The sequence below is a fragment of the Roseiarcus fermentans genome (assembly GCF_003315135.1).
Classification (GTDB): domain Bacteria; phylum Pseudomonadota; class Alphaproteobacteria; order Rhizobiales; family Beijerinckiaceae; genus Roseiarcus; species Roseiarcus fermentans.
Map to the genome: position 1 here is coordinate 1 of NZ_QNRK01000043.1, position 57492 is coordinate 57492.

Here is a 57492-nt window from a genome sequence, read left to right on the forward strand (position 1 = left end):
AAAGTCGTGCAGCGCCGCATTGCCCGTGCGCGGGTCGTCCAGACCGTCCCAGCATTCGATAAAGCGATCCAACACATTCTCCCGAGCCGCGTATCATCCGCCACCCGGTAGAATCCATCTCACTCAAAACGCAAAATCCGGCTCACAAGGGCCGCCGAATTCCAAGTGCGATTCCCCTGGCCGCCGCCCAATCAAGATTCGCGCAATCGCCGAAGGGCATGGATCGTGGGCGACGACGATTCGCCCGCCCGACCGCTCACGCGCTCGCGTGGTCGAACGGCCGGCCCCGGCGGAGCCCCGCCCAGGAGAGGAGGCTCGAATGCGCTTACTCAACGCCGCGCCGCGCTCACCGGCTCGCCTCGCGCCGGAGCGGGTCATCGCCGACGCGCTCATCGACGTGGCGAGCGAACTCCGGCTCACGGACGCCGCTGAGCTGATCAACCTCATTCGCAACGACGAGGCCGCCAACCTCGCCGACCTCGTCAATTCGTCGACCGAGCTGTTCTTCAAGGGCGGCACGCTGCGCTACGCGCTGTCGGCCAGCTACAGCGTCCCCTGGAACGCGCCCCCCGTGGTGTCGCTCGACATGGAGTTCCGCCATCAGCGGGTGTCGGCGTTCTTCCGCCTGACGATCGGCGAGAAGCGGACGCGGGTCGACATCGCCGACATCGTGTTCGACGAGCGCGCGCTCGACGAGCCGGCGAAGGGGCGGCGCTTGACCGAGGCTTTCGCCAGCGCAAGGGTGCGGGCGTAGCTTACCGGGGACCGGCGGCAGCCGGGGCGACGCACGCCGCCGCCTCGGCGGACAGTTCGCGCGGACAACCCTCCCCGACCGGCGCAGCCGCCGGCTGCAGGCCGATCCAGGCGTCGATCAGGTCGGCGTCGAATCCCGCCTCGCGCCGCCCGTCGGCTTCGATCAGCGGGCGGCGGATCAGCAGCGGATCGGCGAGCATCAGCGCGAGCGCGCCGTCGGCGTCGAGGCTCTCCGGCTTGACCGCGCCGCTCTTCACCCGCGGCGAAGCGGCGTTGAACCACGCCGCGACCGGTCGGGCGCCGAAGAAGGCGCGCAGCGCCTCCGCGGTCCACGGCGTCGAGAGGAGGTCGCGCACGTCGAGCTCGTGACCCGAGCGGCTGAGCGCCGCCTTCTGCCGCGCATTCCCGCCGCAACCGGGCTTTTCGTAGAACACCACCTTCGCCATCTCAGTCCTCCTCCGAAGGCGCGGGCTCGACGACGACCGCGAGCAGGCGGCGGGCGCCGAAGCGGTCGCGCGGATCGAGCTCGGCCACCTTGGCGATCGCCTCCGCCCCCTCCCCGGTCGCGCCGAGCCGCGCCTGGCAATATCCCCAGGCGAGCAGCGCCTGAAGATAGGTTCCGGGCGCTTCCTCGAGCGCGTCGAACGCGGCGTCGCCCGGCCGGACCGCGCGCCAGTCGGACGCGACGCCGAGGCGCCGGGCGAGAAGGGTCAGGAGACACGCGGCGTGCGGCAGGGCCTCGGCGAGCCGATGGTTGTAGAAATAGAACTTGTAGGCGGCGAGGCGCGCCGAAAAGTCGTCCGGTGCGGCGGCGAGCGCCGCCTTCACCGCCCGCTCGGCGGCGGCGGGTTCGGAGCGCGCGGCCTTCGCGCCGGCGAGCAGCGCCGCCACCCGCGCCTCGGCGACGTCGGGAAAGACGGCCATCACGCCACCGCCTTCAGGAGGTCGGCGACCACGCCGCCGCCGATGCCCTCGCTGACGCCGAGTTCGGCGAGCTTGTCGAGGCGCCGCGCGGTCTCGCGGCCTTCGCTGAGCCGCAGCCGGATGAAGGCCGAGGCCTTGAGCATGGTGAGGGCGAAGCGGGCGGGGACCGCCGCCGCCCTCGCCACGTCTTCGGCCGTCCAGCCAACCCAGTCGCCCGGCAGCCCAGCCTGCCGGGCCGCTTCCGCCAACCCGGCCTCGGCGATCGTCAGCGCCTCGTCGAGCCGGCCGCCATAGGCGTGGATCTTGGTGAGGCAGAAGTAGGCCGCGAGCGCGGACGGGTCGAGCGCGAGCGCCGCGCGGAAGGTCGCGTCGGCGGCCGCCCTGTCGTGTCGGGAAAGCGACACGCCCTGTTGCAGGAGATCGTTGACCGCGGGCGGCGTATCGCCGAAGTCGATGAGATCGCCCTCTTTGATGGTGCTCATGGGGTCTTGCCGCCGCCGCGTTCGTCCTTGTCCGACGGCTCGATGCAGAATTCGCGCCAAGTCGGGCTGGGTCGGCCATTCGGCGATCCCGGGCGCGCGCGGCCCTCGGCGCCGCGCCTTCGCGGCCCGCCGCCATGTCTTCGCCCCAAGCCCGTGAGACAGGTTTGCTCATGCTCAGGACCGTCCGACCCCTTTTCGCCAGAAAGTCGGGCGGCGCCCGCCGCGCCGTCGCCTCGATCGGAGCGCTGGTCGCGCTGGCGCTCGCAGCGTCCGCGGCGCTCGCCGATTCGGACTATCCGCCGGGCCTGTTCGAAAACTCGCCGGTCGTGCCGCACGGCTACCAGCCTCCCGCGACTCCGCCGCCGGCGGCGCCGGGCAGCGCCGCGCCGTCCGCGCCCGCGGGCGTCGACGCGGGGCTCGCGCCGCCCGACGCCGGGGCGCCGCTGGACCCGTACGAGGCTCGCCTGCCGGCCCCGGGCCCTGTCCCGCCCGCGCCCCTCGGGGGCTATTCGCCGCCCGGAGCGTACCCGCCGCCCGGAGCGTACCCGCCGCCGGGGGCGTACGCGCCGCCGGCTGATGACGACGCCTATTGCGCCAGCATCGGCGCCCGGACCTTTCACAGTCTCGAGGAGGTGCGGCGGGCGCACGCGCGCTGCGATCGCGCCTATGCGGCGCCCGCGCCCGGGTATTAGACCCGCCGATGCGGCTTGCGGACCGGAGCACGGCGGCGGCGAGCGCCAGCGGATCGGGGCGCCCGCTCCGTCCCTCGCGCCTCAGGCCGCGAGTTTGCGGGCGTGGCGCAGCACGGAGACGACGCCGGTCAGGATGACGATGCGGCCGGACTCGTCCTTGACCCGAATCTTGCAGCCGGCTTGGTCGTGACGGCGGGCGAGCCGCTCGACCACGGGCCAGGCGGCGCGCGGGTCGACGAGCCGCACGGAGCGCTCGGCCGAGACGACCGCGCCTTCCCACAGCACTTCGAAGTCGTAGAGGTGCATCTGTCCCTCCGCGCCTGACGCGAACGCGCCGTCCTTCGAACGGCGCGTCGAGCGATTTCGCGGGCGGACCTATCCCCCACTTCGATTACGGGCGTGTGAAGCGGCGGGGGCGAAATTGCGACTTTCGCCCGAGCGCGGCCCCGCCCTCTCGTCCCTTACCCGCGATTTTCCGCGCGCGGGCGGTTCGCTACGCCAGTCCGTGCTTGGCCATGCTCGCCTTCTCCTGCTCCTTGAATTGCAGGAAGCGCGGCAGGAACTTGTCCCAGTCGATGATGTGCGAGTCGAGCTCGGGGCCGTCGATGCAGGCGTGCTTGCGCACCATCTTTCCGTCGATCGTTACCGGCACCATGCAGGCGCCGCACATGCCGGTGGCGTCGACCATGATGGCGTTGAGGCTCGCGACCGTCGGCACGCCGTAGGGTTTGGTGAGGTCGCTCACCGCCCGCATCATCAGCGGCGGGCCGATCGCGATCACTTCCGCCACCTTGCGGCCCTTGCCCTCGGCGTTCTCCTTGAGAAGCTCCTCGAGCGGCCCGGTGACGAAGCCCTTGACGCCGAAGGTGCCGTCGTTGGTGGCGTAGATCACCCGCAGCCGGTCGCCGAACTCTTTCTGCAATCCGTCGACCCGTTCGCCCGCCTCCGTCCAGAACAGGGCGCCCTTGGTGCGGAAGCCCGAGATCAGCGTCGCGTGGTTGCCGAGCTTCAGATGGCTTCGGAGGATCGGGTAGACCGGCGGCAGGCCGAGGCCGCCGGCGCAGAACACCACCGTCTGGTCGCCCTCGTAACGGTGCAGCTTGCTCGGCTGGCCGAGCGGGCCGGCGATGCCGGTGAAAGCCTCGCCGACCTCCATCGCGTTGATGCCGATCGAACTCGCGCCGACCGCCTGGATGACGAGGTCGATCGTGCCCGCCTTCTCGTCCCAGTCGGCGAGCGTGAGGGGAATGAGTTCGCCCCTAGGGGTCGGCAGCACGCGCACGAACTGCCCGGCGCGCGCGGACTTGGCGATCATCGGCGACCGGATCCGCATCTCGACGATGCCTTCGGCGAGATTGGCTTTCTTGAGGATGGTCTGCGGCGCCCCGGCGAGGTCGGTGTAGTGCGACGCCCTCTCGACCATGTCCTCGATTTCGGCTTTCGAGAATGGGATGTCGCCCACGATCTCGCGCGCCGCGGCCTGGCCGTCGCCGGCGGCGAGCACCGCGGTCGCGCCGCCGCGGGTCGCGTCGCCCCCGGAATAGACGCCATCGAGCGAGGTCTTCTGCGACCCGCCGTCGACCGTGATCGTTCCCCACTTGGAGGTCTTCAGGTCCGGCTCGCTGTTCTTGATCAGCGGGTTCGAGTCGTTGCCGAGCGCCATGATGACGAGATCGACCGGAATGGTTTCGGTCTTCCCCGTGGCGACCGGCGCGCGCCGTTTCGAGGCGTCGGGCGGCCCCAGCTCCATCACGTCCAGAACGGCGTGGCAGACGTGCGCCGACTTCTCGCTTTCGAACGCGCGCGGCGCGCGCAGCACCTTGAGCGCGATTCCCTCTTCGAGCGCGTGGTGCAGCTCCTCGACGCGGGCCGGCATCTCCGACTGCGTGCGCCGGTAGACGATGGTGACGATCCCGCCGAGGCGCTTGGCGGTGCGGGCCGCGTCCATCGCGGTGTTGCCGCCGCCGATGACGATGATGTTCTTGTCCTTCACCTCCGGCAGCGGCGTCTCGTAGTCGTCGCGCCGCGCCTGCATGAGGTTGACGCGGGTGAGGAACTCGTTGGCCGACATGACGCCGAGCAGATGCTCGCCCGGCACGTTCATGAAGCGCGGCAGGCCCGCGCCGGTGCCGACGAAAATCCGCCAGAAGCCGTTGTCCTTGAGGTCCTCGATCGTCGCCGTCTTGCCGACCACGAAATTGGTGACGAAGCGGCCGCCGAGCAGCCGGATCTTGCGCACCACGTCGTCGATCAGGGTGTTGGGCAGCCGGAACTCCGGGATGCCGTAGCGCAACACGCCGCCGAGGTCGTGGAAGGCCTCGAATACGGTGACCGGGAACCCTTGCGACGACAGGAGATAGGCGTTGATGAGGCCCGCGGGCCCGGAGCCGACCACCGCGATCGGCGGCTTCTCGGCCTTGGCCCAGGGGCTCGTCCAGTTCTTCCAGCGCTCGGCGTCGGCGTTGGGACGCACGATCTTCTCGCGCTCGGGCAGGAACCACTCGAGCTGGCCGATCTCGAGCGGCCGGCCGCTGAGCGTGCACACGCCCTGGCACTGCAGCTCCTGCGGGCAGACGCGGCCGGTGACGTCGGGCAACGGATTGAGCGATTCAATCAGCCCCAGCGCCTCGCGGAACCGGCCGGTGCCGACCAGCTGCAGCATCTCGGGGATGTGGATCTTGACTGGGCAGCCGCCCTTCGGCTCGCGACCCGGCCTCGGCACGCCGAGTTCGCAGGCCTTGTCCTCGCACTGCTTGTCGCGCAGCGTCTCCAGCCACACGAGAAGGTCGACCTCGCGCGCGCTGTAGCCGAGGTCCATGTAGCCGAGATAGCCCTTGTTCACGAGTTCGAAGTCGCGCGCCCGCTCCTCCGGCGAGCGGATGTAGGGCGGGATGCCGTTCTGTCCGGGCCAGCCTTGCGACAGGCCCTTGAACATCGGGTAGCGGTCGGAGAGATACCGGTCGATCGCGACGATGAACTTGCGCTTGAACTTGAGCGGCACGTTCCAGATGAAGCGCAGCAGCAGCGCGCTCATGTCGTCGTCGCGGGTCAGCAGGCGCCACAGCGTCCGGGTGAACTCGGGGCCGAGTTCGTCCTGCTTGAACTCCCAGACGATCGCCTGCATGCCGTCGTCGACGAACATCTGGCGAACCGACTGGGGGTTGCTCAGCAGCCGCTTGCGCAGCAGTCCGAGCTGCTTCTGGAAGACGTCGAACGCTTCGGTGCGTTCGAGCTCCTCCACCTCGCTCTGGGTGGTCTCGAGGGCGTTCGCCGCCTGCCGGTAGCGGTCGAGATCGCGTTCGGCTTCGGCCGCCGTTCCCGTCTCAGCGCTCATGGATGATCTCCGAATCGCAGTTGGCGGCGACGCGGGCGATCTTCGCCTTGAGTTCCGGCGTGACCTTCACACGCGCCAGGGCGCCCGCAATCAGATGCCCGACTTCCTTGGACTCGCCGTCGACGACGATCCGGGTCTTTTCGAAAAGCTCCGGAATCTCCTGGTAGCAGGTCTTGCAGTTGGAGCACTTGGCGACGTCCTCCTCCGCATAGGACAGCGGCGCCCCGTCGCCGTTGGCGGCGGCCGCAGCCGGCGCCGGCGCCGCGGCCGGCGCGCCGCCGATCAGCCGCGTCACCGGACCCGATGGCGCGGCCGGCGCGAAGGCCGCGAGCGGCGGCGCCTTGGACGAGGCGGCGAGCTCGGACATGGCGCGCGCAATCGAGTCGATCGAGGATTCGCGCGCTTCGGTCACTTCCTTCAGCTGCAGCTTCAGCGCTTCCAGCTCGATGTGATGATCGGAGTCGAGCTTCTGCACGTCGAGGCCGGCGAGCACCTGCAGGCTGCGCCAGTTGCGCCGCCGCTCGCGCACGAGATGGACGATGTCCGCCGACACCGCGACCTTGATCAGCTTCCGATTGTCGTCGGTCGACCAGACGAACGGCGTCTTGCCCTCCTGCTCGGCCGCGCTGAGGTTGATGTACTCGTGCACCGGCACGCCGGCCTTGTCGGCGGGCAGAACCTTGAACTGCTTGCGGAACCGCCCTTCGGTGAGGGCGAAGTCGGCCGGCGTGATCGGGATCTCGAGCAGCTTCGTCTGCCCGTCCTCGACGTACTCGATGGTGGTCGTCGCCCAGTCCTCGCCGATCTCGGGGTTGCCCTCGAGCGAGAAGCGGTCATGCAGGCTCGCGCCGCGGCGCGGATCGTGAACGAAGACCGGGTTGAAGCGGCTTTCGACCGCGAGCCGCGCGTGCCGGTTGGCCTGCGGATCGGCGATCCCCTGCTCGCCCTGGCACGGCGTATAGACGTCGAGCACGCCGGGCGAGTCGTTGTGGTTGAGGAACTCGACCACGTTCTTCAGGAAATGCGCCTGGAGCGCGGCGCAGCTCTGCACCACGAACACGTTGGGATGGAAGGCCGCCAGCAGCGCGAGCTCCTTGCGCTCGTCCTGCTTGCCGTGGTGGGCGGCGCCGTAGCGGCTCAGATCCGAGTCCTGGGCGGTGAGGCTCGCGGTCGAGGCCTGGCCGCCGGTGTTGGAATAGGCGCCGCTGTTGAGCACGACGACCTTGATCGGCGTCGTGGTGCTGAGCACCCGCGACAGCGCGCCGAAGCCGATGTCGTAGGTCGCGCCGTCGCCGCCCATGCTGATCACGGTCGGCATCAGCGCCATCTCGTCGGCGGTGAAGTCGGCCCAGCTGAACGTCCGGAAGAAGCGGTCGTGCGTCTCCGGGTCGTAGTCGTCGCCGAGTTCGAGCTCGGCGATCCGAAGCGCCCGAATGTCCGTGCTCGCTTCGACCCCGAGGCCCTCGAACACGCCCTTGGCGACCGCCGGCGTGTCCTGGAACAGGCTGTTGACCCACGGATCGTTGTAGGGGTTGAACGGGAAGGTCGAGGCGTAGACGCTGCTGCAGCCGGTCGCGTTGGCGATCACGGCGCTCGCCGGCCCGTGTCCGCGCGGCCCGCTCTCCAGGAAATAGAGGCGCTTTTCCAGCGTCGCGATCACGTCGCGGATGCGATCGCGCCGGTGCGGATCGCGTTCGCTGTCCTGGACCGCAGCGAGCTTGGCGTTGAGCTTGTCGATCAGGCCTTCCACCTCGCGCATGTGGCTCTTGCGCCGCGTGTCGTGGATGGCGTGGTTGGTGCTGGTGACGAGGCGGATCGCGGTGACTTCGCCGCAACCGCGGCAGGCGCCGTGGCCGCCGGTGGTGGCGTAGTAGTTGTTGCGGTCGAGCATCAGGCGCTTGGTGTCGCCGTCGTCGGCGACCGCCCCCTCGGTGTACTTCGCGGGCGTGTTGGGCAAGCGGCTGAGGAAGTCGAACTGCGCCTGCAACTTGTCCAACAACGCCTCGTCCTGGTCGCGCGCGACCAGCGCGTGCGGCCCGCACACGTCGACGCATTCGAGACAGCCAGTGCATTTCCACGGATCGACCGTCGCCGAGAACAGGCCGCCGCTGCCGGGATGGGCCTTCTCCATCGCGTCGAAGAACGGACGCGTCCTGGCGACCGGGAAGGTCGTCAGCGCGTTGGCGAGGCGGGTCAGATGGCCGTGCGTGACCGGGCTGTCGACGTCGAGCGCCTCGGCCGCCTTGCGCACGATCTCGGCGAACGGCGGCGGGTTCTTGTCGTTGCGATAGACCTCGCGCACCGCGTCGGCGATCGGATAGACCTCGCGCCGCAGCGCCTCGCGCTGGCTCTCGGCGATGTCGAGCTGGCGGATCGCCGCCATCATGAGTTCGCGGATGTCGTGGACCGCGTTCGGGATCGCGGCGTCGGGGCAGACGAGCGCGCATTCCATGCAGCCGGTGCAGAGGTCGGGGATGAATTCCGGCACGGTCCGGCGGAACAGGCCCTTGTCCTTGAACGCCGCGCTGCCGGCCGGCAGGAACATGCCGACGCCCGGCATCACCGGCGCTTCGGCGATGGTTCCGTCGCGGAACGCCGAGGCCATTACGTCGTCGAAATACTCGGCGTCGAGGAAGCCCGAGGGCGCGGGCGACCGTCCGGCCCGGCACATCGACGCCGATATGGCGACCGTGCGGTCGCTCTTGTGGACGGGCGCCTTGTCGGCCTCGACGAATTCGGGCTGCGTGTAGTCGATCTGCCGCGTCGCCTTCAGGCCGTCGCGGATCACCGCCATGTTGCCCTCGACCACCGGGCCGCCCTTGGCGCCGAACTTCTTGGCGATCTGGCTGCGGATCTTGTTCAACACCGCCTCTTCCGTGGCGCCCTCGGTGACGCGGTCGAAGCTCCCGCACACCGCGCCGATGAAGGCGATGCCCATCATGCGCGTCTCGAGATCCTCGGTGGGCGCGTGCTTCTTGGCGACCTCGAAAGCGTCGATGACGAACAGCTTGATGGCCTTGTCGCGGATGGTCTTGCGCGCCTGCTCGGGCAGCTCCTTCCAGACCGCGACCGGATCGAGGTTCGACTGCAGGATGAAGGTGCCGCCCTGGCAAAGCCCGCGCAGTGGGTTCGAGTGGCTGAACACCCTGTGGTCGGGCGAGACGACGAGCTCGACGTCTTCGAGTTCGGCGTTGGTGATCAACACCTCCTCGGGGCTGAGGGTGATGTAGTAGTTGGTCGGCGCGCCGCTCTTTTCCGAGCCGTATTTCGGCGCGGCCCGCGAGTGCAGGTCGAGCGCGCCGGCGAGAATGTCGGTGAGGAGCTTGCCGGTGGCGATCGTCCCGTAGCCGCCGACCGAATGGAAGCGGATGCGGAAGGCCGACTTCGGCAGGAGCTGCGGATTGGGCTCGGTCTCGAGCGCCATCAGCTCGGTGTCGGGATAGGCGGCCTTGAGCTTCGCCTGCAGTTCGGCCAGTTTCGGCGGCGGGTTCTTCGAGAAGAACTGCGAGCCGAGATAGACGAACGGCGCGTTGCGCGTCTCCATGTTCTTGAACGCGGCGACCAGGTGGCGCGGCTGGAGGTCGTGCGCGCCGAGGCCGAAGATCGCCGTGGTGATCTTGGGCGGATTGTCGAGCGGCTGAATGCCGGGGTGCCTGACGCCGTCGACGTTCTCGCGCGCCTTGAACAGGGCCTCGCGCACCATCGTGGTGAGGGCGGTGACGTCCGAGCGCTCGAGCACCGTGACCGCCTTCTTGCCGGCGAGCGCGGCCACGACCTCGGCCTCCGGGAACGGCTGCAGCAGCTTGACCGAGACGACGCCGACCTTCTTGCCCTCGGCGCGCAGATGCTCCGCGACCGCGCGGACGTCGTCGGTGACCGAGCCCAGCCCGATCATCACGTAGTCGGCGTCGTCGCAATTGTAGGTCAGGATCGGCGCGTACCGGCGCCCGGTGAGCGCGCTGTATTCCGCCATCGCCTCGCGGGCGATGTGGGGAACCTCGCTGACGAAATGGGTGCGGTGGTCGACGCTGCCGGCCTGGAAGTCGGGCTGGTTCTGCACCCCGCCGGTCAGGCCCGGATTGTGGACGTCGACGAGCGCCGGGACGAGCTGGCGCGTGCCCTTCTCGTGAGCGTTCAGCCACTGCCGCCGCCACTGGGCGCGCAGTTCCTCGGGGACGAAAGCGAGCGTCTCGCCGATCAGGGCGCCGGCGGTGTCGGTCTCGACGGCGTCTTCGTTGGCGGCGAGGAAATCGCGAAGCTTGCGCAGGTCTTCCGGCGCGAAACCGTCGCCGACGCGAACCAGATACTGGCGGAGCTGGAAGGCGCGGCCTTTGGCCCCGAACAGCATGGCCTGCGCCACGGTCGGGCACTGGATCCGGCTCGACGGATCGCCGAGGAACTCGCGCAGGAGTTCGGGCTCGGGCATCCGCGCTTCGGAAAGCATGTGGCTGGTGGCGAAGCCGTCCATCGTGTTGGCGACCGGGATCAGCGACAGGGCGCTGACGCGATAGGCGATCGCCGCGAGGTCGGCCGCTTCCTGCGGATTGCTGCCGAAGAGGACGGTGTAGCCGGACGGCAGCAGCGCGTAGATGTCGTCGTGGCCGGCCATGACGTTGAGGGAGTGCTTGGAGACGACGCGCGCGGCGACATGCAGGACGAAGCCGCCGACCTTCTTGCCGACGGTCACGTAGTGCGATTCCATCCCGTACAGGATGCCCTGACTGGAGGAGGCGTTGGAGACGTACTTGCCGCCGGTCAGCGCCGCGCCGAGCGCGCCGCTCTGCGCCGAGTGCTCCCCTTCGGGCTCGAAGAAGAACGGGTGCCGGCCCCAGACGTTGAGTCCGCCGTTGGCGCGGAACGCCTCGTAGATTTCCGAGATTTCCGTCGAGGGGGTGATGGGATAGCCGATCACGCCGCCGCACACGCGGCCCATGACCTCTGCTACGGCGCCATTGCCGTGAATGACGTTCTCTACGCCGGGATATTTTGCGGTCATGTGTTCCCCGAGGATCCGCTGGCTGCATCCTCACTTACGGCGGAGCTTTGGTCCCTTTGGACAAGGGGCGCCGACGTCTTGCGCGGTGTCGGTTTCACGGCGGAACTGTCACGCCGACCGATCTCGCGAGCGCGGGTGCGAACCCCGGAGTTCCTCCTCCTTCAAATTGTGGTTCTTTGTACCGGCTGCATCAATAGCGCCGACGCACGACTGTGGTCGATGCGCAAATTGTCGCGGGGCGCATCGAGCGCAAACAGATGTTCTTTTGTTCTTCTGTTTTGTCCCGCCAGCCGGCGCCCCTGCAACCGACATCGACCGTCGATCCGCCGGGTCGGAAATCCTTACCGACATTGCCGGGAGCCGTCTTGATCCACCTCAATTCCCGGACCAAATGGGCGACGGGGACAATCGCCGCGGCGACTCGTCTCGCCTTCGGTCGGGCGGCGTCGCGACGGCGTCAGCTTTGGGATTGCGATGGCGCTGGCTGGCGTCGCGTCCGCCCGACGAGGACCGGCTCGTCGGGCGGGAGGCCTCGCCCGATGCGATCGAATTCGGCGCGGGGATCTATCTCGTCGTCCGGGGCAGGTCGAGACGCGCGCCGTCGGCACGTCAGGCGGCCAGCGCCCGCGCCGCGAGGAAACCGACGCTGGCGGCGATCGCCGACAGCGCGACGCCCCACGCCAGGTCGACGAGGGCTACCGTCATTGTCCAGTTGCGCAGCGTCGCCCAGTTGGTCAGATCGTAGGTGGCGTAGCCGAGGAGCCCGATCAGCGCCGCGTTCCCTGCGGCGAGCCGCAGGGAACCCGCGGCGAGGCCGGGACGCACGGCGAGCACGACGAGTCCCGCGGCGAACACCAGGTACAGCGCCACCGCCGGGGCGGGCCGAAAGCCGTCGAGCATGATCTCCTTGAGCGCAGGGCGATAAAGCCGGTCGCCTGCGAACGACAGCCAGGCGAAGTCGACCGCGACGAATGAGACGAGCGTCGCGAGATACGCGACCACCGTGGTTTTCATGACCCCTCCATTTTGCGGCCGACCCTGTTGCGCCGCCCGTCGGCGCGGCGGCGAACCCAATCCCGACAATCGAGCGACCGGCGGCCGGCGCAGGGTTCGGTCGCAACTGGTACGCGGCCCGGCGACGTTCGGTTTACCGACGCGGCGCAGAAAATTGGCGGCGGTCCACGTGCGAACCGAAGAACCGGAGTCGCCGCTCCTGCGTATCCCGTCCATGCCCGAGATCATCGCCCCGGCCGCGCCGCTGGACGAACGCACGGCGGCTTGCCGGTCGGTCGCCTGGATGGTCGCCCTCAACAAGCCGCTCTATCCGCTCGCCGCGCTGGCGTTGATCGGCGGCGACGCCGCCGTGCGGTCCCTGGCCGCGCTCGCTTCTCTTCCCCTTTACGCAGCCATTCCATGGCTCGCGCGCCGGACCGGGTTCTGGGCGCGGGTCGCGCTGCCCGTCGTCGGGGTGGCCGACACCGCGTTCGCCGCAAAGGTCATGGGCGCCGACACCGGGGCCGAGGTCTACTTCGCCGCGTGCGGCCTTCTGGCGGTGGTCGGCTTCGGCCCGCGCGAGGCGACGGCGCGGCGCGTGCTCGTCGGCTTCGTCTATCTCGCCTTGGTCGTCCTGCACTGGGGCGCGGGCGCCCCGCTGCAGCCATGGCCGGCGGACGAGGCGGCCCGCCTCCTGACGATCAACGTCTATTCGGCGGCGGCGCTGTTCGCCTTCATCGCCCTTCGCTTCCCCGTGCGCGAAGGCGACGGCCGGGCGTAACCTCGGCGTCGTTCCGCGGTCAGGCCGGCGTCCGCGACCCCGCCGCCTCCATCAGGCCGACGAAGCGGCGGAACAGATAGTGGCTGTCGCGGGGCCCGGGCGAGGCCTCCGGGTGATACTGCACCGAGAAGGCCGGACGATCGGTCAGCGCCACGCCGCAGTTCGAACCGTCGAACAGCGAGACATGCGTCTCTATGACGGTCGGCGGAAGGCTGTCGCGATCGACCGCGAAGCCGTGGTTCATGGAGACGATCTCGACCTTGTCGGTGGTGAAATCCTTGACCGGATGGTTGGCGCCGTGGTGGCCCTGCGGCATCTTGATCGTGCGCCCGCCGACCGCGAGCCCGAGCAACTGGTGTCCGAGGCAGATGCCGAACAGCGGGATTCTGGTTTCGAGCAGCGCCTGGATGGTCGGCACGGCGTATCTGCCGGTTTCTGCGGGATCGCCGGGGCCGTTAGACAGGAATATTCCATCGGGCCGCAGCGCGAGAATCTCCTCCGCGCTCGCCGTCGCTGGCACGACCGTCACCGCGCAGCCGCAGTCGTTGAGCAGCCGCAAGATGTTGCGCTTGATCCCGTAGTCGACCGCGACGACGTGGAACCGCGTCTCGCCGCGCTTGCCGTAGCCGCGCCCGAGCGTCCAGCTCGTCTCGTCCCAGCCGTAGCGCTGGGTCGCGCCGACCTGCGGCACGAGGTCCATGCCGTCGATTCCGGGCCAGCGCGCCGCCTCCGCGCGCAGGGCGTCGAGGTCGAATACGCCGTCGGGCGAATGGGCGATCACCGCGTTCGGCATGCCGGCCTTGCGGATCAGCGTCGTCAGCGCTCGGGTGTCGACGCCCGCGAGGCCCACCACGCCGCGCGCCTTCAGCCAGGCGTCGAGGGCCCCGTGGGCGCGGAAGTTGGAGGGCCCGGACAAATCGGCGCGAAAGACGGCGCCGACCGCGGCCGTGGCCGCCGCGGCGTTGACCACCTCGATGTCCTCGCCGTTGATGCCGACGATGCCGATGTGGGGGAAGGTGAAGGTGATGATCTGGGCGGCGTAGGACGGGTCGGTCAGGATCTCCTGGTAGCCCGTCATGGCCGTGTTGAAACAGACCTCGCCGACAGCCGAGCCCGCGGCGCCGACGCCGAAACCCTCGATCACGGCGCCGCTCGCCAGCACCAGGACGCCGGTCGCGACCCGCGGACGCCAGCCGGACGGGTTCCCGTCCGTTACGGCGGGGAATGGGGAGATTGTTGCGCTTGCCATGCGGCTGTGCTTAAGCGCCGCGGACTTGGCGCGTCAAGCGACGCGCGCTTTCAACAATCCGAGGACATCATGGCTGACTCTCAGCCGCTGCGCGACATCGTCACCGCCCAGATGAAGGAGGCGATGAAGTCGGGCGACAAGACGCGCGTCGGCGCGCTGCGCCTGATCATGGCGGCGCTGAAGGACCGCGAGATCGAGGCGCGCGGCGCGGGCAAGATCGTCAGCCGCGCCGACGAGCTGGCCCTGCTCACCAAGATGGTCAAGTCCCGGCAGGAATCGGCGACGATCTACGCCGAGGCCGGCCGCGCCGAGCTCGCGGCGCAGGAGAACGCCGAAGTCGCCGTGATCAACGCCTTCCTGCCCAGGCAGATGAGCGAGGCCGAAGTGACGGACGCGGCGAAAGCCGCCATCGCCGCGACCGGCGCCGCGACCGTCAAGGACATGGGCAGGGTGGTCAACGCGCTGAAGGAGGCCCACCCCGGCCAGATGGATTTTGCAAAGGCGAGCGCGATCGTAAAGGGGCTCTTGACGGGAGGGTAGCGGCTGGCCGCCCGAACCCGGACGGGGAGCGGGCGCCGGCGCCGGCGCGGCTCCCGAATCGAGGTTAGTCAGTGGGTTGGGCGGGCTTCCGGTTCCTCTACGCGGCGCCCGACTCCGACATGGGACGCCCTTCCCCGCAATCATCGCGAGGAGCCCGAAGGGCGACGCCGAGGCGATCGGGGAGCCGCCGCAGCCGGGGTTGGGGAGCGGCCACGGGTCGCCAAGACGCTGATGGATACTCGCCCAGCGGCCTGGATCGCCGCGGCGGTCCCGGCAATGACGAAAGCCGTTTCGGCTCCGCAAACCAGACTTTTGAGGAGCTTGCGGAGCGTTTCGGTTCCGCGCCGCCGCCGAGCCCAAGGCGGCGGACGGGGCTGGCGGAGCAGCCTGACCGCTCTGCCGGGCGCGCGGCGCTGTCGCGACGCGATTGGAAACGACGGAGTTCGGACAAGGCGGCCTCAATGTCGTCTGCGAGAGAACGAATGTAGAACATATCTCGGAGGCCGGCAAGAAATTGTCGGGCAGGCGTTGTCGACGCGACGCCGTCGACCGGAGCCCAGCGCCGCAGCGTCCTGCGCGGGGCCCGACCGGCCGGCCGGAGGGCCGAAGCCCGAACCCCTAAGCCCCCAGCGCCGCGTTCTTGAGCGGCAACGCGCGGATGCGCTTGCCCGTGAGAGCGAAGATCGCGTTGGCGATCGCGGGCGCGATCGGCGGCGTCCCCGGCTCGCCGAGCCCGCCCCACTTGTCGCCGCCGCTGAGGACGAAATGCGTCTCGATTCTCGGCGCGTCGGCCATGCGGGCGATCGGATAGGAGTCGAAGTTGCCCTGCTCGACCCGACCGTCCCGAATGGTGATCTCGCCGAAAAGCGCCGCGGTCAGGCCGTAGAGGACAGCGCTCTCGATCTGCATCGCGGCGGTCAAAGGATTGACGAGATGGCCGCAGTCGACGCAGGCCACCACCCGCTCGACCTTGACCTCGCCGCTCCTGACCGAAACCTCGGCGACCTCGCCGACGATCGTGCCAAAACTCTCGTGAATGGCGATCCCGCGCCCGACGTCCTTCGGCAGCGGCTTTCCCCAGCCGCTGCGCTCGGCCAACGCGTCGAGCACGGCGAGGAAATCGGGGCGGTCGGCGAGCAGCGCGCGCCGGTATTCGACCGGGTCACGGCCCGCCGCGTGGGCGACTTCGTCGATGAAGCTCTCGAGCGCGAAGGCGTTCTGCGACGAGCCGACCGAGCGCCAGAACATCACCGGCACGTGCGTGTTTCTGAGATTGACCAGGACCTTCAGGGCGCCGGCCCGATAGGGGCAGTTGGCGAGCCCTTCGACCGCCTGCCGCTCGACGCCGTTCTCGACCTTGCCCCAGCCGAGCGACCGCGTGATGGAGCCCACGGCGGTGGTGAACTCGAAGCCGGCCGGCGCGCCGTCGCCATTGAGCGCCGCGCGCATGCGCAGCGCCGCCTGCGGCCGATAACGGTCGGAACGGATGTCCTCCTCGCGGGTCCAGACGACCTTCGCCGGCCGCCCCAGCGCCTTCGAGATTTCGACGGCCTGGGTGAGCTCGTCGTTCACCGCGCGCCGGCCGAAGCCGCCGCCCAGATAGCAATTGTGGACGGTGACCTTGGCCGGGTCGACGCCGCCGGCCTGCGCGGCGAGCTGGATCGCCTGCTCGGGGAACTGCGTTCCCATCCAGACGTCGATTCTGTCGGCGGTCCAGTGGGCCGTCGCGTTCAGCGGCTCCATCGGCGCGTGGGCCAGATAGGGGACCTCGTAGAGCGCCTCGACGCGCTTGCCCGGCGACGCAAGAGCGGCGGCGATGTCGCCATGGCCGCCGCCGTCGGCGAGCGGCCCGTCGAGCGCGGCGCGGTATTCGGCGCGGAACTGCGCGCTGTCCGTCGACGCCGCGGGGCCGAAGTCCCAGTCGATCGGCAAGGCGGCCAACGCCTCCTTGGCGCGCCAGAAATTGTCGGCCGCGACCGCGACGCCGTTCGTGACCGGCAGGACGGCGAGGACGCCCCGGCGGGCCGTCACCTTCGACGCATCGCAGGACCTGAGCCGACCGCCGAACACCGGGCAATTGGCGACCGCGGCGTAGGCCATGCCGGGCAGCTTCACGTCGATCCCGAAGCGGGCCGCGCCGGTCGCCTTCAGCGGCGTGTCGAAGCGCTTCAGGGGCGAGCCGATCAGCGCGAAGCGGTCGGGCGTCTTGATCGCGGGCTCGGTCGGGAGCGTGATCCGCGCCGCCGCGCCGGCGAGCTCGCCGTAGGTCGCCGCACGGCCGGAGGCCTCGTGCCGCACGACGCCGCCGGAAGCGACGCACGCCTCCGCCGCCGCGCCCCACTGCGCCGCGGCCGCGGCGATCAGCCGCTCGCGCGCCGACGCGCCCGCCTGCTGCAGGAAGACGCGGGACCGGCGCACCGAGGACGACCCGCCCGTCCCCATCGACTGGTACACGTTGCCGTCCACCAGATTGCGGTGGGCGGAGGCGTACTCGACCCGCACCTTCGAGGCGTCGCACATGAGTTCCTCGGCGAGGATCATGGCGAGAGCGGTCAGCACGCCCTGGCCCATCTCCGCTTTCGCGATCCTGAGCGTGATCGAATTGTCGGGACCGACGACCACGAACGGGCCGACCTCGGGCCCGAAGGCCGCGTCGGACCCCCAGGGCTCGCCCGACGCAATCGCGGCGGCGGCAAAGCCGGGAACGAGCGCTGCGACCGCGAGGCCGCCCGCCGCGGTCAGTCCCGCCCGAACGAAAGCGCGACGACTGAGAGCGATGGTCATGGGCCGCGCCTCCATCAGGTCTTGATCAATGCGGCGGCGCGGTGGATCGCCGCCCGCATCCGCGGGTAAGTCCCGCAGCGGCAGATGTTGGTCATCCCGTCGTCGATGTCGGCGTCGGTCGGGTTCGGATTCCCTGCCAGCAGCGCGAACGCGGCCATGATCTGACCCGACTGGCAGTAGCCGCATTGCGGCGCGTCGGCCTCGATCCAGGCCTTCTGCACGGCGTGCAGGCCCGACTCGCCGAGCCCCTCGATGGTGAGCACCGTCTTGCCCTCGACGGCGCCGACCGGCGTCTGGCACGATCGGACGGCTTCGCCGTCGATGACCACGGTGCAGGCGCCGCAGAGGCCTGCGCCGCAGCCGAACTTCGTTCCGACGAGCGCGAGTTCGTCGCGCAGCGCCCAGAGGAGCGGCATGTCGGCTTCGACGTCGAGCGTCGTCCTGCGGCCGTTGACGATGAATGCGGCCATGGGTCGGCGGCTCCCCTTGCAATCCTCGAATGAAACTGTAGCGAGGACTTCGGCGAATTCCCGGTCGGCGGAGATCACATTGGCGCGAGCGCTTCCGATTTTGCCTGGTCAGATTTTGCCCGGTCATACGCCGTCGCTGCGGAAGATCTGCCGGTGACGCGGTCCCTGACGCTCCTCCGCGTTCGCCCGAAGCCCGGGGATCCGGCGCGCGGCTGGCTGACCGCGGGGCCTTTCCAGACGCCGTGCGCGCTCGGCCCCGCTGGGATCGTCCGCAACAAGCGCGAAGGCGATCGCGGCACGCCGGCCGGCCGCTTCGGGCTGCTCTGGGCCTTTTACCGGCCGGACCGCTGGCGGCCGGCGGGCGGCGGCGTTCCGATGACGCCGATGCGCCGCGACCAGGGCTGGTGCGAAGACGTCCGCAGCCCGCGCTACAACCGCCCGGTCCGGCTACCGGCCGCCGACTGCACCGACCGGATGTGGCGGGAAGACGGCCTGTACGACCTGACTTACGTCCTCGACCAGAATTTCACCCGCCGCGCCAAGGGCAAGGGCAGCGCCATCTTCTTCCACCTCGCCCGCCCCGGCCTGACGCCGACCGCGGGTTGCGTGGCAATTGCGCCGTCGGCCATGCGCAAGCTCGCGCCCCGTCTCGCGCGAGGGTGCGCGATGGAGATCGGCCCGGCGTGCGGAAGGCCGCTCAGCGGACGGGCCGCGCCCGATCGGCCGTGGCGGAGGCGATCGCCTTGAGGCGCGCAGGTCTCGCCGTTCTCGCCTGCCTTCTCGCGCCCGCGGTCGCGCTCGCCGACCCGCGGCCGATCGTCAGCGGCTACGCCACGGCGGTTCCGGTCGTGGCGAAACACGGAATGGTGGTCACGCAGGAGGCCGAGGCCTCCCGCGTCGGTCTCGACGTGCTCAGACGCGGCGGCAACGCGGTCGACGCGGCGGTGGCGGTCGGCTTCGCCCTCGCCGTCACCCTGCCGCGGGCGGGAAACCTCGGCGGCGGCGGGTTCATGCTGATCCACCGGGCCGATCCCGGAACGACGATCGCGATCGACTACCGCGAGACGGCGCCCGCGGCGACGGGCAAGGACGTGTTCCTCGACGCCAACGGCGAGGCCGATCCGTTCAAGTCGCGCTGGTCCGGCCTCGCCGTCGGCGTGCCCGGAACGGTCGCCGGCCTCGAACTCGCCTGGCGAAAATACGGCTCCGGCCGCTTCACCTTCGCCGATCTCGTCGCGCCCGCGGTCGCGCTCGCCCGGCGGGGGCTCACCGTGGACGACGACCTCGCCGACTCGCTGCCGCAGGCCGCCCCCGCTCTGGCCAGGCATCCCTCCGCCGCGCGCATCTATCTTCGTCCCGACGGAAGCCCGCCGCAGGCCGGCGACCACATCGCCCTCGACGACCTCGCGGCGACGCTTGCGACGATCGCTCGCGAGGGCGCGCCCGGCTTCTACACGGGACCGGTCGCGCGCCGCCTCGTCGACGCGGTCCAGGCGGCGGGCGGCCGCATGGCGATGGACGATCTCGCCCATTATCGCGCGATCGAGCGCGAACCGGTCGTGGGCGACTACCGGGGCCATACGATCGTCTCGATGCCGCCGCCCTCGTCGGGCGGCGCGCACGTCATCGAGATTCTCAACATTCTCGAGGGTTACGACCTCGCCGCTCAGGGGCTCAATTCCGCAGCGGCGCTGCACGAGATGGCGGAGGCGGAGAAACTCGCCTACGCCGACCGGGCGGCCTGGCTCGGCGACCCCGACTTCGTCCGGATCCCGCTCAAAGGTCTGACGTCGAAGGCCTACGCCGCGGCGCTTCGTACGCGGATCCTGCCGGACCGCGCCCGCCCGGCCGCCGACGTCGGGCCCGGCGACCCGCCGGCCTACGAGAGCGACCAGACGACCCATTTTTCGATCGTCGACGCGGAGGGCGACGCGGTCTCCAACACCTATACGCTCAACTTCTCCTACGGCTCCGGCCTCGTGGCCGACGGGACCGGCGTGCTGCTCAACAACGAACTCGACGACTTCGCAGCCCGGCCCGGCGCGCCCAACGCCTACGGCCTCTTGGGCGGCGACGCCAATGCGCCCGGGCCCAACCGACGCCCCCTGTCGTCGATGAGCCCTACGATCGTGCTCCGCAACGGCGAGGTCGAGATCGTCACCGGCAGCCCCGGCGGCTCGCGGATCATCACGACTGTGCTGCAGATCGTCGTCGACATGATCGACCACGGGCTCAACGTGGCGGAAGCCGAAGGCGCGCCGCGCGCGCACGACCAGCTCTACCCGGACGAGCTCAGGATCGAGCGCGGCGTGTCCGCCGACACCGTGCGCCTCCTCGAAGCGATGGGCCACACGGTGGTCGTTCGCGAAGCGATGGGGTCGGCGAACACCATCGCGCGGTCGCCGGACGGCGTGCTGACGGGCGCTTCCGATCCGCGGCAACGGGGAACGCTCGCGGTCGGCTACTGAGCCGGATCGCTTTGGAGGCCAGGATCGTCCGGCTGCGGGCGCGTCGAAACGCAGCCGCGCCCAAGATGTCCGCCGCCCGCGACGGGCCGAAGACGCACGTCCGCAAACCTGCGTCAGTCGATGGCAAGATTATTCACAGTTGCGTTTACGCGCCCCAGAACCGCCGCGCGCGCTTCCCCGCCGCGTGTCGCCGCAATCTCGACGCAGTCGGCATAGCGCGCGAACGCCGCAATGCGACCGCTCCAGGCCGCTCGCAAACGCCTCGCGGAGGCCCGATTTCCGGGGCTTCCCGGCTCGGAGCCTGTTGCAGAAAAACCACATTCATCAGCGAACGCAGCGAAGCGAGACCGGCGGCTGGACGTTCGAGGTCCCCGGCGGAGGGCCGCCTGCGGCAAGCGGTGCGACACGCTAATTCGCGGAAACTACGCCATTTTCGCAGTTACAAAATCGCCACACTTCCGTCACGACTGCGGCGCGGCGGGTGGAAGCCTCGGGCAGGCCGCCATTTCTTGACGAAAGCGGCCCCTAGCCTCCCTTCTAAATCCCGGTTTAGTGTGCGGCAGGTCGCGTGAATCATGCGCGCCGACGGCGTCGGATCCGTTCCGCCGATCGAAAAGCGAAGTTGCGGCGCGCGCGCCGGAAGTTTCGGGGGCTTGTGATGAAGAGACTGAGCGTTGTTCTTCTGGCGACCGTCGGGTTCGCCGCTATGGCCCAGGCGGCCGATCTGCCGACGGCCAAGGCGCCTGCGCCGGCGGCCCCGGCCAAGCCGGACTGCTCGACCCTCTGGAACTGGTTCCAGAACTCGGCGAGCGACTGCCCGCTGAGCGCCTACGGCTTCACGCTGTACGGAACGCTCGACGTCAACGCTTTGTACAACTCCCTGGGTTCGACATACAACCCATCCACTACGCAGTCGACCTACGGCTTGGCCAAGTCCTCGTACGGGCCCATCTACCAGTTCGGCTACAACGGCCTGAGCACCTCCGCCATCGGCATCAAGATGAAGGAAGACATCCTGCCGTACGGGTGGTCGTTGATCGGCGTCCTCGAAGCCGGCGTGGACCCCTACGCGGGCATGTTCGTCAACGGCCCGCGGTCCCTCACCGACAACAACTTCAGCCCGGCCAACACGTCTCCGTGGCAGACGGGGAACTCCGATTCAAGCCGCGCCGGCCAGTGGTACAACGCGCAGGCCTACATCGGCGTCAGCAACAAGACTTACGGCACACTGACCTTCGGCCGCACCAACTCGCTGTCCCTCGACGTGACGGCCGCGTACGACCCGATCGCCGCCAACGCCTTCTCGCTTATCGCCTACTCGAGTTCGTTCCCCGGCTTCGGCAACACCGAGACGGTGCGCAACACCGCCGTCACCTACCGCCTGACCTACCAGAACTTCCGCGCCGCGGCGCAGATCGGGGTCGGCGGCTACGCCTGGGACAACGGCAACACCGGCATCTACCAGGGCCAGCTCGGCGCCGACTTCGGCGCGCTCTCGGTCGATGGCGTCGTCAGCTATGCGCAGAACGCGGTATCGCTGTCGAGCTACGGCGGAGCGGCCGCCAACGAGTACTGCGTGAAGGGCACGACGAATTGCTACATCCTTCAGACCAACCTCGCCGGCGCCAAGGCCTATTACGATCCGAACACGGTTTTGAAGGGAACCCTCTCGAACAATTTCGGCGCCGAACTGGGCGTCAAATACAAGTGGAACACGGTGACGTTCTCGGGCGGCTACATGTACGCCAACCTGGGCAACCCGTCGAACTCGGAGGAGAACGGGTTCTCCACCATCGCGAGCGGCATCTCCGTTCCCTCGGGCGCAGTGACCTCCACCGCCTACTACAACCCGGGCACCGGTAAGATCGCCGCTCCGTCCTACGCCTACAACAAAGTCCTGAACACAATCTGGGGCGGCTTCAAGTGGAGCGCGCTCAGCAACCTCGACTTCGCGGCGGGCGTGTACTACCAGATGCAGAACAACTACAACTCCACCTGGGTCACCGGGAAGGTCAATGGCGTTCCTTACGGTTACGCCACGGGCGCCGCCTGCACCGGCACGGGCGCGTTCATCAGCAGCAGCAAGTGCGGCGGCAGCCAGGCCGGGGTCGGCTTCATGGTCGACTACAAGCCGGTCAAGCGCCTCGACGTCTACGCCGGCCTGATGCTCACCAACGTCTACGGCGGCCTCGCCAACGGCTACTACTCGACTTACTCCGTGCTTTCGGGCGGCAAGGTATACACCTGGAACATCGCCCACACGCAGGCCGTCGATCCGACGATCGGCATCCGCTTCCGCTTCTGACGCCGAGACCAGCCGGCGCGAGACGCCGGCTTCTCCCACGCAACTCGAAGCCGCGAACGTTTTCGTTCGCGGCTTTTTTTCGTGACCTGGCGGTGACGCCTACAGCGCCCCGCAGGCGATCCGGCAGCTTCGCGAGCACGCCAGATCGGTTCGTTCGACAGGGCGACGCACGGTCCGTACGGCCCGTCGACCAGCCCTTGTTGCAATCTTTGACGGCGCCGCGATCTCGGTGTCGGCGACCGGTGCACGTCGAGATCTTGGCGATGGCGGGGGTAAGGGTGGTAAACGCGGTCACAGTCGGCGTTTCCGCAAGCGTCGCAAACACGAGGACGGCGAGTTCGAACCGATACCGATTGCGTTCTTCATGGCTGTCCTCGTCGTTGAGAGCGATCGACGCCGGAGGCGCGCCGATCGTTCCGTCGCTGTCGGTACGGACCATCGAGGCGCAATCTTCGATGTCTTCGCTCAGCCCATCCTCCCGCCCTCGGACGATTGCGAACGAACGGCGGATCGTCGATCGAGCGGCAAGCGGCCGGGATCGGGCGCGTGGACAAGCGTCGGCGTTCGCGAGGAGGCTCGATCCGAAAGATTTCCGCGGTTTCCGGATCGCCCGCCCTTGTCCCGGCGCCGCAATCGGGCAATAAAAGGGACCAGATTTGCAAATCGTCGGGGGGCGGCGTGAGTTGCGCCGCGAGTGGGGCAATCGCTGCGCGGCGCGATGTTCCTGCGTAGAGAGGTCGCCGCGCACGGGATATCCTATGGCATTCGCGCATCCGCTCGCCAGGGCGGCAAAGGTCTGGACCGCGCAAGGCGCCAACGACAACGAGCAGCGCGTCTTGGTGGTTGTGACCACGATTCCGCTCGACCCCGCTCAAAAAGGCTACAAGAAGGCTCTCGTCGAAAAGCTTGCGCACGCGGCCCGCGAATACATCGCCGAGTCGAAGGACGCAGCCTCTTACGTGCTGATCAATCGTTTGCGAGACTGGGCGCGTTGACGGCCTGACGCCGTTCCAAAGCGCGACGACAGCGAGCGGCGTCTCCTGGACGCGGCGCGCCGCCCGACACGTTCGCCTGATATGGATCATAACGCTGGACGGATTCTCAGCAACGGCTTTCACAGGGGGAGCGAAATGACAAGCATGTTTTCACCGGGAGCAGGCGCAGCGACCTCGATTGCGCCGTTGCGCGACAAATGGGGCTGGATTGTCGCGCTCGGCGTCGTCTACCTGATCGCCGGGTTCATCGCCCTCGGCAGCGTCGTCGAAGCCACCGCCGCCACCGTTTTCATCGTCGGCGTCATGGTGATCGTCGCCGGCGTCTTCCAGATGATTCATGCCTTTCAGGTGAAGACGTGGGGCCGCTTCGCGTTCTTGCTGATTCTCGGCGTCCTCTACGTCATCGCGGGATTTGTTTTCATCGACAGTCCGTTCCTGACCGCGGTCTGGCTGACGCTGCTCCTCGGGGCGGCGCTGGCCGCCTCCGGGCTGGTGCGCCTCTACCTCGCGTTCAACATGAAACACGGCTCGCACTGGATGCTGGTCGCCGTGTCGGCCCTCATCACGCTGCTTCTGGGCGTGATCATCCTCGCTCACTGGCCGAATTCGGCGATCTATACGCTTGGGATCTTTCTCGGCGTCGACCTCGTGTTCGCCGGGGCGGGCTGGATCGGCCTCGGCCTCGGCCTGAGGAGCGCCGCGGCCTGACGCAACGCCCGCCCTCCCGCCTGCCGACCCAAGGTCGCCAGCAGGAGGGCGGTTCTCCGCACTTGCGCGCGTCTCCCCGACCGCGGGTTTTCGGATCCGGTTGCGAGCCCGGGCGACGGCGAAAGCGGGCGCGGGCGGCGGGAATGGGCGCCGCTCGAGACCGACGGCGGGGACGGCGCAAACCGTCCGCGCGAGATGGCGGCTTCACCCCGATGTCCTGTTGCGCTAAGGTCGCTGACGATGCGCGCGATGGTGTTGCGGCGGGCTGGCGAGCGGCTCGCGCTTGAGGAGCGGCCCGAACCGGCGCCGGGACCCGGGCAGGTTCGCATCCGGGTCGAGGCGTGCGGAGTCTGCCGCACCGACCTCCACGTCGTCGACGGCGAGCTGCCCGACCCCCGACTGCCGATCGTTCCCGGCCACGAGATCGTCGGCCGGGTCGAGGCGGCCGGGCCCGGCGTCGCGCTGCCGCTCGGCGCGCGTGTCGGCGTGCCTTGGCTCGCCCATACCTGCGGCTGCTGCCGCTATTGCCGGAGCGCGCGCGAGAACCTGTGCGACGCGCCGCTGTTCACCGGCTTCACCCGCGACGGCGGCTTCGCCAGCCACACGGTCGCCGACGCAGGCTTCGCCTTTCCGTTGGCTGAGGACCTCGATCCGGTCGCGACCGCGCCGCTGCTGTGCGCCGGCCTGATCGGCTGGCGGTCGCTGAAAGCGGCGGGCGAGGCCGAAACCGTCGGCCTCTACGGCTTCGGCGCCGCGGCCCACATCATCGCCCAGGTCTGCCGCTGGCAGGGCCGGCGGGTGTTCGCCTTCACCCGGGCCGGAGACGCGCGCGCCCAGGCCTTCGCCCGGTCGATGGGGGCGGATTGGGCCGGCGGCTCGGACGAGACGCCGCCCGCCCCGCTCGACGCGGCGATCCTGTTCGCGCCCGTCGGCGCCCTCGTGCCGGCGGCGCTGGCGCGCGTCCGCAAGGGCGGGCGGGTGGTGTGCGGCGGCATCCACATGAGCGACGTCCCGTCCTTCCCCTATGCCCTGCTGTGGGAGGAGCGCAGCGTCGTCTCGGTGGCCAATCTCACCCGCGCCGACGGCGAGGAATTTCTGGCGCTCGCGCCGCGCGTGCCGGTGCGCACGACCACCACGCCCTACCCGCTCGACAAAGCCAACGAGGCGCTCGACGACCTGCGGGCGGGGAGGCTCGAGGGCGCCGCGGTCCTCGTGCCGTGAGGGACGCGGCCACCGGCCGCGTTCCCTCCCCTGCGTCCGGCTTTCCGGCTCTCCGCCCCGCCGTCGGCAACTATTTAATTTACCCAGATCGCGAGCGCAAATTAGACACTGTCGAGGCCCCCGCCTCGGCTGGCGCGCCGGTGCATGAGATCGAAGTTACGCCGCGTATGATCACGAACGGCTTGAAAATATAGTACTGATATAACGCAGAATCGTAACGCGAGGCTTCGATATGCTCACGTGCTGCGTCTTCGTCGCAGAAGCGGCGTTCGGAAAGGCTGGTCATCGGGCTGCTCCAATATACTATCGTTTTCGTTCTGTTAATTCAAGTGCATAACCGCCCCGCCGTCGCAGCGCTCTAAACGGCCGCAAGGGGCAAGAACCCGAGCGCCATCGTCGCCGGCGCTTCTGCGGAGAAAGGCCATGCCGGGCCGATGCCCGCCGCGGGCTGCGTGCCGTCGTCGTCCTCCGCGCAATCGTCTTGATCGATGCCCGCTGCGCCGGCGCGCCCACTTCGGGGGCGGGACTAGGTGGGTGTCCGACCACCCGGTAGACCCCGGCCAGTCCGCGTCCGTAATTTCCTAAAAATAGAAGCTCTGGCTTGACATCACGGCACCGTTTCCGGTATTCTCGAATCAAACGTATGACATCGAACCCGTTTCACCCGCCCGCCCGGCAAAGCCGGTGATCGGCGTGGAGCACCCTCACCTGGCCGCCTCGCGGCCTGTCCTCTCGCGGAGGGAGAGGGATAGCCCATTGCCTGCCGCCTCGCCGCGGCTGAGGAGTCGAAAAAGTGACGTAACTCCCAAGGCGGGGGCTCGCTTCAAAGCCGTCATCGCGAGGAGCGAAGCGACGTGGCGATCCAGGAGTCCGGGACGCCGACGCCTGCCGCCAGGGAAGTCCGGCGCTCCGGCAACCGGCAGCGTAGACGGCTCCTGGATCGCCGCGTCGCCCTTCGGGCTCCTCGCGATGACGAAGTGCATGGACCCCACCTTGGGAGTTACAAAGTGACAGGTTTGGGCGCCCAAGTCCCTGAAAGGATGCGTCGCCTGCCAGACTTGCAGGCCGCCGCCAGCCGGAACAGCCGCCGGGTCGGCGACGAGACCACGCCGCCGGAGCACCGGCGCCAGTCGGCAAGGCTACCCTCGGTCCTCCGGCAGGTCGTCGTCGCTGATCGCCCGCCAGCCGGCGCCGTCGAGGTCGTCGAACTGGCCGGTCTTCAGCGCCCACAGGAAGGCGGCGAGGCCGAGGAGGCCGAGCGCGAGCGCGAGCGGGACGAGATAGACGAGAACGTTCATGGGGTCCGCCTTCCGGCGTCGCGCGCTCTGAGCGCGTTCAGGGTCACCACCACCGAGGAGCCCGACATCGCCAGCGCCGCGATCAGCGGCGTGACGAAGCCGAGCACGGCCAGCGGCACCGCGATCACATTGTAGATCGCGGAAATCCACAGGTTCTGCACCATCAGGCGGCGCGCCCGCGCGGCAATGCGCAGCGCGTCGGCGACCGGGGCGAGCCGCTCGCCGAGGAACAGCGCGTCGGCCTGGGCCTGGGCGACGTGGGCGGCCGAGATCGGCGAGATCGACACGTGGGCGGCGGCGAGCGCCGGCGCGTCGTTGAGGCCGTCGCCGACCATCAGCGTGCGCCGCCCGGCGTCCTTCAGCGCCCGCAGCCGGGCGATCTTGTCAGCGGGCTTGAGCCCGGCCCGGTAGCGCGCGACGCCGAGCTCGCGCGCCGCCAGCGCCACCGCGGGCTCGCGGTCGCCCGACAGAATCTCGATCTCGCGGCCGCCGCGCCGGAGCGCCGCGACGACCTCGGCCGCGTCGGAGCGCAGCGCCTGCCGGACGGCGAAGACGACCGCTCGCCCGGGAAGCCCGAGCGCGATCAGCGAGGCGTCGGGCCAGCGGGCGGCGACCGGGGCGGCCTCGCGCTCCGCGGCGATCCACGCCACCGAGCCGAGCCGGGCGGGCGCCGCGGGATCGAGGGCCTGCACGCCCTCCCCCGGGAACTCCTCGGCCGCGACCGGCGCGCGCGCGCCCGCCGCCTCGGCGATGGCGCGGGCGAGCGGGTGGCGGCTCGCGAGCGCGAGGCGGCCGGCAAGCGCGAGGTCGGCCGGCGCGATGTCGGCCGCATTGGCGAGGACGGGCCTTGGCTCGGTCAGCGTGCCGGTCTTGTCGAACACGACGCAATCGACGTCGGCGAGGCGCTCCAGCGCTTCGCCCGAATGCAGGATCAGCCCGCGCCGGAACAGCGCCCCGGCCGCGACCACCTGGACGGCCGGGACCGCGAGGCCGAGGGCGCAGGGGCAGGTGATGATCAGCACCGTGATCGCGATCGTCAGCGCCGGCTGCCAGCCCGCGCCGAGCAGGAGCCAGGCGGCGAAGGTCGCGAGCGCCGCGACATGCACCACCGGCACGTAGAGGCGCGCGGCGCGGTCGGCGAGGCGGACGTAGGACGAACGCTGCTCGACCGCGCCGGCGAGGAGCCCGTTGACCTCGTCGAGGAACGTGCCGCTGCCGGCGGTCTCGACCCGGATGCGCAGGGCGCCGGTGAGGTTCAGCGTGCCGGCGTAGACCCGCGCCCCGGGCGCGACCGTGAGGGGCGCGGTTTCCCCCGTCACCAGGCTCTGGTCGACCTCGGAGCGCCCGTCCTCGACCGCCCCGTCGACGGCGATGCGTTCGCCGGGCCGGGCGAGCACGAGGTCGCCGGGCCGGATCGCGGCGATCGGCGTCTCGCGCGCCTCGCCGTCGTCGCCGAGCTTCAGGGCCCGGTCGGCGCGCATCGCGCCGAGGTTGATGGCGAAGTCGCGGGTGCGCCGGCGCATGCGCTGGTCGAGCAGCCGGCCCGCGAGCAGGAACATCAGCAGCATGACGGCGCCTTCGAAGTAGGAGCCGTGCTGGTGGGTCACCGTCTGCAGCATCGACATCGCGAGCGCGAGGATCACGCCGAGCGAGATCGGCACGTCCATGTTGAGCGCTCCGGCGCGGATTGATCGCGCGGCGCTGTCGAAGAACGGCATGCCGGCATAGGCGGCGCAGGGCAGCGCGACCAGGGCGCTCAGCCAGTGGAACAGGTCGCGGGTGGCGGCGTTGGGATCGTTCTCGGCGCCCGCCCAGAGCGAGACCGACAGCAGCATCACGTTCATCGCGCCGAACGCGGCGACGCCGAGACAGCGCAGAAGGCGCTTCTCCTCGAGGCGCTCGGCGCTGTCGGCGGCGTCGGCGGTGAAGGGAAAGGCGGCGTATCCGAGCGCTTCCAGCCGCTCCAGGATGACGGGCGGCTCAAGCGCGCCCTCGTCCCATTCGACGGTGACGCGCTTGTTGGCGAGATTGACGCGGGCGCCGCGCACGCCGGCCTGCCGGCCGAGACCCTTCTCGATCGCGACGATGCAGGCGCCGCAGTAGACGCCGTTCACCACGAGGTCCATCGCGGCGACGCCCTCGGCGGGATGGCGAATGAAGAGGGAAAGGTCCTGCGCTTCCGTCATGGAGCGCCCTAATCCGCGACGGTTTCCGTGACCGTCATCTTGTTCTGGCTGCGGAACACGCGCTCCGCGCCGCGGCTCGCCTCGATCACCAGCGTCCAGCGCCCGCGCCCGATCGGTGTCGCCACCCCCTCGTAACCGCCGCCGTCGGAGACGAGCGTTGTGGTGCGATCGAGCGCCGCGTCGAACGGGTGCTGGAACCGCGCGGTCACGGCCAGATCGGCGATGGGCGCGCCATCCCGGTCGTGAAACTCCACCATCACCCGCTCGCCGGCGCCTTCGGCGCGGGTCAACACGTCAGCCTTCCAGCCCCTGTCGTCCTGCGCCCGCGCTTCGGCGATCAGCCTGTTGAACGCCTGGCTGGCGTCGTAGGAATTTTCCAGCGCCTCGCCGTGCAGCGTGTGCAGGGCGAAGTAGATCAGCGCGCCGTTGGCGGCGAACATGACCAGGAAGAAGCCGCCGAGCCACGCGAGGACGTGGCGTCCCGTCAGTTGTCCAGACACGAGATGTCTCTCTCCTTGCGATGGCGCCGCCAAGCGCCCGCCCCCCGCGCCCTTTGAAGCTCCTGTGCGCTCTCCTCCGGCCGTCATGGCCCGAAGAAATGGTCGACCACGACGTTGCGCTCGCCCGTCTTCGCGTCGACGGCGATGAAGGTGATCGGAGTCGAGGACGCGGTCAAATTCACGTCCGGCGCGGTCGTCACGTAGACCGGCACCTCGAGCGTCGAGTCCGGGTCGAGGCGGACGCCGAGACGGCCGTCGGAAAGCGGCTTGGCGACGACGCTGCTCAGGGCGACGCCCGGCATGCCGCTGACCTCGAGGGTGAAGTCCGCCGGATCGCTGAGCTTGTTGGAGAAGCGCAGCGTGTAGCCGTTGCGGACGCCGCCCTCGGCGGTCTGGGTGAACAGCGGCGCGCGCAGGTGCAAGACGCTGAGGTGCGAGTTCGCTCGGGTGGTGAGCACATAGAGCATGATGCCGGCGACCAGGGCGATCAGCGCAGCGTACATGATCGTGCGGGGACGGACGAGGTGATAGACTTCCTTCTCGCCGCGCTTGCGCCGTTCGCGGTTCTCGTCGTTGTCGTAGGCGATCAGCCGCGTCGGACGCTTGATCTTGGTCATCACCGTGTCGCAGGCGTCGATGCACAGGCCGCAATTGATGCAGCCGAGTTGCGGACCCTTGCGGATGTCGACGCCGGTCGGGCAGACGGCGATGCATTGCAGACAGTCGACGCATTCGCCGGCGGGCTCGTGTTTCGCCTGCGCCCGCGCCGCTTCCTTGACCGACATCCGCGGTTCGCCGCGGTCGACGCGGTAGGTGACGTTGAGCGCGTCGTTGTCGGTGAGCGCCGCCTGGATGCGCGGCCACGGACACATATAGACGCAGACCTGCTCGCGCATGAAGCCGGCGAGCGAATAGGTGGTGAAGGTCAGGATGCCGGCCCAAATGTAGGCGAGGGCGGGCGCCCGGAGGGTGAAGAAGTCCCTGACCAACGTCGGCGCATCGACGAAATACAGCATCGCCGCGCCGCCTGTCGCGAGCGCGATCAGGATCCAGATCGCGTGCTTGGCCGCCCGCTTGATGATCTTGCCGGCGGTCCAGGGCTGTTCGTCGAGCAACATGCGCGCGCGCCGGTCGCCCTCGATCTGACGCTCGACCCAGAAGAACAGGTCGGTCCACACCGTTTGCGGGCAGGCGTAGCCGCACCACACACGCCCGAACAGCGCGTTCGACAGGAACAGGGCCAGCGCGGCGATAATTAGCAGACCGGTGAAGTAATAGACTTCCTGCGGCCAGATCTGGATAAAAAAGAAATAGAAGCGCGAATGCGCGATGTCGGCGAGGACCGCCTGATCGGGCAGGTTCGGCCCTCGGCTCCAACGGATGAACGGCAGGACGTAGTAGACGCCGAGGGCGATCCACAACACGATCCATTTCAAGCGTCGGTAGGTTCCCGTTATTTTCTGCGGGTAGACCTTCTTTGCCGCTTCGTACAATGGACCGTCGTCGTAGATCTCCTCGGCGCTAATAGACACTAAGCTCGTTCCTTCTGGACTACTTTCCGCCGCCCAAGCTGTGGACGTAGACGGCCAGCGACTTGATCGTCTCCGGATCGAGTCGCTGCCCCCATGCCGGCATCGTCGAGTTGCGGGCGTAGGTGATGGTGGTGATGAGGTCGTTGATATCGTTGCCGTACAACCAGACCTTGGTGGTCAGGTTGGCGGAGCCCATATCGATGTTACCCTTTCCGTCGTCGCCGTGGCAAGCGGCGCAGTTGTCGGCGAAGATCTGCTTGCCGGCCGCAAGGTCGACGCCCTGTTCCGGCTCGAGACCGTCGAGGGCGCGCACGTAGTTGGCGACCTGCTGGATCTGCGCGGCGGTCAGGATGCCGTCCTTGCCGAAGGCGGGCATCATGCTGGAGCGGGTGTCGACATCGTTCGGCGCGCGAATGCCGTGGGTGATGGTGGTCTGGATCTGGTCCAGCGTCCCGCCCCACAGCCAGCGTCCGGCGGTCAGGTTGGGATAGCCCTTCTGTCCCTGGCCGCCCGATCCGTGGCACGGCGAGCAGTTGTCGCCGAAGGCCGCCTTGCCCTGCGCGAGCGCGAGCTCGAGCATCTTGGGCGAGTCGGCGATCTGCTGGAGCGTGGCCTTCTGGAGGTCGGCCGTCATCTCCTTGCGCACCTGGTTGCTGAAGGCGACGTCCGCCAGCACCGCGGCGCGGTTGGTGTGACCGAGGACGCCGGGGACGAAATTGCTCGCCAGCGGCCAGGAAGGGTAGAAGATCCAGTAGCCGAACGCGAAAGCGATGCTGGCGTAGAAGATCCACAGCCACCAGCGCGGCAGCGGCGTGTTCAGCTCACGAATGCCGTCCCACTCGTGACCGGTGGTGGTCTGGCCGGAGACTTTGTCGACTTGAACCGGGTCTGTGCTCATAACTCAGTCCTCCCGCAGCGGCATGCGGGCCGCCTCATGGAACCGCACGCCGTTCTTGGGCCAGAGCGCATAAACGAGCGTCGCAAGGAAAAACAAGAAAAGGTAGACGACGCCGGCGGATTCCGCGAACTGCGAGAGCCAATCGTAGGTCAATGACATTTCAACCTCCCCGGGTTCAGCGCAGGTTTGCCTTGTCGTCGAACTGACTGAAGTCGACGAGCGTCCCCAGCATCTGCAGGTAGGCGATCAGGGCGTCGCCCTCGGTGATCTCGGGCGATCCCGGATAGAACTTGCGCACGACCGCCTTGGGATAGCGCTTGAGCAGCGCCGCCGCCTCGGGGGAATCCGGGTTCACCTGGGCCTTGAGATCCGCCATGATGTTGGCCACCTGCTCGTCCGTGTACGGCACGCCGACCTCGCGATTGGTCGTGACGTTGGCGGCGATCTCGCGCGTGTCGAGCGGCGTGTCGAACAGGAAGCGGTAGCTCGGCATGATCGACTGCGGCACCACCGAGCGCGGGTTCATCAGATGCGCGACGTGCCAGGAGTCGGTGTACTTGCCGCCGACCCGGGCGATGTCCGGACCGTTACGCTTCGACCCCCACTGGAACGGATGATCGTACATGCTCTCGGCCGCGAGGGAGAAGTGGCCGTAACGCTCGACCTCGTCGCGGAGCGAGCGGATCATCTGGCTGTGGCACAGGTAGCAGCCTTCGCGCAGGTAGATGTTGCGGCCGGCGAGTTCGAGAGGCGTGTAGGGCCGCATGCCCTGCACGGTTTCGATGGTGCTCTTCAGGTAGAAGAGCGGGACGATCTCGACCAGGCCGCCGATGGCGACCATGATGAGAATGCCGAGGACGAGGAGAATCGGGTTCTTCTCGAGGATGTGATGCTTGGCGAAGAACCCGCCGCCATGCTGCGTCTGCGATGAGCTGCTCATGGTTTCAGGTCCTCATTCGGCGGGCTGGAGGGAAGGCTGAGCCGCCGGCGCCGCCGCCTCGGACGCGGTAATCGTCATGTAGACGTTGTACAGCATCAGGCAGTAGGCGATCAGGAACAGGCCGCCGCCGATCGCGCGGATCACGTAGAAGGGATGCATCGCCGCGACTGTCTCGATGAACGAATATTCCAGATAGCCGAGCGAGGTGTAGCTGCGCCACATCAGGCCCTGCAGAATGCCCGACACCCACATCGAGGTGATGTAGAGAACGATGCCGAGGGTCGCGATCCAGAAGTGCCAGTTGACCAGCTTGAGCGAGTACAGCTCGCGCTTGTTCCACAGCCAGGGGACCAGGCAGTAGAGGGCGCCGAACGAGACGAAGGCGACCCAGCCGAGCGCGCCCGAGTGCACGTGGCCGACGGTCCAGTCGGTATAGTGCGACAACGAGTTCACCGTCTTGATCGACATCGCCGGGCCTTCGAAGGTCGACATGCCGTAGAAGGCGACCGACACCACCAGCATGCGCAGGACGGGGTCGGTGCGCAGCTTGTCCCAGGCGCCCGAGAGCGTCAGCAGGCCGTTGATCATGCCGCCCCACGAGGGCATCCACAGCATGATCGAGAAGGTCATGCCCAGCGTCTGCGTCCAGTCCGGCAGCGCGGTGTAGTGCAGATGGTGCGGTCCGGCCCAGATGTAGAGGAAGATCAGCGCCCAGAAGTGGATGATCGACAGCCTGTAGGAGTAGATCGGCCGCTCCGCCCGCTTCGGCACGAAATAGTACATGATGGCCAGGAAGCCGGCGGTCAGGAAGAAGCCGACCGCGTTGTGGCCGTACCACCACTGGAACATCGCGTCCTGCACGCCGCTCCACACGATGACCGACTTCGCCGAGAACAGCGAGATCGGAACCGCCGCATTGTTGCCGAGATGCAGCATCGCGATCGTCAGGATGAAGGCGAGATAGAACCAGTTCGCCACAAAGATATGGGGCTCCTTGCGGCGGAAGATGGTGCCGAGGAACACCAGCAGGTAAGTGACCCAAACGATGGTGAGCCAAAGGTCGGCGTACCATTCCGGTTCAGCGTATTCCTTGCTTTCGGTGATGCCGAGCAGATAGCCCGTGCCGGCGATCAGGATGAAGAAGTTGTAGCCGAGCGCCACGAACCAGGGCGCGAGGTCGCCGGCGAGCCGGGCGCGGCAGGTGCGCTGGACGACGTAGAACGACGTCGCGAGCAGCACGTTGCCGCCGAAAGCGAAGATCACCGCCGAGGTGTGCAGCGGCCGCAGGCGGCCGAAGTTGAACCAGGGGGCGATGTTGAGGTCGGGGAAGGCGAGTTCCGAGGCGATGTAGACGCCGACCGCCATGCCCGCCAGGCCCCAGAACAGGGCCATGATCGTGAGGAACTTTACGACGCCGAAGTTGTAGTTCGGCAGTCCGTTGATCTCGAGCGGCGGACGCGCCGCGGGTCGCGCCTCGTAGCGCTTCCAGATTGCATAGATGCCGGCTGCCGCGCAGATCGCGCCGAGGGCCATGTGGAAGCCGTAGGCCCCCTCGATCGTATTGGCCGCAATATAAATGCAAAGCAGGGCGAGAATCGCGAGAACCGCGATCAGCCCGATTTCGCCGCTCCATAGCGACTTTGGTTGAGATACAGTTGCCATTCCTCATCCCCAACACAAGTGGGCGTGTTCCCCGGCTAATGACCGACCGCTGTCTGTGCAGCCGCCCAGGACCCGCGAACATCGAGTAGAATCACGGCCTTCCGACAGGTCGCCAACGGGCGGCCGGACTACGCGATGATTTTCTAATGCATGCCCACACGGCCGCCGTCCACCCATTCCTATGTCGCATTCCCGCCACGATTTTGCTGGGATGCTCGGCGCGCCCGGGAAGACGCCCGGATTCGGCGCGCTCCGCGGGTTCCGGCGCCAAAATGTGACCATCTGTCGCATCCGAGCGGGCGCCGCGCGCATCCGTTCTTGCTTCGCCGCGGGGATGCGATCGGGCAGAGACGCGATCCGGCCCGACGGATCAGGCGATCGCCGCGGCGAAAGTCGCTGTTTCGGGCGGCTGCCCCTGCGGCGCCCTCGCGTCCCGATCCGCGGCGGCGAGCCGCGCGAGCGCGTCCGGGCGCACGATCTCAACGCGTCGCTTGCGCGGCAGCTTGAGGAAGCCGCGGTCACGGAACAGCGTGAAGGTCCGGCTCACGGTTTCGATCGTGAGCCCGAGATAGTCGGCGATGTCCTGCCTCTGCATGGCGAGGTCGAGCACGTTGGCCTCCGGGCCGGCGGAGCGCGCCGACAGCATGATCAGGAACCATGCCAGCCGCTCTTCCGCCGAGCTGCGTCCGATCATCATCATGTGATCGATCGAGAGCGTGAGCGCCCGCGTCGCGCCGTCGAACAGCGCGGCGTTGAGGCGAATGTCGTCGATCATGCGGATGCGGCAGGCGTGGCGGGGCAGGACCGCCATCGCGGCGGCGTCCACGGCCTCGATCGTCAGCTTGTGGGCGGCGTCCGGCTCGAGGCCGCAGATGTCGCCCGGCATGTAGAAGGCGAACACCTGACGGCGGCCGTCGCGGGTGAACTTCACCGCGCGGAACATCCCGCGCATGACCAGGAAATAGCTGACGGTCGGGTCGCCTTCGCCGACGACCTCCTGTCCGGCCTCGAAGGGCACGATCAGGCCGTCGAAATGAGGAAAGTTCTCGGCGAACAACTCGCCGAACCTCGGCGCGTCTTCCGCATTGTGGTTGAACGCGTAAGCCATCAGACCGTCCGTTCCCCATCACCGTCGAGGAGCGTCGGGTCACCCGCTCCGCGGCGGCTTTCAGCCCCGCGCCGTTGGACTATATGGGCGGCGAGCGGGCATTAGGAACGGGACCATTTGCCGCAGCCGGAGCACGGCGCGCCGTTTCGCCGGAACTCCCGGCCGAAACGAGGCGCCGGGCGCGCGCATTCGCCTCGACAGGGCCGTTCGGAACTGTCACTTCCGGACGATGGCCAGGCTGCGCTCTTCTTACGTGTGCCAGAACTGCGGCGCGATCACGCAACGATGGCAAGGAAAATGCGAATCGTGCGGCGAGTGGAACACGATCATCGAGGAAGCGGCGGCGCTCGGCGTCGCAGCCGCCCCGGCGCGGCGCGGCGCGGCCGGACGCGCCTTCCCGCTCGAGGACCTGTCCGGCGACTCGAAGCCGGAGCCGCGCGTCGTCACCGGGATCGGCGAGCTCGACCGGGTGGCCGGCGGCGGTTTCGTTCCGGGCTCGGCGACCCTGATCGGCGGCGAGCCCGGGATTGGCAAGTCGACCCTTCTGATCCAGGCCTGCGCCGCGGTCGCGCGGGCCGGCGAGCGGGTGGTCTACGTCTCGGGCGAGGAATCGACCGCGCAGGTGCGCCTCCGCGCGAGCCGCCTCGGACTCGCGGACGCGCCGGTCCAGCTCGCCGCCCAGACGCTCGTCGAGGACATCGTCGCCACCCTCGCTTCGGGCGACCCTCCGAAATTCGTGGTGATCGATTCCATCCAGACCATGTGGAGCGATGCGATCGAATCCTCCCCCGGCACCGTGAGCCAGGTGCGTGGTTCGGCCCAGTCCCTGATCCGGTTCGCAAAGGCGAGCGGCGCGGCGCTCCTGCTCGTTGGACACGTGACGAAGGACGGTCAGATCGCCGGCCCGAGGGTGGTCGAGCACATGGTGGACGCCGTCTTCTCCTTCGAGGGGGACGGGGCGCACGCCTTCCGGCTGCTCCGGGCGGCCAAGAACCGGTTCGGCGCGACCGACGAGGTCGGCGTGTTCGAGATGACCGGCGCCGGACTCGCCGAGGTGGCGAACCCCTCGGCGTTGTTCCTGGCCGGTCGGGACGGCGCCGCGGCGCCGGGCGCCTCGGTGTTCGCCGGCGTCGAAGGGGCGCGACCCCTGCTGGTCGAAATCCAGGCGCTCGTCGCTCCGACCTCGCTCGGGACGCCCCGCCGCGCGGTCGTCGGCTGGGAGCCGAACCGGCTCGCCATGGTGCTCGCCGTGCTCGAATCGCACGCAGGCCTCAAGCTCGGCCAGTACGACGTCTACCTCAACGTCGCCGGCGGCTTGAGGGTGGCGGAGCCCGCGGCCGACCTCGCCGCGGCGGCCGCGCTCGTCTCCTCGTTGACCGGCGCGACCCTGCCCCATGACGCGGTCTATTTCGGCGAGATCGCTCTGTCCGGCTCGGTCCGCCCGGTCGCTCACGCCGGCCTGCGCCTCAAGGAGGCGGCGAAGCTTGGCTTCGCCAAGGCTTTTGCGCCGCCCGCGGCGCGCGTCGAGAGCGACGCGGTCCAGGCCGGGACCACTCCGATCGGCTCGGTCGCGTCCCTGGTCGCCCTGATCGCCGCCGCGGCCGTCGAAACCGGGCCGGCGCCGCGACCGCGCCGGAACTCGCCCGCCGACGGGTGACGAACCGGGACGCCTTGGCTATAAGGCGGTCCGCAGGATGCTCCGGACGCCGGACGCCGCCCGTGCCTTCGAGCGTTTCGACAAGGTTGTTTGGATGCCGTCCTATCTCGATCTCGCCGTTATCGCGATTGTCTTCGTGTCCGCGCTCCTGTCCATGATGCGTGGATTCTCCCGAGAGGTCCTGGCGATCGCTTCGTGGGCGGCGGCCGCGGCCGCCGCCTATTCCTTCTATCCGGTTGTGACCCCCTATCTCACGCCCTATATCCATAAGGATGTGATCGCTCAGGCGGCGGCGGCGGCGATCGTGTTCTTCGCCACGCTGATCGTGGTCTCGCTGTTCACGGTGAGACTGTCGGACGCGATCCTGGACAGCAAGATCGGCGCCCTGGACCGGACGCTCGGTTTCGTGTTCGGCGCGGCGCGCGGCTTCCTCCTCGCCGTGGTCGCCTTCGCGATCTTCAACTGGCTGGTCTCGGAAAAGCAGCAACCAGAATGGGTGAAAAACGCCAAGACGCGGCCGATCCTGACCGAAACGGCGGACAAGATCGTGGCCCTGCTGCCGGAAGACGCGGCGACGACGGTCGACGCGTGGATCAAGTCGCGCGGCGCCGTCACCCCGGCCGAACCGGTCGAGGAGACGAGCGCTCCGACGGGGAGCGAACCGACAGCGCCGCCTCCGCTGGTCCAGAAGAAAGCGGAGTCCTCGCCGGCGTCGTCAGCCCCGTCCAGCTCGACGCTCGACAAGCAGAAGCTCGACGCGATCATCAACGGGCGTCCGCTGCCCGCGCCGAAGCCGTGACCGCCGCCCCGCCGCTTTCCGGGGACGTCGATCTCGACGCCGACCGCTTGCGCGAGGAATGCGGCGTTTTCGGCATTTTCGGGCATCCGCACGCCGCGGCGATCGTGGCGCTCGGCCTTCACGCCCTCCAGCATCGGGGACAGGAGGCCGCCGGCATCGTCGCCTACGACGGACAGCGCTTTCATTCCGAGCGCCGGCAGGGGCTGGTCGGGGATCACTTCTCCAGCGCCTCCGTGATCGACCGCCTGCCCGGTTCCGCCGCCGTCGGCCATGTGCGCTATTCCACCACCGGCGAAACGGCGCTGCGCAACGTGCAGCCGCTGTTCGCCGAGCTCGAGGCCGGCGGCCTGGCGGTGGCGCACAACGGCAACCTGACCAACGGCCTGACGCTCAGGCGCGAACTCATTCGCGGCGGCGCCATCTGCCAGTCGACGACCGATACCGAGGTCGTGCTCCTGCTCGCGGCGCGCTCGCGCAGGTCGAAGATCGTCGACCGTTTCGTCGAGGCGCTGGCCGAGATCGAGGGCGCCTATGCGCTCGTCGCCCTGACCAACAAGAAGCTGATCGGCGCGCGCGACCCGCTGGGCATCCGTCCGCTGGTGCTCGGCGAGCTCGACGGCTGCCCGATTCTCGCGTCCGAGACCTGCGCGCTCGACATCATCGGCGCGAAGTTCATTCGCGACGTCGAGAACGGCGAGGTCGTGGTGATCGACGCCGACGGGGTGAAGAGTTTCTTTCCGCTGCCCCGCCAGCCGGCGCGGCCGTGCATCTTCGAGTACATCTACTTCGCCCGGCCGGATTCGATCGTTCACGGACGCTCGGTGTACGATTCTCGCAAGGCCATGGGCGCCGAACTGGCGCGCGAGGCGCCGGCGGAGGCCGACGTCGTGGTGCCCGTGCCGGATTCGGGCGTTCCGGCCGCGATCGGCTACGCACGCGAGTGCGGACTGCCGTTCGAGCTCGGCATCATTCGCAACCATTACGTCGGACGGACCTTCATCCAGCCGACCCAGTCGATCCGCGAGCTCGGCGTGCGCATGAAGCACAGCCCCAACCGCGCGGTGGTCGCCGGCAAGCGCGTGGTGCTGCTCGACGATTCGATCGTGCGCGGCACCACCAGCGTCAAGATCGTCCAGATGATGCGGGAGGCGGGCGCGCGCGAGGTCCACTTCCGCATCTCCTCGCCGCCGATCGCCTATCCCGACTTCTACGGCATCGACACGCCGGAACGCGACAAATTGCTCGCCGCTCGCATGGACCTCGAGGCGATGCGGACGTTCATGGGCGCCGACAGCCTGGCGTTTCTGTCGATCTCGGGGATCTATCGCGCGATGGGTTTTGCACAGCGCGACCCGCGCCAGCCCCAGTTCACCGATCACTGCTTCACCGGCGACTACCCGACGAGGCTCCTCGATCACGACGGCGAGCGCTCCGCTCAACGCCTGCCGCTGCTGGCCGAGGCGGGGTGAGCGGGTCCCGCGATTTCGGGACGCGAGTCGCACGCTTCCGAGCAAGAGGCGCCGGCCGAGAGGGCGACCCCGTTCGGGCTCGGATCCCCACGAAGAGCTGCGCCTACGATCGAGTCCCGGTCGGTCGGTCCCCGAGGGCTGAGTCCGATGGCGGCCGCAGCCGATATCGCGACGCGGCAAGTCGCTCCGGCGCAAGGCAAGCCGCATCTCGATCACCCGATGGCCGAGCTGGTCGCTGCCGCGACCATCGGCGCCACGGACGGCTTCGCCCCGCCGGCGTCGACGACCCACGTGCTGGACTGGGGCGTCGCCGGAATGATGGTCGCGCGGCTCGAGCATGCGCGGCCAAGGCCGCGCCGGGGGCCTCGCGACAACGCCATCGCGATTGAAACCTCTCATAGAGGCATGTCGATATCCGGGCTCGCAACCGGAATCGCCAGGCCGAGGTTTCGCCTGTCCGGAGCGCGACCGAGCGACTCGGGCGATACCGGCGCAGGCATGATGAGTTCAACCGAGACCGCGCCGCTCGGATCGGTGACATCCAGTTCGGCGACCAGACGCCCGTCGACGATCGATGTCGGCAGCTCTGCGCGCTCCACAGCCAGTCTGCATTGTCGCGCGTAGCCGGGCATGATTTCCATGAGAAAAGGAACCTCTATCCGATTCCGTCCCTGTGTCAGCTTGCGGTCCCAGGCCACCCGATCGCCCGCCGTCCAGCGAAACTGGACGTCGCCTTTTTCGACGCCGTGCCACTTCGCTGGGTCTGCTCCCCGGCCAGAGGCCTCGAGCACGTTCACCGCATAACGCGGCCCAAGCCGGTCCATGACCTCCGCCAGGTTTGGAAGCAGTGAGGGACGCGCAAAGCCGAACAGGCCCACACTTTCCGACCTCGCTCGAACGTCAAGCCCAAGCTTCTTCCCGATCATGGCAAAAGTCTTGATGCTGTAGGTCGAGACGTGCCCGTTTCTCGGCGCAGTATACCACCAGTTACATTTCAGCTCGCCGATATTCGCCGGCTGGAGTGTCTGTCCGACGATCAGCGCCCCCGTGTCCTTCGTGAAACTGGCCATTTCAAAGAAGGTCTCGACCGGGCGTGGCGTATGCTCGACGACCTCGATCGCCGTGACGAGGTCGAACAAACCCGCGGGTCGAACGGGATGTGAGAACGGATCGTAGGCGACGACGTTTGTGAAACCCAGGTCCGCCATTCGGCGGGCGAATACGCCCGCGCCCGAGCCAAAGTCGAGTATGCGCAACGATTCGGAACCTTTTAGCAGCGACGCCATCGTCGCGGCCATTTTCTTAGGTCTTATCACTAAGTATTCACCGTCAACCTTCACATAGTCGTCATTGTAGATGAATGTTGAGTTGTCTTCATGTGACCAGTCATCGGTGAAGTCGGTGAAAAGGAAATCGCATTGAATACACCTAAAATAGGAAACATCGATGCCGGAGCGACCATAAAGATAATGATTCTTAGAACAAAACTTGTTGAAGTCTACGATATCAAAAAGAGGGGCATAACCGCCGCAGACCTTGCACTTCCGGACCTCGAGGGACTGGCGCGTCAGCGGCTGCAGTGCGATCAGCTTTTCCTTATGTCAAGGGTCCATGTCCAGGAACTCACTTATGTCTGGGCGCTTGTGGTCGAGCTTGCGCAGTGGTACGCTTTCGCATGTAGCATTTTCGGGGACGGGCACAAAGGTTCCACGAGGCCGCGATAGTTTCCTTCTGAAGGTCGGCGGTTTTCTGGCGCAAGGCCGGAATCTCTGTTTACGCGCCCATTCACAGTCCTGTCATCCGGCCCCGCGATAGAGGTTGTCCTCATTCCCGTGGAGCCGAGCCCGATGACAGCCGCAACCGATATCGCGACGCCGCAAGCCGCTCCGGCGGCGGGCAAGCCTCATCTCGATCACCCGATGGACATCCGGCTCGCGCTCGGGATTCTCGCCGTGCTCGCCGGCGGCCTGTTCTACATGGCCTATTCGATTAGCCGGGATATCGCCGAGTCGGGCGGCGGACCGACGACGATCCTGCCGTTCGTTCTGCTCGGCGTGGCGCTGCTGATCGCGCTCGGCTTCGAGTTCGTCAACGGCTTCCACGACACCGCCAACGCCGTCGCGACCGTCATCTACACCCACGCCCTGCCGGCGCAGTTCGCCGTCGTCTGGTCGGGCTGCTGGAACCTCATCGGGGTGCTCGCGTCGAGCGGCGCCGTCGCCTTCGGCATCGTCTCGCTTCTGCCGGTCGAACTCATCATGCAGGTGGGCTCGAGCGCCGGCTACGCGATGGTGTTCGCCTTGCTGATCGCCGCGATCATCTGGAACCTCGGCACATGGCTCTTCGGCATCCCGGCCTCGAGCTCGCACACGCTGATCGGCTCGATCGTCGGCGTCGGCGTCACCAACGCGCTGTTGCGCGGCCAGGACGGCACCGCGGGCGTCGATTGGGACCAGGTGACGAAGATCGGCGAAGCCCTGCTCTTCTCGCCGCTGTTCGGTTTCGCCCTTTCCGCGCTGCTGCTCCTCCTGATGAAGGCGATCGTCCGGGTTCCTGCTCTCTACAAGGCGCCCGAGGGCCGCAACCCCCCGCCGACCTGGATCCGCGGCCTGCTGATCCTGACCTGCACGCTGGTGTCGTTCTTCCACGGTTCGAATGACGGCCAGAAGGGCATGGGCCTGATCATGCTGATCCTGATCGGCGTCGCGCCGACCGCCTACGCCTTGAACCATGCCCCGCCGGCAGGGCACGCCGAGTCGTTCATCGCCGCGGCGCAGGCCGCCTCCAAGGTGGTGGCGGCGCACGGCGCCGGTTACGACGTGATCGGCGACCCCCGCCCGGCGGTGACCGAGTATGTCCACGCTCACAAGATCTCCGAGGGCACCTATCCCTCGCTCGCGGTGCTGGTGAGGCAGATCAGCGATCAGGTGAAAGACTACGGCTCCGTCGCCAGGACGCCGCTCGACAAGGTGCAAAACGTCCGCAACGATATGTATCTCGCCTCGGAAGCTCTGCGCGTGCTGTCCAAGGACAAGGAGAGCGAGCTGACGGCCGACGACAAGAAAGAGATCGGCGAGTTCAAGAAGCAGCTCGACTTTTCGACCAAGTTCATTCCGATCTGGGTGAAGATCTGCGTCGCGATCGCGCTCGGCCTCGGGACGATGGTCGGCTGGAAGCGCATCGTCGTGACCGTCGGCGAGAAGATCGGCAAGACCCACCTAACCTACGGGCAGGGCGCCGCCGCCGAACTCGTCGCCGCCGCCACGATCGGCGCGGCCGACGGTTTCGGCCTGCCGGTGTCGACGACCCACGTGCTGTCGTCCGGCGTGGCCGGCACGATGGTCGCCAACGGCTCGGGAATGCAGTGGTCGACGGTCGGAAGCATTGCGCTCGCCTGGGTCTTGACCCTGCCGGCGGCGATGCTCCTGTCCGGAACCCTGTTCTTCATTTTCCGTCAGATCTTCTGACGGACAATCGAAACAGATACCCGGCTGGAAAGACCGCGCCATCGGCGCGGTCTTTTCGTTCGGCTCAGCCGCCGCCGCCGTAGTGCGCGAGCGGTTTGTCGCGCCCCCGCGGGATGCGCACCGCGCGAGCCTTCAGGTCGGCGAGCTTCAGGTGCATCATCGCGGTCATCAGGGCGTCGGAATAGGCGTCGTGCTGATCGAGCACGGGCAGGTCGAGGTCGCTGAGAATGCTGACGAAGCGGAGGTCGACCTCGGTTCCGGGCGGGGCGTCGCCGTACTTGCGCTCGTAATAGGCGCCCGACACCTCGATCTGCGCGTTCGGCAGGTCGATGCCGATCAGGCGCCGCACGTGCCGGTTCAGCATCGCGACATCGAACTCGAGATAGAAGCCGACGAGCGGCCTCGAGCCGATGAAGCGCAGGAGATCGGGCAGGACTTCCTCGATCGGACGGCCGTCGGCCACGTCCTGCTCACGCAGGCGGTGGATCTTGATCGCGTCCGGGTTGAGCCTGGCCTTCGGCTTGACCACCGCCTCGAAACGCTCGCTGGCGAGGATCCGGGCGCCGCGAATCCGGATCGCGGCGACGGTGACGATGTCGTCCTTGCGCGTGTTCAGGCCCGTCGTCTCGCAGTCGATCGAAACCGCCTCGCCCGGCGGCGGCGGCTCGAACAGGAAACGATAGTCGGGGTCGCGCAGGCGATGCAGCAGAAACCGGCGCTTGAGCCCCAGCAGCATCAGAACATCGCCAGATTGAAGTGGCGGCGCAGCATGTCGCGCAGCCGCTTGACGACCTGGAAGGAGTCGCGCAGCAGGTCGCGCTCCATGGTCGAGAACTCGCCGGGCTTGACGAGGCTGGTCGACGCCTTCTCCGCGATCTGGGCGTCGAGTCTGAGCGTCATCAGGTAATGCAGCGCCTGCGTCAGTTCGCGCGCGAACTGGGCGTCGAACACGCCGAGTTCGGCGAGCTTGGCGATGCGCGCGGTCGTGCCGGTCTCCAACAGCCCGTTCTCCAGCGCCAGCGCCCTCACGCCGTGAACAATCGGAAAGATGCCGCCCTTCTTCAGGTCGAGCGCGTCGCCCTCGGCCCGGGAGGTGACGAGATTGTTGAAGAAACCGATCGGCGTCGGGAAGGCGTCGATCGCGCGTGCGAACCGGGCGAGCCGCAGCCGCTCGCCGCGCATCAGGTCGATCAGGTCCTGCTTGGCGGCGCGGAGCAGCTTCGCGTCGCCGGCGACCGCCGCCGCGTCGTAGAGGATGGCGATGTTCATCGTCCCGCTCTCGTCGGCGAGGGCGAGCCAGCTGCGGAAGTCGTCGCGGTATTCGTCGAGCGTCTTCGACCACACGGGGTTGCGCACCATCACCTCGCCGGGACAGGGCGGGAACCCGCACTTCGCCAGCGCGTCGAACACGGCGAGGCGAAACCGGACGAGATCGTCCTCGTGGTCCAGCGGTCCGGCGAGAATGAGCCCGTTGTCCTGATCGGTGCGGAAGGTCTGCTCGCCGCGCCCCTCGCTGCCCATCACGAAGAAGCAGCCGGCTTCCCGGACGGACGTCGGAGCGACGAGCGCATAGACCTTGTGCAGCAGGCGGCGGTTGAGGTCCGAGACGATCTCGCAGATCAGATCGACCTTGACCCCCTGCCGGCGCAGAAGGCGGATCTGCGGCTCGATCTCCCTGGCCACCCGGGCGAGGTCCTCGATTCGACGCGACTCGTCGATGCGGCCGCCGACGATCTGGGAATTGCCGGCGAGAAAGCCCAGAAGATCGATGTCCTCGAGCAGGCCGATCATGCGACCCTTTTCCGAGACGGCGACGCGCCGCTTGTTGTTCTTGGTCATGCGCACAAGCGCGGTCGAGATCATGTCGTCCGGGGCGACGCTGAGGACCGGGCGACGCGCGAGCGGACCGATCGGGCTGTCGAGAGGCAAGCGGTCGAGCAGGGCCGCCTCGAGCAGGTCCGTGCGGGTGACGATGCCGGGCCCCTTGCCGCCGTCGACGAACAGCGCGTAGGTCTTGTGGGTTCGCATCAGCGCGCAAGCGTCGACGATCGACGCCGTCGCGTCGATGAAATTGGCCGGATGCAGGAAGATCTCGTCGACCCGGGCGTTGAGCATGGGGGTGAAGCGGGCGGCCTCCTCCTCGCTCGACACCGTGTCCAGCTTGTGGGCGATGTCGAGGTAGAAGAACGAGGCGAAGCGCGGATTGGCGTTGATCAGCCGCAGGGTGACGTCGCGCGGCAGCAGGTTGCACAGCGTCTCCTCGCGCGCTGAGAACGCGGCCGAGCTGCGCCCCTGGACGAGCGCGCGCGAATCGAAGATGTCGCCGGGTCCGCGCAGCGCCACCAGATCGTCGCCGTCGCGCTCCTCCACCGCCCCCTTGATGACGATGAACAGGCTCTCGGGCGCGCCGTGCAGCGGAATGATGGTTTCGCCCGGACGATAATAGGCGATATCGAGCGAGTCGCCGACGACGTCGATCTCCTCCGCGCTCAGTCGGTCGAACGGCGCGTTGCGCGGATCGAAATGCTGCGCCAAGACTTCCTCCCCTGCGGTCCCGGAATTGTTTCCGGCTCCATCGCGCTTTGCAAGTGGACAATGGTCAAGGCCGACCCCTCGCGGCCGATGGAAGACGCGCGCCGGGCCTGCTACAAAGCACGGCGCGCCGGGGGGCGCGGAGCGAGGCGGATGGCGATGGCTACGATGGACGAGATCCTGTCTGCGATCGACGCCGGGCAGACCGCAGCGGTCGAACGCCTGTTCGGGTTCTTGAGAATCCCGTCGGTCTCCGCCGTGCCGGCGCATTTCCCCGATTGCGACCGGGCGGCCGACTGGCTGGTCGCCGAGCTCGGCTCGCTCGGGTTCGACGCCGCCAAACATCCGACCGACGGACGCCCGATGGTCCTCGGCCACCTGAAGTGCGCCCGACGGGACGCGCCGCACGTGCTGTTCTACGGACATTACGATGTTCAGCCGGCGGACCCGCTGGAGCTGTGGAGGTCCCCGCCGTTCGAGCCGACGCTGGAATCGGGCCCGCGCGGCGAGCGCATCGTCGCGCGCGGCGCCGTCGACGACAAGGGCCAGCTCATGACCTTCCTCGAGGCGTGCCGCGCCTTCCAGCAGTTCGGCGGGCCGCCGTGCTCGATCACGGCGCTGTTCGAGGGCGAGGAGGAGACCGGCTCGCCCTCGCTGCCGGCCTTCCTGGCGAAAAACGCCAAGGCGCTCAAGGCCGATGTCGCGCTGGTGTGCGACACCGGCATGTGGGGGCCCACGGTTCCCGCGATCACCATCGCGCTGCGCGGAATCGTCGGCGAGGAGGTCGTCCTCACCGGCCCGAACCGCGACCTCCATTCGGGCGTGTTCGGCGGCCTCGCCGTCAATCCGATCAACGTGCTCGCCGGCATTCTCGGCGGCCTGCACGACGCCAACGGCGCCGTGGCGCTGCCCGGCTTCTACGACGGGGTCGAGGAGCTTCCCAAGGAGCTCCTCGAGCTCTGGGACGGCCTCGATTTCGACGCCGCGGCCTTTCTCGGCGGGGTCGGCCTCACCACCCCTGCGGGAGAGCGCGGCCGCACGCCGCTCGAGCAGCTCTGGTCGCGGCCGAGCTGCGACATCAACGGCATATCCGGCGGTTACGCCGGCGAGGGGCAAAAGACCGTGATCGCCTCGACGGCGAGCGCGAAGGTGACGTTCCGGCTGGTCGGCAAGCAGAATCCGGAGCGCGTCTCCCAATCCTTCCGCGCCTTCGTCGCCTCGCGTTTGCCCCCCGACGTCAAGGCGCGGTTCATCGGCGGCGGCGGGAGCCCGGCCCTGTCGCTCTCGATCAAGAACGAGGCGCTGCGGCGGGCGAAGCGAGCGCTCGAGGCGGAATGGGGCAAGCCCGCGGCGCTGGTCGGCTGCGGCGGGTCGATCCCGATCGTCGGCGCGTTCAAGCGCGAGCTGAACATGGATTGCCTGCTCGTCGGCTTCGGGCTCGACGACGACAACATGCATTCGCCGAACGAGAAATACGAGCGGACCTCGTTCCACAAAGGGGCGCGGTCCTGGGCGCGCATCCTCGCGGCGCTGGCGGCGTGAGCGGCGAGCGGCGGTCCGGCCTCCGGGCATTCGCGCATTCCGGCTGAGGGGACGGGAAGCAGCGCGCGTCCTCGCGCTCCGGGCGGCGAGACGCCGCCTCGCCGTCCCAGGCGTCTCGCCGGAAGACGGCTGCGACCCGTCCCAGCCACGACAGCAAAGGGAGAAGGAATGCCCACTCGGTTGACGATCCGGTTCGACTTCGACGAAGGCCGCAGGCTCGGCGTCGGCAAGATCGCGCTCCTCGAAGCGATCGAAACGACCGGGTCGATCTCGGCGGCGGGACGGCTCCACGCCATGTCCTACCGCCGCGCCTGGCTGCTGGTGGACGAACTCAACCAGCTCTTTTCCGCTCCGCTCGTCGCCGCCCATCACGGCGGGGCGAAGGGCGGGGGCGCCGCCCTGACCGAGGAGGGACGGCGGATCGTGGCGCTCTATCGCGGCGCGGAAGCCAGGATGCGGGCGGCGGCCGAAGCCGAGATCGCCGCCATCGAGAGCGCGCTCGCGCCGGCCGCCGGCGCGCTGCGCGCCTGACCCGCCGCCGCCAAGTCCGGAACTCCCGGCCCAGCCTTTGACAGCCTGCGCGCTTTGGCCGAAAGAAGCCGTCCGATGACGCCCCTGGTCAAAATCTGCGGCCTCTCCACGCCCGAAAGCCTCGACGCCGCGATCGCGGCGGGCGCCGACATGGTCGGCTTCGTGTTCTTCGCCAGGAGCCCGCGCCACATCGACTTCGCGACGGCGCGCGCCCTCGGACGCCGAGCCCGCGGCCGGGCGACCATCGTGGCGCTGACGGTCGACGCCGACGACGCGCTGCTCTCGGACGTCGTCGAGGCCCTCGACCCCGACATGCTGCAGTTTCATGGCAAGGAAAGCCCGGAGCGGGTGGCCGCGATCGGCGCCCTTTACGGCCGCCGGACCCTGAAGGCGGTCGGCGTCGCCGCGCCCGACGACCTCGCGGCCGCGGGGGCCTACGACGGGGCGGCCGACTTCCTGCTGATCGACGCCAAGCCGCCGAAGGGCGCGGCCCTCCCCGGCGGCAACGGCCTGCCGTTCGACTGGCGCCTCGCGCGCGATTTCGCGCCCCGGCGTCCGTGGCTGCTCTCGGGCGGCCTCGCCCCCGACAACGTCGCGGCGGCGATCCGCGCCACCGGCGCCCGCGGCGTCGACGTGTCGTCGGGCGTCGAAAGCGCGCCCGGCGTCAAGGACGAAACCAGAATCGCGGCCTTCGTCGCCGCCGCGCGCACGGGCCTGGCCCGCACGCCCCTTGGAGCCAAGTGAATGACCAAGCTCGACAAGCCGAACTCCTTCCGCAAAGGGCCGGACGAGCGCGGCCGGTTCGGCATCTACGGCGGACGGTTCGTCGCCGAGACGCTGATGCCGCTGATCCTCTCGCTGGAAAAAGCCTACGGGGAGGCGAAGGCCGACCCGGCCTTCCACGCCGAGCTGAACGGCCTTCTCAAACACTATGTCGGCAGGCCGAGCCCGCTCTATTACGCCGAACGGCTGACCGCCCACCTCGGCGGGGCGAAGGTCTACTTCAAGCGCGACGAGTTGAACCACACCGGCGCCCACAAGATCAACAACGTGCTCGGCCAGATCCTGCTCGCCCGGCGCATGGGCAAGCAGCGGATCATCGCCGAGACCGGCGCCGGCCAGCACGGCGTCGCCACCGCCACCGCCTGCGCCCGCTTCGGCCTCGACTGCGTCGTCTACATGGGCGCGGTCGACGTCGAACGGCAGAAGCCGAACGTCTTCCGCATGAAGATGCTGGGCGCCGAGGTGCGGCCGGTTCAGGCCGGCGCGCGGACGCTGAAGGACGCGATGAACGAGGCTTTGCGCGACTGGGTCACCAACGTCGGCGACACCTTCTACTGCATCGGCACGGCGGCCGGCCCGCACCCCTACCCGATGATGGTGCGCGACTTCCAGTGCGTGATCGGCGACGAGACGCGCGCGCAGATCCTCGAGGCCGAAGGCCGGCTGCCCGACAGCCTGGTCGCGGCGATCGGCGGCGGCTCGAACGCGATCGGCCTGTTCCACCCGTTCCTCGACGACGAGGGCGTCGAGATTTTCGGGGTCGAAGCGGCGGGACACGGGCTCGCCGTGGACAATGGCCACGCCGCCTCGATCGCCGGCGGCCGGCCCGGCGTGCTGCACGGCAACCGCACCTACCTCCTGCAGGACGACGACGGGCAGATCCTCGAGGGCCATTCGATCTCGGCCGGCCTCGATTATCCCGGCGTCGGACCGGAGCATTCGTGGCTGCACGACGTCGGCCGGGTGAAGTACCTGTCCGCCACCGACAGGGAGGCGCTCGACGCCTTCCAGCTCCTGTCGAAGCTCGAGGGGATCATCCCGGCGCTCGAACCCGCGCACGCGCTCGCCAAGGTGATCGAACTCGCGCCGAAGCGGCCGAAGGACCACCTGATGGTGATGAACCTGTGCGGCCGCGGCGACAAGGACATCTTTGCGGTTGCGGAGCATCTGGGCGGGATGTGAGCGGCGCCGCGCGGGTCCCGGGCGCGTTTTGAGGTTGCTCAGGGGCTTGCGGCGGAATTTCCGGGCGCACGTTACTCCCAACCCCGTCATTGCGAGGAGCGAAGCGACGAAGCAACCCATGCCGCCGCTTGCCTCCTGCAGAAAAAATCGCTCCGTCTTCTGCTCGCAACGAAGGGCGGCGGGACGATCAGAGGGCGCAACAGCGGCCCAGCGGCCCTGGATCGCTTCGCTTCGCTCGCGATGACGGCGCTGTTCGCTGCCGGCTTGGGAATTACGGGCGCACTACCTGCCAAGCTTTGGCGCACCTTGGAAATGACGGGCGACCTGCATCCGTCCGGGGTCCGGCGCGTCTTCCGCCCGCACGGTCGCCGCGCGCACGAGCTGGCGAATGCGTCCGCGCGCGACTCCCTCCTCGGCCGCGATCTCGGCATGGCTCAGGCCCTCCGGCATGCGGGCGACGATGCGCTGCACCGCATCGCGCGGGCGGCGGCGCCGGGGGCGCGCAGAGGATGCGGCTGAGACAGGATGGACATGGCCGGCCTTTCGGCTGATCGCCCTACCATGCCATATATTTCTGTTTTTCGCAATATCTGTCGCACAAGCCCTTGGGCGCCGGCATTGCCTGGCCGACCGCTTCCCGACGGTCAGCCGGCTTCGAAGGCGCGTCAGGTCCGCGCCGAACCGAGCCGTTGCGCCGCTCCCGGCAACGAGGCGCTGACCGCATGGGCCTCGGTGTGGCATCCTCGCGACCGACGAGGAGAAGAGCCCATGAGCGGAACGATCCTGATCTACGGCGCGAGCGGCTATACCGGCAAGCTGATCGCGAAGCGGGCGGCCGATCAGGGCGTCCGGGCGATTCTCGCCGGGCGCAGCCGGGCGAGGGTGGAGGCGGCGGCGGCCCCGCTCGGCCTCGCGTCGCGCGTCTTCGATCTCGGCGACCCGAAAGCGATCGACGTCGGGCTCCGCGACGTGGCGGCCGCGCTCTGCGTCGCCGGCCCGTTCTCGGCGACGTCGCGCCCCATGGTCGACGCCTGCCTGCGCAAGGGCGTTCATTACCTCGACATCACCGGCGAGATCGACGTGTTCGAGGCGATCGCCGCGCGCGACGCCGAGGCGAAGGCGCGAATGGTCACGCTCCTGCCCGGCGTCGGTTTCGACGTCGTGCCGAGCGACTGCCTGGCCGCCCATCTCGCGCGCCGATTGCCCGACGCCGCGAAGCTGAAACTGTTCCTGTCGCTCGGGACGAACCCGTCGCGCGGCACCGCCAAGACCATGGTCGAGGCGATCGCCGCCGGCACGCAGATCCGGCGCAAGGGCGCGCTCGTCCGCCGCGACTGGCCCGAGGCCGGATCCTGCGACTTCGGCGCCGGCGAGCGGCCCACGGTTCAGGTCAGCTGGGGCGACGTCGCGACCGCCTTCCACTCGACGGGGATTCCCGACATCGAGGTTTTCTTCGAGGCGCTGCCGGCGATCCGCGCGCTCGCGCGGACGCCCCCGTTCGTCAAATCGTTCCTCGGGCGGCCGTTCATGCAAACCCTCCTCAAGCGGCAGATCGACCGGATGCCGGAAGGGCCGAGCGCCGAGGCGCGGGCGTCCGGGCGAGCGATCCTGGTCGGCGAGGCGAGCAACGCACGGGGCGAGCGCGTGCGCGCCCGGCTGACGACGCCGGAAGGCTACGCGCTGACCACGGCGACCGCCCTCGACGCTGCGGTCCGGGTCGCCGGCGGGACCGTCGAGCCCGGCTTCCAGACCCCGAGCCGCGCCTTCGGGCCGGATTACGTTCTGGAATTCGCGGGCGTGACCCGGACGGACCTCGATCCGTGACGGATATACTGTAATATCGAGCTATATAAAATTAGTCATAGACGCTTGCCGTAAAATCTGTTAGGGGATAGGTAAGCGGTCCCTGTCGCGCCGCCGTCAAGAGACTGCAATGCCCGATATCATCACCGCCAACCGCCTCGCGGATGGCGTGGTCGTGTTCCAGACCGCCGAATCGACCTGGAGCGAGGACTTCAACGACGCCGAGGTTCTGCCGGACGCCGCCGCGACCAAGGCCGCCTCGGCGCGCGCGGCGGAGGATGCGGCGCGCAATCTCGTGGTCGACGTCTACGCCGTCGCCGTCGAGACGCGCAACGGCCACGTCGTCCCCAAGGCGCTGCGCGAGGCGATCCGCGCCGCCGGGCCGACCGTCCGCCGCGATCTCGGCAAGCAGGCGCAGGGATTGGGGCCCCGCTCGGCGCCGATCGCGGTCGGAGACGCCTGACATGTACCATTACGACGATTTCGATCAGGCTTTCGTCGACGCCCGCGTCGCCCAGTTCCGCGATCAGGTCGACCGCCGCCTCGCCGGCGACCTGACCGAGGAGCAGTTCCGCCCGCACCGGCTGATGAACGGCCTCTATCTCCAGCTCCACGCCTACATGCTGCGGGTCGCCATTCCCTACGGCACGCTCGACGCCCGCCAGATGCGCAAGCTCGCCGAGATCGCCCGCGTCTACGACCGCGGCTACGGCCATTTCACCACCCGCCAGAACATCCAGTACAACTGGCCGGCGCTGAAGGACACGCCCGACATCCTCGCGGAGCTGGCGAGCGTCGAGATGCACGCCATCCAGACCTCGGGAAACTGCATCCGCAACGTGACGGCCGACCATTTCGCCGGCGTCGCGCACGACGAGATCGCCGACCCGCGGCCTTACGCCGAGATCCTGCGGCAATGGTCGTCGCTGCACCCGGAATTCAGCTTCCTGCCGCGCAAGTTCAAGATCGCGGTCAACGGCGCGACGCACGACCGCGCGGTGATCCAGGCGCACGACATCGGCCTGCAGGTCGTGCGCAACGAGGGCGGCGAGATCGGGTTCGCGGTCTATGTCGGCGGCGGCCTCGGGCGCACGCCGTTCGTCGGCCGCAAGGTGCGGGCGTTTCTCCCCGAGCGCGATCTCCTCGGCTATGTCGAGGCGATCCTGCGCGTCTACAATCTCGAGGGGCGGCGCGACAACAAGTACAAGGCGCGTATCAAGATCCTCATGCACGAGAAGACCCTCGAGACGCTGAAGGGCGAGATCGAGGCGGAATTCGAAGCCCGCGACCGGGCGCTCCTCGACCTGCCGCCCGAGGAGGTCGCCCGGGTCGCGGCGTTCTTCGCTCCCCCCGCGCTCGAGCTGAAGAAGCCGGTCAGCGACCGGGTCGAGCGGCGCCGGGACAAGGACGCGCGCTTCGCCAGCTTCCTCGCCGCCAACGTGACGCCGCACAAGGCGCCGGGCCACGTCGTCGTCACCGTGTCGCTGAAGCCGATCGGCGCCCCGCCCGGCGACTGCAGCGCCGACCAGATGGACGCCGTCGCCGACCTCGCCGAGGACTATTCGCACGGCGAGATCCGCGTTTCGCACGAGCAGAACCTGATCCTGCCCCATGTCGCGCTCGGCGACCTGCCGGCGGTCTACGACCGCCTGGCGTCCGTGGGGCTCGCCACGCCGAACGCCGGCCAGATCAGCGACATCATCGCCTGCCCCGGCCTCGATTATTGCGCGCTCGCCACCGCCCGCTCGATTCCGGTGGCCGAGCGCATCGCCCAGAAGTTCGGCGACGGCGCGAAGGCCAGGGCGATCGGCCCGCTCAAGGTCAAGATTTCCGGCTGCATCAACGCCTGCGGCCACCACCACGTCGGCCACATCGGCATCCTCGGCCTCGAGCGCGCGGGCGAAGAGACCTACCAGATCACGCTCGGCGGGTCGGGCGACGAAAACGCCGCGATCGGCCAGATCGTCGGCCCGGGCTTCAGCTACGAGAACGTGGTCGAGGCGGTCGAGACCATCGTCGAGACCTACATGGGCCTGAGAGCGGACGCGTCCGAGACCTTCCTCGACGCGTTCCGGCGCGTCGGGCTCGCGCCGTTCAAGGAGGCGCTCTACGAACGCAGCGCCGGGTCGGACATCTGATGAGCGCGCACGACGTCAAACTGTTCGGGGACCAGATCGCCGCCTCGCGGCTCGAAAGCCGGTTTGCGCGGGTCAAGGCCTCGTCGCTGATCCGTCTGGCGATCGAGGACCTGTTTCCCGGCCGCATCGCGCTCGTCTCCAGTTTCGGCGCCGACGCCGCCGCGCTCCTGCACATGGTGTCGCAGATCGACAAGGCGACGCCGGTGATCTTCGTCGACACCGGGCAGCACTTTCCCGAGACGCTCGCCTATCGCGACGAACTGTGCGCCACGCTCGGCCTCACCGACGTGAGGAGCGCGGCGCCCGAGGCGCAGACTTTGGCGCAGGAGGACCCGGAGAAGTGGCTGTTCTCGAGCGATCCGGACCGCTGCTGCGAAATCCGCAAGGTCCGGCCGCTCGCCGTGGCGATGGAAGGGTTCGACGCCTGGATCACCGGCCGCAAGGCTTTTCAGAGCGCGACGCGCGCCACCCTCCCCTTGTTCGAGGCCGAGGGCGAGCGGGTCAAAGTCAATCCCCTGGTGGGCTGGACCGCGACCGACGTGCTCGACTATATCCGCGAGGCAGGCCTGCCGCGCCATCCGCTGGTCGAGCGCGGGTTTCCGTCGATCGGCTGCATGCCGTGCACGAGCGCGGTCAGGCCCGGCGAGGACGAGCGCGCCGGGCGCTGGCGTGGCCGCGGCAAGACCGAGTGCGGCATCCACACCACGGTTCTCGACGCGGGGGCGGACATCTGATGGCTTTGTGGCGGCTTGGCGGTTTCGCCGACGATGGTTTTGCGCGTCTGGCCGACGCGGACGCGCTTCCCTCCGACGGCGCGGTGATCGTGTCGCTCGGGCGCTGGCTGTCGGAGCGCGAGACGCTGACGGCGCGCCCGGCGCCGGTCGGGGTCGCGGTCGAGGCGGGCGCCGACGCGCAGGCGCATCTGGCCGACCTCGCCGGGCGGCCGCTGATCGCGCTCGCCTTCGCCAAATTCGCCGACGGGCGGGCCTTTTCCTATGCCCGGCTGCTGCGCGACCGCCACGGCTTCAGGGGCGAACTGCGCGCCACCGGCGACGTGCTGATCGACGAGATCCCGCTGATGCTGCGGTGCGGCTTCGACGCGTTCGAGGTCGAGAACGGCCCGACCCTGGCCGCGCTGGAGGCCGGCCGCCTGCCCGGGCCGGCGATCCACTACCAGCCGGCGAGCGGCGCCGTCGCCGAGACGTCGCCCGGCCCACGGCCGTGGCTGCGGGCGTCCGCGGCGGAAGACCGGCCGCTCTCCCGCCCGCGCGGCCCGTCCGCCGACTGCTGACCCCACGCGCCGTCGCGCCGTCGCGACGAGTTTGCGGCGCCGCTTCACCGAGACGTCGCCCGGCCCGCGGCCGAAGACCTGCCGCTCTTGCCCCCGTCCGCCGACTGCCGACCCACGCCCCGTCGCGCCGCCACGACGGTCTCGCACGGGTCCGCGATCGGGGGCGCCGAAGGACCGGGCCCGGCCCGGCTCGGGGACTTCCCTGCGAAGGACGTCATTTACGACGAATGGGATTTTTGGTCCTTGATCCGGACTGTAAACCGTGACAACTGAATATTGAAGCTGTACACTTGTCGGACCGCAGGGAGAGGAAGGCGGCGCCCGGGGCTTTTTCCATCGCCGGTTTCGCAGAAGGCGGGGCCCTCGCAGATGTCTTCCAGACTTTGGCGGTCGCTTGGGATGCGCAATTTGGCGCGGGTTCCCACGGTCCCCAGGAGGCCAGGCCTTCGATGGAGGCAAGAAAACGTCTCAGACGCATGGCGTTCGCCAACATAAGCGCCGTGGCGGCCCGTCTCGGTCAAACCGTCCAGAGGGATCACGAGGGCAAGAGACTAACGGTAGCAGGGATATGCAACGTTGATTAGTTTCGACAATCAATTTCCTCGACCCGCCGGCAAGGTTCCATCCGGCGAGGATCTCGACAGAGAACTTTACTGCATTTTGGGCATGCCCGTCGACAACGTAAGCTCGGCGGACGTCATTCGATGCATCCATCACTCGGCGCAAACCAAGACGCCGCTTTTTCTGTCGACGCCAAATCTCAACTTCTTCAATACCGGCTGGCGCGATCCGGCTTTCCATAAGTCCCTGCTTTGCAGCGACTTATGTCCTCCTGACGGAATGCCGGTGGTGTGGCTGAGCCGGCTGCTCGGCGTTCCCATGAGACAGCGGATCGCCGGATCGGACATTCTCGCCCTTCTGCGGGAGCAGAGGACCTCCAGACCCCTGGAGTTGTTCTTCTTCGGCGGCGACGAAGGGGTGGCCGAGGCCGCCGCGAAAATCTTCAACGAGCCCGGGAACGGCGCACGTTGCATCGGATGGATTTACCCCGGGTTTCACCCGGTCGCCGATATGAGCAGCGACGAGATTGTCGGCGCGATCAACGACAGCGGCGCGGATTTTCTCGTCGTCGCCCTCGGCGCCCGGAAGGGGCAGGCCTGGCTGATGCACAACGCCGGGAGACTGCGCATTCCGGTGCGGGCCCATTTCGGCGCGTCGCTGAACTTCGAAGCGGGAAGACTGAAGCGGGCGCCGAAGCGGCTCCAGCAATGGGGCATGGAATGGCTTTGGCGCATCAAGGAGGAGCCGTACCTCTGGAGGCGCTATCTCGACGACGGCCTGTCGTTTCTGCACGCGCTGTGGACGTATGTCGCGCCGCTCGTGGGCGAGCGCCGGCTGGCGGCGTCGCGACCCAAGCGAGATTTCGCGATCCACAGCTTCGTCGACGAATCCGGCGTGGTCACGGTCACGATGGCCGGTCCGGCCACGATCGAGCATATCGATCGCATCATCGCCGAGTTCTCCACAGCCCTGAAGGCGGCCGAAAAGATAACGATCGACATGTCGGCGGTGACGACCGTCGATCCCCGCTTCCTCGGCCTGCTGATCATATTTCGGCGCAAGGTCGAGCGAGCCAGGCTCGGGCTCGCCTTCGTCGGAATTTCGGCCGACCTGAAATGGCAGTTCCAGCGTCACAAATCCGAGTTCCTCGTAGCTCCTCAAGCCGCCGAAGCCTTCGCGCCGGAGGCGAACGAGCGCAGGGCCCTCTCCGCCGCGGCCTCCTGAAAGGCGCCCCCGGCGGCGGCGGTCGCGTGAACGATCGTCCCGGCCGCGCGCTCGCGCCCCGGGCCGGTCCATTTGCACGCAAGCTTGATAGGCTTCGTTTGCCTGAACACCATTCCGACGGCCCGCGCCGGCTCGACGAGCCCGCGCGACACTGACATTTTTCGTTGCGCCGCCGGCATCGTCGAGGCATGTCATCCTGGCTGATAGCGAGGAATGTCCCGTGGCAGACGTCGTCGTGGCCATCGTTGGCTTTCGCAACGCGGACGACATACGTGCCTGCTTGCGCTCGCTCGCGCTCCTGGTCGACACCCCCTCGTTCGACGTGTTTATCGCCGAGAACGGCGGCCCGGCGGCGATGGACGCCCTCGTGGCGATGCTCGACGCCGGCGATCCGGCCTGGACGCCCACCGACGCGAAGCCGCCGGTCGCGCCCGATCACGGCGTCAGGACGCGCAGCTATCGCCTCGACGGGCGCGAACCGGGATCGGGCTACGTCCACGTCGCCGAATCCAGCGAAAACCTCGGCTACGCCGGCGGCGTCAACGTCTGGCTGCGGCCCCTGCTCGCGGCGGACGGATGGACCGCCGCCTGGATTCTCAATCCGGACACCGAGCCGCGTCCGGAGGCCCTCGCCGAACTCGCGGCCTATTCGGAGAGCCGCGGCAAGGGCATGGTTGGGAGTTTGATCGTGCGC

Annotated in this window: 48 protein-coding genes (1 of these 48 only partly in view); 26 read left to right on the plus strand and 22 right to left on the minus strand. The window is 68.4% G+C overall.

Annotation, left to right across the window (positions count from 1 at the left end):
- Positions 1-319 precede the first annotated feature (319 nt).
- A complete protein-coding gene (locus DFR50_RS26910; RefSeq protein WP_113892643.1) occupies positions 320-754 on the plus strand; it encodes a hypothetical protein in 435 nt (144 codons plus the stop codon).
- Position 755: 1 nt separating this feature from the next.
- On the opposite strand, the gene DFR50_RS26915 is transcribed toward DFR50_RS26910, so the two are convergent.
- Genes DFR50_RS26915 through DFR50_RS26925 form a run of 3 tightly spaced genes read right to left on the minus strand, consistent with a single transcriptional unit; the run spans position 756 to position 2159 of the window.
- Positions 756-1199 (minus strand): ArsC/Spx/MgsR family protein, encoded by a 444-nt coding sequence (locus tag DFR50_RS26915; protein ID WP_113892645.1) that lies wholly within the window; start codon positions 1197-1199, stop codon positions 756-758.
- 1 nt (position 1200) lies between these two features.
- Positions 1201-1677: a hypothetical protein gene (locus tag DFR50_RS26920; RefSeq protein WP_113892647.1), complete on the minus strand. Its 477-nt coding sequence runs from the start codon at positions 1675-1677 to the stop codon at positions 1201-1203.
- Positions 1677-2159: a hypothetical protein gene (locus DFR50_RS26925; RefSeq protein WP_113892649.1), complete on the minus strand. Its 483-nt coding sequence runs from the start codon at positions 2157-2159 to the stop codon at positions 1677-1679. The genes DFR50_RS26920 and DFR50_RS26925 overlap by 1 nt, the downstream gene beginning before the upstream one ends.
- A gap of 170 nt (positions 2160-2329) precedes the next feature.
- Here DFR50_RS26925 and DFR50_RS32670 point away from each other — a divergent pair, with 170 nt between their 5' ends.
- Positions 2330-2851, plus strand: a complete 522-nt coding sequence (locus tag DFR50_RS32670; RefSeq protein ID WP_210209053.1) for a hypothetical protein — start codon at positions 2330-2332, stop codon at positions 2849-2851.
- An 81-nt stretch (positions 2852-2932) separates the two neighbouring features.
- Here DFR50_RS32670 and DFR50_RS26935 read toward each other — a convergent pair whose 3' ends face one another.
- The 4 genes from DFR50_RS26935 to DFR50_RS26950 all read right to left on the minus strand — a co-directional run bounded on the left by DFR50_RS26935 (position 2933) and on the right by DFR50_RS26950 (position 12195).
- Positions 2933-3157 (minus strand): hypothetical protein, encoded by a 225-nt coding sequence (locus DFR50_RS26935; protein WP_113892651.1) that lies wholly within the window; start codon positions 3155-3157, stop codon positions 2933-2935.
- A 187-nt stretch (positions 3158-3344) separates the two neighbouring features.
- Complete coding sequence (locus tag DFR50_RS26940) at positions 3345-6185, minus strand: sulfide/dihydroorotate dehydrogenase-like FAD/NAD-binding protein (RefSeq protein WP_113892653.1); 2841 nt, start codon at positions 6183-6185, stop codon at positions 3345-3347.
- Positions 6175-11181 (minus strand): 2-oxoacid:acceptor oxidoreductase family protein, encoded by a 5007-nt coding sequence (locus tag DFR50_RS26945; protein WP_113892655.1) that lies wholly within the window; start codon positions 11179-11181, stop codon positions 6175-6177. Before DFR50_RS26945 ends, DFR50_RS26940 begins: the two co-directional genes overlap by 11 nt.
- A 609-nt stretch (positions 11182-11790) precedes the next feature.
- Entirely contained in the window at positions 11791-12195 is a 405-nt protein-coding gene (locus DFR50_RS26950; protein ID WP_113892657.1) for a DUF2177 family protein, read from the minus strand.
- A 169-nt stretch (positions 12196-12364) separates the two neighbouring features.
- On the opposite strand from DFR50_RS26950, the gene DFR50_RS26955 reads away from it, so the two are divergent.
- A complete protein-coding gene (locus DFR50_RS26955; protein ID WP_147262946.1) occupies positions 12365-12955 on the plus strand; it encodes a hypothetical protein in 591 nt (196 codons plus the stop codon).
- A 19-nt stretch (positions 12956-12974) separates the two neighbouring features.
- On the opposite strand, the gene carA is transcribed toward DFR50_RS26955, so the two are convergent.
- Positions 12975-14204: a glutamine-hydrolyzing carbamoyl-phosphate synthase small subunit gene (carA, locus tag DFR50_RS26960; RefSeq protein ID WP_113892661.1), complete on the minus strand. Its 1230-nt coding sequence runs from the start codon at positions 14202-14204 to the stop codon at positions 12975-12977.
- Between the two features lie 69 nt (positions 14205-14273).
- Here carA and DFR50_RS26965 point away from each other — a divergent pair, with 69 nt between their 5' ends.
- Positions 14274-14744 carry a GatB/YqeY domain-containing protein gene (locus DFR50_RS26965; RefSeq protein ID WP_210209054.1) on the plus strand — a complete coding sequence of 157 codons (471 nt, stop codon included), beginning with the start codon at positions 14274-14276 and terminating at the stop codon, positions 14742-14744.
- 618 nt (positions 14745-15362) lie between these two features.
- On the opposite strand, the gene DFR50_RS26970 is transcribed toward DFR50_RS26965, so the two are convergent.
- The gene (locus DFR50_RS26970) at positions 15363-17528 is read right to left on the minus strand and encodes a xanthine dehydrogenase family protein molybdopterin-binding subunit (protein WP_170153412.1); all 2166 of its coding nucleotides are present in this window, start codon (positions 17526-17528) and stop codon (positions 15363-15365) included.
- 14 nt (positions 17529-17542) lie between these two features.
- Positions 17543-17998 (minus strand): (2Fe-2S)-binding protein, encoded by a 456-nt coding sequence (locus DFR50_RS26975; protein ID WP_113892665.1) that lies wholly within the window; start codon positions 17996-17998, stop codon positions 17543-17545.
- Positions 17999-18151: 153 nt separating this feature from the next.
- On the opposite strand from DFR50_RS26975, the gene DFR50_RS26980 reads away from it, so the two are divergent.
- The 6 genes from DFR50_RS26980 to DFR50_RS27005 all read left to right on the plus strand — a co-directional run bounded on the left by DFR50_RS26980 (position 18152) and on the right by DFR50_RS27005 (position 25695).
- Entirely contained in the window at positions 18152-18745 is a 594-nt protein-coding gene (locus DFR50_RS26980) for a L,D-transpeptidase family protein (protein WP_113892667.1), read from the plus strand.
- Positions 18736-20466 carry a gamma-glutamyltransferase gene (ggt, locus tag DFR50_RS26985; RefSeq protein ID WP_425376095.1) on the plus strand — a complete coding sequence of 577 codons (1731 nt, stop codon included), beginning with the start codon at positions 18736-18738 and terminating at the stop codon, positions 20464-20466. The genes DFR50_RS26980 and ggt overlap by 10 nt, the downstream gene beginning before the upstream one ends.
- Positions 20467-21124: 658 nt before the next feature.
- Positions 21125-22771: a porin gene (locus tag DFR50_RS26990; protein WP_147262947.1), complete on the plus strand. Its 1647-nt coding sequence runs from the start codon at positions 21125-21127 to the stop codon at positions 22769-22771.
- 758 nt (positions 22772-23529) lie between these two features.
- Positions 23530-23766: a hypothetical protein gene (locus DFR50_RS26995; RefSeq protein ID WP_113892671.1), complete on the plus strand. Its 237-nt coding sequence runs from the start codon at positions 23530-23532 to the stop codon at positions 23764-23766.
- 144 nt (positions 23767-23910) lie between these two features.
- A complete protein-coding gene (locus tag DFR50_RS27000) occupies positions 23911-24474 on the plus strand; it encodes an HdeD family acid-resistance protein (protein WP_425376094.1) in 564 nt (187 codons plus the stop codon).
- Positions 24475-24714: 240 nt separating this feature from the next.
- Entirely contained in the window at positions 24715-25695 is a 981-nt protein-coding gene (locus tag DFR50_RS27005) for a zinc-dependent alcohol dehydrogenase family protein (RefSeq protein WP_113892675.1), read from the plus strand.
- Between the two features lie 1139 nt (positions 25696-26834).
- Here DFR50_RS27005 and ccoS read toward each other — a convergent pair.
- The 9 genes from ccoS to DFR50_RS27055 form a co-directional block, all read right to left on the minus strand.
- A complete protein-coding gene (ccoS, locus tag DFR50_RS27015) occupies positions 26835-26993 on the minus strand; it encodes a cbb3-type cytochrome oxidase assembly protein CcoS (protein ID WP_113892679.1) in 159 nt (52 codons plus the stop codon).
- A complete protein-coding gene (locus DFR50_RS27020) occupies positions 26990-29179 on the minus strand; it encodes a heavy metal translocating P-type ATPase (RefSeq protein ID WP_113892681.1) in 2190 nt (729 codons plus the stop codon). Before DFR50_RS27020 ends, ccoS begins: the two co-directional genes overlap by 4 nt.
- An 8-nt stretch (positions 29180-29187) precedes the next feature.
- Complete coding sequence (locus tag DFR50_RS27025) at positions 29188-29679, minus strand: FixH family protein (RefSeq protein WP_170153413.1); 492 nt, start codon at positions 29677-29679, stop codon at positions 29188-29190.
- Between the two features lie 83 nt (positions 29680-29762).
- Positions 29763-31211 carry a cytochrome c oxidase accessory protein CcoG gene (ccoG, locus tag DFR50_RS27030; RefSeq protein WP_245428175.1) on the minus strand — a complete coding sequence of 483 codons (1449 nt, stop codon included), beginning with the start codon at positions 31209-31211 and terminating at the stop codon, positions 29763-29765.
- 19 nt (positions 31212-31230) lie between these two features.
- Positions 31231-32109 (minus strand): cytochrome-c oxidase, cbb3-type subunit III, encoded by an 879-nt coding sequence (gene ccoP, locus DFR50_RS27035; protein WP_113892685.1) that lies wholly within the window; start codon positions 32107-32109, stop codon positions 31231-31233.
- A 3-nt stretch (positions 32110-32112) separates the two neighbouring features.
- Entirely contained in the window at positions 32113-32268 is a 156-nt protein-coding gene (locus DFR50_RS27040) for a cbb3-type cytochrome c oxidase subunit 3 (RefSeq protein WP_113892688.1), read from the minus strand.
- A gap of 16 nt (positions 32269-32284) precedes the next feature.
- Complete coding sequence (gene ccoO / locus DFR50_RS27045) at positions 32285-33049, minus strand: cytochrome-c oxidase, cbb3-type subunit II (RefSeq protein ID WP_113892697.1); 765 nt, start codon at positions 33047-33049, stop codon at positions 32285-32287.
- A 12-nt stretch (positions 33050-33061) separates the two neighbouring features.
- Positions 33062-34711, minus strand: a complete 1650-nt coding sequence (gene ccoN, locus DFR50_RS27050; protein WP_113892698.1) for a cytochrome-c oxidase, cbb3-type subunit I — start codon at positions 34709-34711, stop codon at positions 33062-33064.
- A gap of 370 nt (positions 34712-35081) precedes the next feature.
- Positions 35082-35819 (minus strand): helix-turn-helix domain-containing protein, encoded by a 738-nt coding sequence (locus tag DFR50_RS27055; RefSeq protein ID WP_113892699.1) that lies wholly within the window; start codon positions 35817-35819, stop codon positions 35082-35084.
- A gap of 229 nt (positions 35820-36048) precedes the next feature.
- Between DFR50_RS27055 and radA the strand changes: the two genes are divergently transcribed.
- The 3 genes from radA to purF are packed head-to-tail and all read left to right on the plus strand — an operon-like array spanning position 36049 to position 39744.
- Positions 36049-37476 (plus strand): DNA repair protein RadA, encoded by a 1428-nt coding sequence (radA, locus tag DFR50_RS27060; RefSeq protein ID WP_113892700.1) that lies wholly within the window; start codon positions 36049-36051, stop codon positions 37474-37476.
- 37 nt (positions 37477-37513) lie between these two features.
- On the plus strand, positions 37514-38275 hold the full coding sequence (locus tag DFR50_RS27065; protein ID WP_342634584.1) for a CvpA family protein: 762 nt from the start codon (positions 37514-37516) through the stop codon (positions 38273-38275).
- Positions 38272-39744, plus strand: coding sequence for an amidophosphoribosyltransferase (purF, locus tag DFR50_RS27070; RefSeq protein ID WP_113892701.1), 1473 nt, complete (start codon positions 38272-38274; stop codon positions 39742-39744). The genes DFR50_RS27065 and purF overlap by 4 nt, the downstream gene beginning before the upstream one ends.
- 395 nt (positions 39745-40139) lie before the next feature.
- Here the strand turns inward: purF and DFR50_RS27075 are convergent, their stop codons facing one another.
- A complete protein-coding gene (locus DFR50_RS27075) occupies positions 40140-41042 on the minus strand; it encodes a class I SAM-dependent methyltransferase (RefSeq protein ID WP_113892702.1) in 903 nt (300 codons plus the stop codon).
- Between the two features lie 549 nt (positions 41043-41591).
- Here DFR50_RS27075 and DFR50_RS27085 point away from each other — a divergent pair.
- The gene (locus DFR50_RS27085) at positions 41592-43211 is read left to right on the plus strand and encodes an inorganic phosphate transporter (protein WP_113892704.1); all 1620 of its coding nucleotides are present in this window, start codon (positions 41592-41594) and stop codon (positions 43209-43211) included.
- A 64-nt stretch (positions 43212-43275) separates the two neighbouring features.
- Here DFR50_RS27085 and DFR50_RS27090 read toward each other — a convergent pair whose 3' ends face one another.
- The gene (locus DFR50_RS27090) at positions 43276-43947 is read right to left on the minus strand and encodes a 3'-5' exonuclease (protein ID WP_113892705.1); all 672 of its coding nucleotides are present in this window, start codon (positions 43945-43947) and stop codon (positions 43276-43278) included.
- Complete coding sequence (locus tag DFR50_RS27095) at positions 43947-45746, minus strand: putative nucleotidyltransferase substrate binding domain-containing protein (protein WP_113892706.1); 1800 nt, start codon at positions 45744-45746, stop codon at positions 43947-43949. Before DFR50_RS27095 ends, DFR50_RS27090 begins: the two co-directional genes overlap by 1 nt.
- A gap of 156 nt (positions 45747-45902) precedes the next feature.
- On the opposite strand from DFR50_RS27095, the gene DFR50_RS27100 reads away from it, so the two are divergent.
- The 12 genes from DFR50_RS27100 to DFR50_RS27160 all read left to right on the plus strand — a co-directional run.
- Positions 45903-47285 (plus strand): M20/M25/M40 family metallo-hydrolase, encoded by a 1383-nt coding sequence (locus DFR50_RS27100; protein WP_113892744.1) that lies wholly within the window; start codon positions 45903-45905, stop codon positions 47283-47285.
- Between the two features lie 168 nt (positions 47286-47453).
- Positions 47454-47816, plus strand: a complete 363-nt coding sequence (locus tag DFR50_RS27105; RefSeq protein ID WP_113892707.1) for a winged helix-turn-helix domain-containing protein — start codon at positions 47454-47456, stop codon at positions 47814-47816.
- A gap of 75 nt (positions 47817-47891) precedes the next feature.
- Complete coding sequence (locus DFR50_RS27110; protein WP_113892708.1) at positions 47892-48560, plus strand: phosphoribosylanthranilate isomerase; 669 nt, start codon at positions 47892-47894, stop codon at positions 48558-48560.
- A complete protein-coding gene (gene trpB, locus DFR50_RS27115) occupies positions 48561-49781 on the plus strand; it encodes a tryptophan synthase subunit beta (protein WP_113892709.1) in 1221 nt (406 codons plus the stop codon).
- Between the two features lie 240 nt (positions 49782-50021).
- Entirely contained in the window at positions 50022-50300 is a 279-nt protein-coding gene (locus DFR50_RS27120) for a hypothetical protein (protein ID WP_147262948.1), read from the plus strand.
- A 249-nt stretch (positions 50301-50549) separates the two neighbouring features.
- The gene (locus DFR50_RS27125; protein ID WP_113892711.1) at positions 50550-51605 is read left to right on the plus strand and encodes a saccharopine dehydrogenase family protein; all 1056 of its coding nucleotides are present in this window, start codon (positions 50550-50552) and stop codon (positions 51603-51605) included.
- A gap of 109 nt (positions 51606-51714) precedes the next feature.
- Positions 51715-52047, plus strand: a complete 333-nt coding sequence (locus DFR50_RS27130; RefSeq protein WP_113892712.1) for a DUF2849 domain-containing protein — start codon at positions 51715-51717, stop codon at positions 52045-52047.
- A gap of 1 nt (position 52048) precedes the next feature.
- Entirely contained in the window at positions 52049-53722 is a 1674-nt protein-coding gene (locus DFR50_RS27135; RefSeq protein ID WP_113892714.1) for a nitrite/sulfite reductase, read from the plus strand.
- Positions 53722-54456 (plus strand): phosphoadenylyl-sulfate reductase, encoded by a 735-nt coding sequence (locus DFR50_RS27140; RefSeq protein ID WP_113892716.1) that lies wholly within the window; start codon positions 53722-53724, stop codon positions 54454-54456. The genes DFR50_RS27135 and DFR50_RS27140 overlap by 1 nt, the downstream gene beginning before the upstream one ends.
- The gene (locus tag DFR50_RS27145) at positions 54456-55013 is read left to right on the plus strand and encodes a DUF934 domain-containing protein (RefSeq protein ID WP_113892718.1); all 558 of its coding nucleotides are present in this window, start codon (positions 54456-54458) and stop codon (positions 55011-55013) included. The genes DFR50_RS27140 and DFR50_RS27145 overlap by 1 nt, the downstream gene beginning before the upstream one ends.
- A 666-nt stretch (positions 55014-55679) precedes the next feature.
- The gene (locus DFR50_RS27150; RefSeq protein WP_113892720.1) at positions 55680-56798 is read left to right on the plus strand and encodes a WecB/TagA/CpsF family glycosyltransferase; all 1119 of its coding nucleotides are present in this window, start codon (positions 55680-55682) and stop codon (positions 56796-56798) included.
- 220 nt (positions 56799-57018) lie between these two features.
- Positions 57019-57492, plus strand: partial view of a glycosyltransferase family 2 protein gene (locus DFR50_RS27160; RefSeq protein WP_113892724.1) — the beginning only. 594 nt of this gene lie beyond the right edge of the window; the window shows 474 of its 1068 coding nt (coding positions 1-474); its start codon is at positions 57019-57021; the stop codon falls past the right edge of the window.

Excerpts from the sequence above, each read along its gene's own strand:
- DFR50_RS26990 (WP_147262947.1), top strand. The coding sequence starts at position 21,125 with ATGAAGAGACTGAGCGTTGTTCTTCTGGCGACCGTCGGGTTCGCCGCT.
- radA (WP_113892700.1), top strand. The coding sequence starts at position 36,049 with ATGGCCAGGCTGCGCTCTTCTTACGTGTGCCAGAACTGCGGCGCGATC.
- DFR50_RS26925 (WP_113892649.1), bottom strand. The coding sequence starts at position 2,159 with ATGAGCACCATCAAAGAGGGCGATCTCATCGACTTCGGCGATACGCCG.
- ccoN (WP_113892698.1), bottom strand. The coding sequence starts at position 34,711 with ATGGCAACTGTATCTCAACCAAAGTCGCTATGGAGCGGCGAAATCGGG.
- DFR50_RS26945 (WP_113892655.1), bottom strand. The coding sequence starts at position 11,181 with ATGACCGCAAAATATCCCGGCGTAGAGAACGTCATTCACGGCAATGGC.
- DFR50_RS26915 (WP_113892645.1), bottom strand. The coding sequence starts at position 1,199 with ATGGCGAAGGTGGTGTTCTACGAAAAGCCCGGTTGCGGCGGGAATGCG.
- DFR50_RS27100 (WP_113892744.1), top strand. The coding sequence starts at position 45,903 with ATGGCTACGATGGACGAGATCCTGTCTGCGATCGACGCCGGGCAGACC.
- DFR50_RS26940 (WP_113892653.1), bottom strand. The coding sequence starts at position 6,185 with ATGAGCGCTGAGACGGGAACGGCGGCCGAAGCCGAACGCGATCTCGAC.
- DFR50_RS27135 (WP_113892714.1), top strand. The coding sequence starts at position 52,049 with ATGTACCATTACGACGATTTCGATCAGGCTTTCGTCGACGCCCGCGTC.
- DFR50_RS27120 (WP_147262948.1), top strand. The coding sequence starts at position 50,022 with ATGACGGCGCTGTTCGCTGCCGGCTTGGGAATTACGGGCGCACTACCT.
- DFR50_RS26995 (WP_113892671.1), top strand. The coding sequence starts at position 23,530 with ATGGCATTCGCGCATCCGCTCGCCAGGGCGGCAAAGGTCTGGACCGCG.
- DFR50_RS26920 (WP_113892647.1), bottom strand. The coding sequence starts at position 1,677 with ATGGCCGTCTTTCCCGACGTCGCCGAGGCGCGGGTGGCGGCGCTGCTC.
- DFR50_RS27065 (WP_342634584.1), top strand. The coding sequence starts at position 37,514 with ATGCTCCGGACGCCGGACGCCGCCCGTGCCTTCGAGCGTTTCGACAAG.
- DFR50_RS27090 (WP_113892705.1), bottom strand. The coding sequence starts at position 43,947 with ATGCTGCTGGGGCTCAAGCGCCGGTTTCTGCTGCATCGCCTGCGCGAC.
- DFR50_RS27020 (WP_113892681.1), bottom strand. The coding sequence starts at position 29,179 with ATGACGGAAGCGCAGGACCTTTCCCTCTTCATTCGCCATCCCGCCGAG.
- DFR50_RS27110 (WP_113892708.1), top strand. The coding sequence starts at position 47,892 with ATGACGCCCCTGGTCAAAATCTGCGGCCTCTCCACGCCCGAAAGCCTC.
- DFR50_RS26975 (WP_113892665.1), bottom strand. The coding sequence starts at position 17,998 with ATGGCCGCATTCATCGTCAACGGCCGCAGGACGACGCTCGACGTCGAA.
- ccoP (WP_113892685.1), bottom strand. The coding sequence starts at position 32,109 with ATGAGCACAGACCCGGTTCAAGTCGACAAAGTCTCCGGCCAGACCACC.
- DFR50_RS27145 (WP_113892718.1), top strand. The coding sequence starts at position 54,456 with ATGGCTTTGTGGCGGCTTGGCGGTTTCGCCGACGATGGTTTTGCGCGT.
- trpB (WP_113892709.1), top strand. The coding sequence starts at position 48,561 with ATGACCAAGCTCGACAAGCCGAACTCCTTCCGCAAAGGGCCGGACGAG.
- DFR50_RS27055 (WP_113892699.1), bottom strand. The coding sequence starts at position 35,819 with ATGGCTTACGCGTTCAACCACAATGCGGAAGACGCGCCGAGGTTCGGC.
- ccoS (WP_113892679.1), bottom strand. The coding sequence starts at position 26,993 with ATGAACGTTCTCGTCTATCTCGTCCCGCTCGCGCTCGCGCTCGGCCTC.
- DFR50_RS27005 (WP_113892675.1), top strand. The coding sequence starts at position 24,715 with ATGCGCGCGATGGTGTTGCGGCGGGCTGGCGAGCGGCTCGCGCTTGAG.
- carA (WP_113892661.1), bottom strand. The coding sequence starts at position 14,204 with ATGGCAAGCGCAACAATCTCCCCATTCCCCGCCGTAACGGACGGGAAC.
- DFR50_RS32670 (WP_210209053.1), top strand. The coding sequence starts at position 2,330 with ATGCTCAGGACCGTCCGACCCCTTTTCGCCAGAAAGTCGGGCGGCGCC.
- ccoO (WP_113892697.1), bottom strand. The coding sequence starts at position 33,049 with ATGAGCAGCTCATCGCAGACGCAGCATGGCGGCGGGTTCTTCGCCAAG.
- DFR50_RS27125 (WP_113892711.1), top strand. The coding sequence starts at position 50,550 with ATGAGCGGAACGATCCTGATCTACGGCGCGAGCGGCTATACCGGCAAG.
- DFR50_RS27085 (WP_113892704.1), top strand. The coding sequence starts at position 41,592 with ATGACAGCCGCAACCGATATCGCGACGCCGCAAGCCGCTCCGGCGGCG.
- DFR50_RS27130 (WP_113892712.1), top strand. The coding sequence starts at position 51,715 with ATGCCCGATATCATCACCGCCAACCGCCTCGCGGATGGCGTGGTCGTG.
- DFR50_RS27040 (WP_113892688.1), bottom strand. The coding sequence starts at position 32,268 with ATGTCATTGACCTACGATTGGCTCTCGCAGTTCGCGGAATCCGCCGGC.
- DFR50_RS26965 (WP_210209054.1), top strand. The coding sequence starts at position 14,274 with ATGGCTGACTCTCAGCCGCTGCGCGACATCGTCACCGCCCAGATGAAG.
- DFR50_RS26950 (WP_113892657.1), bottom strand. The coding sequence starts at position 12,195 with ATGAAAACCACGGTGGTCGCGTATCTCGCGACGCTCGTCTCATTCGTC.
- DFR50_RS26970 (WP_170153412.1), bottom strand. The coding sequence starts at position 17,528 with ATGACCATCGCTCTCAGTCGTCGCGCTTTCGTTCGGGCGGGACTGACC.
- DFR50_RS27105 (WP_113892707.1), top strand. The coding sequence starts at position 47,454 with ATGCCCACTCGGTTGACGATCCGGTTCGACTTCGACGAAGGCCGCAGG.
- DFR50_RS27150 (WP_113892720.1), top strand. The coding sequence starts at position 55,680 with ATGCCCGTCGACAACGTAAGCTCGGCGGACGTCATTCGATGCATCCAT.
- DFR50_RS27000 (WP_425376094.1), top strand. The coding sequence starts at position 23,911 with ATGTTTTCACCGGGAGCAGGCGCAGCGACCTCGATTGCGCCGTTGCGC.
- DFR50_RS26910 (WP_113892643.1), top strand. The coding sequence starts at position 320 with ATGCGCTTACTCAACGCCGCGCCGCGCTCACCGGCTCGCCTCGCGCCG.
- DFR50_RS26935 (WP_113892651.1), bottom strand. The coding sequence starts at position 3,157 with ATGCACCTCTACGACTTCGAAGTGCTGTGGGAAGGCGCGGTCGTCTCG.
- DFR50_RS27140 (WP_113892716.1), top strand. The coding sequence starts at position 53,722 with ATGAGCGCGCACGACGTCAAACTGTTCGGGGACCAGATCGCCGCCTCG.
- DFR50_RS27075 (WP_113892702.1), bottom strand. The coding sequence starts at position 41,042 with ATGGCCGCGACGATGGCGTCGCTGCTAAAAGGTTCCGAATCGTTGCGC.